This is a genomic window from Allorhizobium sp. NPDC080224 (assembly GCF_050281005.1).
GTDB lineage: Bacteria > Pseudomonadota > Alphaproteobacteria > Rhizobiales > Rhizobiaceae > Allorhizobium.
Map to the genome: position 1 here is coordinate 394,057 of NZ_JBNNWJ010000002.1, position 55,148 is coordinate 449,204.

The window sequence follows — 55,148 nt, forward strand, 5'->3', positions numbered from 1 at the left end:
GTCGCGCGCGCGCATGCACACGCTCGAGGTCAATGGAGACGATCGTGCAGGCGTGGTGAATATGCTGATCGAACGGCGCGACCGCCTGATTGGTGCATTGTTGATCGGCAACAACCTGGTCAATATTCTTGCCTCGTCGCTGACGACGAGCCTGTTTCTCGGCCTGTTCGGCGATTCCGGTGTTGCCATCGCCACGCTGCTGATGACCGTTCTTCTCGTCATCTTTTCGGAAGTGCTGCCGAAGAGCTGGGCGATCTCCGCGCCCGAGCGCTTTGCCCTCGTCGTTGCGCCACTCGTCCGGCCCTTCGTGGCCATCGTCGGTCCGCTCTCCAGCTTCGTCAACTGGATCGTCCGCAAGCTGCTTGGCATGTTCGGTGTTTCGATTTCCGGCGAAGCCTCCATGCTGTCTGCGCATGAAGAACTGCGCGGCGCGGTCGCTCTGCTGCACCGCGAGGGATCGGTGATCAAGGCCGACCGCGACCGCCTCGGTGGTGTGCTCGATCTGGGTGAACTCGAAGTCTCCGACATCATGATCCACCGCACCGCCATGCGGGCGGTGAATGCCGACGAGGCGCCGGAAACCGCGATCCGCAACATTCTCGAAAGTCCTTACACCCGCATGCCGGTCTGGCGGGGCTCGACCGACAACATCATTGGCGTGATCCATGCCAAGGATCTGATCCGCGCGCTTGCCGAGCCGAATGTCGAGCCGCAGGACATCGACATCGTCAAAATTGCCCAGAAGCCATGGTTCGTGCCCGATACCACCAACCTCAAGGACCAGCTCAACGCCTTCCTGCGCCGCAAGACCCATTTTGCCGTCGTCGTCGACGAATATGGAGAAGTGCAGGGCGTGGTGACGCTGGAAGATATTCTGGAAGAAATCGTCGGCGATATCTCCGACGAACACGATCTCGAGATCCAGGGCGTGCGGCAGGACAGCGATGGCTCGATCGTCGTCGATGGCGGCGTGCCGATCCGCGACCTCAACCGCGCCATGGACTGGCTGCTGCCGGATGAGGAGGCAACGACGATTGCCGGTCTCGTCATCCACGAGTCGAAGTCGATCCCCGAGGAGCGCCAGGCCTTCACCTTCTACGGCAAACGTTTCATCGTCTTGAAGCGGGAGAAGAACCGCATCACGCGTCTGCGCATCCGGCCGATCGACGCGGCCGAGCCGCAGGTCTGATCTTAGCCGAAGACTACCAGCGTGTGGGCTCGCCGGGGGCGGCGGGCTCGATCGCCAGCGCATGTAGGCCGGCGTCCAGTTCTGGTTTCAGCAGATCGGTCACGGCCCTGTGGCGCGCGAGCCGTGTCATGCCGGCAAAGGCGGATGCGACGATGCGAACACGCATATGTGTCTCGCCGGTGCCGGTGATGTCAGGCTGATGACCCGCATGGTGATGGCTCTCGTCAATCACGACAAGGCGTTCGGGGCCGAAGGCCTCCGTCAGGCGGGTCTCTATCCGGCTCTTCACCGACATGGGTCTTGCCTCTTTCTGCTGCTTCGCAAAAAGCCCCACAAAGCGCGCAACAAACCGGTTTGTCAATTCTTGTCCGACCTCTTCCTGCGCCCCATAATTAGCGGATGAAACTCGACTCGAAATACTTCGATGGGATACGGACCCGGCGAAAGCGGGCAGCGGAGCCCGAACCATCCAATCCTGTCTGTCAATGGGACGGCTGCGAGAAGCCGGGGGCCCATCGCGCGCCCGTGGGTCGTCATGCCGAGGGCCAGTTCTTCCTGTTCTGCTTCGAGCACGTGAAGGACTACAACAAGGGCTATAACTATTTCTCCGGCCTCTCGGACACCGAGATCGCGCGTTACCAGAAGGAGGCGATCACCGGTCATCGCCCCACCTGGACCGTGGGGGTCAACAAGGCGGCGAAGGCGAGCCCGTTGCACTCCACCGCGCGCTCCGGTTCGGCTGCGTCACAGGCGCGCATGAAGGACCCGTTCGGCTTCGTGCAGCAGGGTCGCGGTGGCGCCTCACGCTATCAGGCGGCGGATCGGAAATTGAAGACGCTGGAGGCAAAAGCGCTGGATACGCTTGGGCTTACCGTCAGCTCCACGCCGACCGATATCAAGACCCGCTACAAGGAGCTTGTAAAAAAACACCATCCCGACGCAAATGGCGGAGACAGGGCTTCGGAAGAGCGTTTTCGCGCTGTTATTGAAGCCTACAAATTGTTAAAGCAGGCCGGTTTCTGTTAATCCGAACACACAAGCAGCGATGAGATGCGGCCGGTCGGTGGCGCCCGGCATGGAGAAACGATGAGCAAAATTGATCTTGATATTACCAATCTCCCCGACACCACCGTGTCGGTGCGCGAAGTGTTTGGTATCGACAGTGACATCCGGGTACCCGCCTATTCCAAGGGCGACGCCTATGTGCCGGATCTCGATCCGGACTATCTCTTCGACCGCGAAACCACGCTCGCCATCCTCGCCGGTTTTGCGCATAACCGCCGCGTCATGGTCTCCGGCTTTCACGGCACGGGCAAGTCGACGCATATCGAACAGGTCGCAGCCCGCCTCAACTGGCCTTGCGTGCGCGTCAACCTCGACAGCCATGTCAGCCGTATCGATCTCGTCGGCAAGGACGCCATCGTCCTGAAGGACGGCAAGCAGATCACCGAATTCAAGGACGGCATCTTGCCTTGGGCCTACCAGCACAATGTCGCGCTCGTCTTCGACGAATACGATGCCGGTCGCCCTGATGTCATGTTCGTTATCCAGCGCGTGCTGGAATCGGCCGGTCGCCTGACGCTGCTCGACCAGAGCCGCGTCATCCGCCCGCATCCCGCCTTCCGCATCTTCGCGACCGCCAACACGGTTGGCCTCGGCGACACGACGGGCCTCTATCACGGCACGCAGCAGATCAACCAGGCCCAGATGGACCGCTGGTCGATCGTCACGACGCTCAACTACCTGCCGCATGACAAGGAAGTCGATATCGTTTCGGCCAAGGTGAAGAGCTTCGGCTCGACCGCCGAGGGTCGTGACACGGTTTCGCGCATGGTGCGCCTTGCCGATCTGACGCGTGCCGCCTTCGTCAACGGTGATCTGTCGACCGTGATGAGCCCGCGTACCGTCATCACCTGGGCCGAGAACGCCGAGATCTTCGGCGATGTCGCTTTCGCGTTCCGCGTCACCTTCCTCAACAAGTGCGACGAACTCGAGCGCACGCTGGTGGCCGAGCAGTATCAGCGCGCCTTCGGCGTGGAACTCAAGGAAAGTGCGGCCAATATCGTACTCGGCGCATAAGGACTGAGAAGCATGGCAGGGCGCGGCGACAATTCGAAGGCGAGAGCCGGCGGTGGAGTAGACACGGAGCCGATGCGCCGGGCCATCACCGGCTGCGTGCGCTCGATCGCGGGTGATCCGCAGGTCGAGGTGGCCTTTGCCAATGATCGCCCGGGGATTGCCGGCGAACGCATCCGCCTGCCGGAACTCTCCAAGCGTCCGACCGCCCATGAGCTTGCGGTGACCCGCGGTCTCGGTGACAGCATGGCGCTCCGCCTCGCTTGCCACGATCAGAAGGTCCATGCGGCACTTGCGCCGCAGGGGGTTGATGCGCGCGCCATATTCGATGCGGTCGAGCAGGCACGCGTGGAATCGCTTGGTTCGCTCCGCATGCCGGGTGTGGCCTCCAACATTCAGTCGATGAACACAGAGAAGTACGCGAAGGCCAATTTCTCGACGATCAGCCGTCAGGAAGATGCGCCGATCGGCGAAGCCGTCGCCATGCTGGTGCGCGAAAAGCTGACCGGGCAGAAGGCGCCGGAAACGGCCGGCAAGGTGCTCGACCTCTGGCGTCCTTTCATCGAGGACAAGGCCGGTGCCGACCTCGACAATCTCTCGTCCGTCATCGAAGACCAGCAGGCCTTCTCCCGCGTGATCCGCCACATGCTGTCGGCCATGGAGATGGCCGAGGACATGGGCGACGATCAGGAGCAAAGCGAGGACGAGCAATCTACCGACGAGGAGCAGCCGCGCAGCGGCGAGCAGGACCAGGAGACGTCGGAAGACGAAGCCGGTCAGGATTCTGCTCCGGCGGAAGAAAGCGAAGCCTCGCAGGAACAGCTCGATGACGGCGAGATGGACGGTGCCGAGATCTCCGAAGAGGAGATGTCGGACGAGGGCGACGATGATAGCGAGACGCCCGGCGAGATGCGCCGTCCGGCGACCCCCTTCGATGATTTCAACGAGAAGGTCGACTACAAGATCTTCACCCAGGAATTCGACGAGGAAATCACCGCCGAAGAGCTCTGCGACGAGGCGGAGCTGGAACGGCTGCGTGCCTTCCTCGACAAGCAGCTTGCGCATCTTCAGGGTGCCGTGGGCCGGCTCGCAAACCGCCTGCAGCGCCGCCTGATGGCGCAGCAGAACCGCTCCTGGGACTTCGATCTGGAAGAGGGTTATCTTGATCCGGCGCGTCTCACCCGCCTGATCATCGACCCTATGCAGCCGCTCTCCTTCAAGAAGGAGAAGGACACCAAGTTCCGCGATACTGTGGTGACGCTCGTCATCGACAATTCCGGCTCGATGCGCGGCCGTCCGATCACGGTTGCCGCCTCCTGCGCCGATATTCTTGCGCGCACGCTCGAGCGTTGCGGCGTCAAGGTCGAGATCCTCGGCTTCACCACCAAGGCCTGGAAGGGCGGACAGTCCAGAGAGAAGTGGCTCGCGGGCGGCAAGCCGCCGGCGCCCGGCCGCCTCAACGATTTGCGCCACATCATCTACAAGTCGGCAGACGCCCCCTGGCGCCGGTCGCGCCGCAATCTCGGCCTGATGATGCGTGAGGGCCTGCTCAAGGAAAACATCGACGGTGAGGCTCTGATGTGGGCGCATAACCGCCTGATCGGCCGCCGTGAGCAGCGCAAGATCCTGATGATGATCTCGGACGGCGCCCCGGTCGACGATTCGACGCTGTCGGTGAACCCCGGCAATTATCTTGAGCGGCATCTGCGCGCCGTGATCGAGCAGATCGAGACACGCTCTCCTGTCGAACTTCTGGCAATCGGTATCGGCCACGATGTGACGCGGTATTATCGCCGCGCCGTTACCATCGTTGATGCCGACGAACTGGCGGGCGCGATGACCGAACAGCTTGCCTCGCTCTTCGAGGAGAAGCCCTCCGGCGGCAGCGGCCGGGCGCGTCTGCGTGCCTGAGCGCTCAACCTATCGGCGCCGCCTCGGCCTGAGCTGTGCGCTGGCTGGCCTCCTTGCACTCTCCGCCTGTACGCCTGCGGTCATTCCCGCCGGTGAGACCTTGTCCATCCCGGTCGACAGCCGTGTGATTACCCAGCTTGGTGGCAACCCGACCATGGCGCCGGAGCTGACCTTCCTAGGGGGTGTCGAGCTCTCATCCTCCGAGCCGCTGTTTGGTGCCTTTTCGTCGATCCGGTTCCTGGACGACAAGCGCTTCCTCGGCGTGTTCGACACCGGCTACTGGATCGAGGGGCAGATCAGGCGCGATGCCGAGGGTCTGCTTGCCGGCATCGAGACTGTGAAGCTGGCGCCGCTTCTCGACGCATCCGGGCGCGAAAGCCCCTCCAAGTTCCACGTCGATGCGGAGAGCCTTGTCGTGGACGGTGATCGCGCCTTCGTCGGTTTTGAACAGCGTCACCGCGTCGTGTCCTATGAACCCCTGTCCGACCTCGGCAAGGCAGTGCCGTCGGAGCCGCTCGCCTTCCCCTTCGATCTCGATGTCCTGCGCAGCAATGGCGGTCTGGAGTCCCTGGTGCTTGCCGAAAAGGACGGTCCGCTCGGCGGTGCGCTGGTCGCGATTTCGGAGAAGAGCTACGACGACAACGGCAATATCTATGCGGCCATCCTCGGCGGTCCGCTTGCCGGCGAATTTCGTGTGCGTCCGCGTGACGACTTCGATATCACCGATGCGACTTTCCTGCCGGATGGGGATCTCCTGCTGCTCGAGCGCCGCTTCACCATCGCCAGAGGTGTGGGCATGCGTTTGCGCCGCGTCGATGGGGACAGCATTCGACCGGATGCTGTTCTCGATGGCGAGATCCTGTTCGAGGCCAATTACCGATCCCAGATCGACAATATGGAAGGCATCGATGCCATCCCCGAGCCCGATGGCTCCGTCCGGCTGATCGTCGTCTCCGACGACAACCATTCGATCCTGCAGCGAACCTTGATGCTGGAGTTCCGGCTCTCCGCGCCGCAGTCCTGACGTCTTCAACCTGGAAAACGAAACAGCCCCGGTTTCCCGAGGCTGTTGTCGATCTCTTGAATTCGCTGCTGTCAGGCCGTGCGCGACGCTGTCGGCATGGGCCGGACGACACTCATCAGCGCGCCGTAGGGCAGGAGCATGATGAAGCCGATCAGCATCTTCACGCCGAAGTCGGCGATCGCCCAGGAGATCCAGCGTGGCGCTTCTGTCGACATCACGCCGAGGATCGGGGCTGCGGCAATCGCGAAGTCGTCGTTCGGGCCGATGAAGCCGAAGACGGGTGCGAAGGACAGGGAGAAGAAGATGATCGTGTCGAGCACGGAGCCGATCAGCGAGCCCATCAGCGGCGCCTTCCACCAGGTCTGCTGGCGCAGCCGGTTGAAAACCGAGATGTCGAGCAGCTGGCCGACGAGGAAGGCCGAGCCCGACGCAATCGCGATGCGCGGCGTAGCCAGCAGGATCGACAGGAGAACGCCTGCGATGAAGCCGACGAGAACGACGCGGCGTGCAACCTGAGGGCCGAACTGACGATTGGTCAGGTCGGTGACGAGGAAGGCGATCGGATAGGTGAAGGCACCGAAGGTCAGGAGGTCGGCAAGATTGATGCCGGCCAGAACGCCATCGACCGGGTGCTGGACGAGGAAGTTCGAGGCGACGACGATTGTCGTCATCAGCAGGCTGTAGGCAAAGAAATAGCGCTTGTTCAGCATTTTTTTATCCTGGGTGATGCCACCAGTTGGAGGGACAAAAATGTAACGGTGAGGCGGCATGCGAGGCTCTCGCCCCTCAGCATACCTCAAACGAAAAGGCTTGCCCGGCGTGCCGGTCAAGCCTTTCGAAAGTCTGGCCCAATGACGCTATTAAGCGGCTTCGGCGGTCTTCTTGACGATCTGGCGACGCAGCAGACGAGCGCGCATGCTCAGTTCGGTTTCGGAAGCCTTGATCAGGAATGCGTCGAGACCACCGCGATGCTCGACCGTGCGCAGGGCAGCAGCCGAAACGCGCAGGCGGAAGCGCTGGTTCAGAGCGTCCGAGATCAGCGTGACGTCGCACAGGTTCGGAAGAAACCGGCGCTTGGTCTTGTTGTTCGCGTGGCTCACGTTGTTGCCCGACTGGACGCCCTTGCCGGTCAATTCGCAACTGCGGGACATGGTACACCTATTGTTTTTCTAGGCCATCGCATCGCTTCCGGCCAAATGCCGGCGAGGCAATCCAACAGCGTCTGATTGGAAAGTTGCGGTTCTATAGTCAGTGAGAACCGGCGCGTCAAGCCAAACCTTGGATTTTCCGGGCGGCAGGGCAGGTGTAGGATATTTTCTTGCCACAGTCCACGGCGAGACTGCATGTTCTAGAGGCCGGTCCGCCGGCATTCCGATGATGGAGATGGCATTTGCGTCCGACCGGCTTCCTTACCGCCTTTCTCGCCCTGCTCGCCGGTGGCGCCGGGGCTGCCGAATATCGCTACGACACGTCCTACAAGGTTTCTCTGGGTGTCTTGCCAATTGCGCGCATGACCTTCCAGACGGCCGTCGAAAACGAGCGATACACGATTTCCGGCCAGTTTCATTCGTCGAGCCTCGTCGACATCGTGCGCGAGGTGTCTGCCAATAGCACCGTGTCCGGCCGCATGTCCGGCGGCGCCATGAACCCGGAGCGCTATGTGCTCGACTACAAGAGCGGCAAGCGCAATCACATCTACGAGGTGCTTTTCGCTGGCGGCAATGTGGTGGAAACTAAGGTCACGCCGGAGCGGCCGAAACCGGATACCTGGGTGCCCGTCCAGCCGGGTGACCTGAAGTCGGTCCTCGATCCGATCGGCGCTCTCCTCCTCCCTGGAAATGCGGATGTCTGCGGCCAGACGCTGCCCGTCTATGACGGCGAAAGCCGCATGGATCTCGTTCTCTCGCCGAACCGCTCCGCGACCTTTTCTGCCGGCAGTGCCAAAGGCGAGGCCATCGTCTGTTCGGTCCGCTATGTGCCGAAGTCCGGTTACCGTCAGGGCCGCAAGGACATCGAATATATGAAGTCGGTGAGCGGCATGGAGATCTGGTTTGCCAAGACCGCGACGCTGCAGCTATATGCTCCTGTCTATGCGAGGATCCCGACCCGCTACGGAACCGTGCATGTGACGGCAGAAAAGTTCGACGGCTAGTTTCAGCGGGCGAGCCCCGCATCAGGGGATTTCATGAAGACCAAGGCAACGCTCATCGGGTTCACCGCGATCCTGATGTGGTCCTTCCTCGCGCTGATGACGGCGGCCTCCGGCACCATGCCGCCCTTCCAGCTTTCGGCCATCACCTTTGCGATCGGCAGCCTGCCCGGCATCCTGTTGTTCATGGCGCGGCCGGAACGGTTGAAGGAGCTTCGCCAGCCGCCGAAGGTCTGGCTAGCCGGCGTCGGTGGCCTCTTCGGCTATCATTTTCTCTATTTCACCGCACTCCGGAATGCGCCGGCCGTCGAGGCCGGTCTGATCGCCTATCTCTGGCCGCTCCTGATCGTCGTTGGTTCGGCGCTCCTGCCGGGTGAGAGACTTGGCTGGCACCATATCGTCGGTGCTTTGTGCGGTCTCGCCGGTACTACGCTCATCGTCGGCAAGAACGGTTTCGCTTTCGACCCGGCCTATAGCCTCGGCTATTTCACCGCCTTGCTCTGCGCCTTCACCTGGGCCGCCTATTCGCTTGTCAGCCGCAAGTTCGAGAAGGTATCAACCGATGTCGTCACCGGCTTCTGCCTTGCGACATCGGCTCTCTCGCTTCTCTGCCATCTCGCGCTCGAAACCACCGTCTGGCCGGATACGACGGCGCAATGGGCCGCGGTGATCGGCCTTGGGCTGCTTCCGGTCGGGCTCGCCTTCTATGTCTGGGATTATGGTGTGAAGAATGGTGACATCCAGATCCTCGGCGTTTCCAGCTATGCCGCGCCGCTTCTGTCCACGCTGATTCTGATCATTTTTGGGTTTGGCGAGATTAGCGTCAGAATTGGCCTTTCATGCCTGCTTATCACAGGTGGCGCTGTGCTCGCGGCTCGCGATATGGTTTTCCGCAAATCGGAGCGCGCGACCTGACGGGAGATTGAATGGCCACTGCGACCGGCATCCTCTGGCTTTCGGTCGCGCTCGGTACCAGCTATCTCTGGATCCTGCCGCGGGAGAAAACAGTGTTCCGGGCCGTCTGGAAGACGTTGCCTGTCCTGCTTCTCGCTCTCTATGCCTATGCCGTCGGCGCCCATCCGCTGCTGGTTGCCGCCCTTTTGTTCGGAGCCCTTGGCGACTGGTCGCTCGCCTTTGAGGGAGACCGCGCCTTTGTCGGGGGTGTTGCCGCCTTTCTGAGCGCCCATATTGCTTATGTGGCGTTGCTCGCGACCCTCACCGACCTGGAGATTGCCTTCGCCCAGCCTTGGCGGGTGAGCGCCGGCGCGCTTGTCGCGATCCTGACCTTCGGCGTGCTGATGCGCATCTGGAAGCCTGCCGGACGACTGGCGGTGCCCATCGGCGTCTATGTCTTCTTGTTCATGGTGCTGGTCTGGTTGACGCTTGGCATCAACGATCCATTCGTTTTTGTCGGCGCCGCGCTGTTCATCATGTCGGACATCGTGCTGACGATCCGCAAATACTGGACGGGCCCCGATCACCCGATCGATGGCATGGCCGCCTACTTCGTCTGGGTGACCTATTATGCAGCGCAGGTGATCCTGACGCTGACGCTGTCCGAGGTCTGATTGGCGGGCTTATGCGCCCGGTGCCCAGCCTGGCGGCGCCATTTCGAAAGCGGAAAAGTCGAAGCCGGGCGCTACGGTGCAGCCGACAAGGGTAAACTCGCCGAGACTTTCCGCCGCCTGCCATTCATCGGCATCAATGATCGCCTGAGGACGCTGACCGGCTGCGAGATCGAGCCCCAGCACGACCGTCTCCTGCGTCACGCCGTCCTTCGAACGGTGCAGGGCAAGTGGCGCACCGGCATAGAAGTGCCAGGCCTCCGCGGCATCCTTGACCTTATGCCAGTGAGACCGTTCGCCTGCCTGAAGGAGATAGTAGATCGCCGTCGAATGGCCGCGGGGACCGCCGTGTTCGTCGCGATAGGTTTCCACATACCAGCCACCCTCGGGATGGCGCTGCATGCCGAGGATCTCGATGATGTCGGCTGCCTGCATCAGAAAGAGTCCTTGCGCTTGCGGATTTCCGCGAAGACCTCGTCGTTCGTCGCGCCCTCCATGCCGAGCGTGCGGCGGATATCCGGGTCGCCGGCGCGCAGGAAGGGATTGGTTTCCTTCTCCAGGCCGATGGTCGTCGGGATGGTGAAGTCGCCACGCTTGCGCTGCATTTCGATCAGTTCGGCGCGGGATCTGAGCCGGGCATTTTCCGGATCGACCGTCAAAGCGAAACGGGCATTGGAGAGTGTGTATTCATGGCCGAAATAGACAATGGTCTCGTCGGGCAGCGACGCAAGCTTCTGCAGGGAATGCCACATGTCTAGCGCCGACCGCTCGAAGAGGCGTCCGCAGCCGAGGGCGAAGAGCGTGTCGGCGGCAAAGAGCAGCATATCCTCGGGCAGGTAGTAGCAGATGTGCCCCGCCGTGTGGCCCGGCGTCTCGATCACCCGCACCGGTCGCTTGGCAAAGGTGAACTCGTCTCCGTCGCCCACGGTGCGATCAATGCCGGGGATCACCGCCGCCTCGTTGCGCGGCCCGATGATCTCGCAGCCGTATTTCTCCTTCAGTGCCAGATTGGCCTCGACATGGTCACCGTGGTGATGGGTCGTGAAGACATGAGTGATCGTCCAGCCCCGCTTCTCCGCCGATGCCACGATTGGACCGAATTCCGGTGCGTCGATCGACGCAGTCTCCCCGGTTTCCGGGCAATGCAGGAGCACGCCGAAGTTGTCACTTCGGCAGAGGAATACCTCGATCTGCAGTGATTTCATTGTCGACCCGCTTTTTATGTCCCACCTCGTTGCCGGGAATGTACCCTCTTGCAGCTTGAAGTCCAAGGATGGGCTGCTAACAATAAGTTCATGCATGTCGATATCGTCGATCTAAGGCAGTTTTATTATACGATGCTCGGCCGCGTGGCGGAGCAATCGGTTGCCTTGGCGATTTCCTCGGTCTGGGCGCGCCTGCCGCAGGAACGGCTTGTAGGCCTCGGCTACTGTATTCCCTTTCTCGAACGCTTCCGTGCCGACACCGAGCGCACCATGGCCTTCATGCCGGCAGGGCAGGGCGCGGTGAACTGGCCGGTCGGCGAACCCTCGGCCACGGCGCTGGTCTTCGACGAGGAACTGCCTCTACCCGATAGTTCGGTCGACCGCGTTCTCATGGTTCATTCCCTCGAATTCGCCGAGAATCCGCGCGAAACGCTGAAGGAAGTCTGGCGCGTGCTGGCACCCGGCGGCCGCCTCGTCATCGTCGTACCCAATCGTCGTGGTGTCTGGGCACGCATGGAGCACACGCCCTTCGGTTCGGGCCGTCCCTATTCGCGCGGCCAGCTCACCGCGCTGCTGCGCGAGACCAACTTCACACCCGGCGCTTCGGCAGAGGCCTTGTTCTTCCCGCCGTCGAAGATCCGTGCAGTCCTGCGCCTTCGCCGCGGCTTCGAGCGGCTTGGCCGGGTTCTCTGGCCGGCCTTTTCCGGTGTCATCGTCGTCGAGGCGCAGAAGCGGCTCTATCAGGGACTGCCCGTTGCCGCGCGTGCTTCGCGCCGCGTCTTTGCGCCTGTGCTCGCACCACAGGGCGTGCCGACGACCCGCAATCGGTCTACCGAGGTCTGAAAAGCGTAGAGTGTCGGATGTCCCCTCGCCAGGCTGCGGCGCTCGCCAGCCTCGACAAAGCGCGTTTTCCGCAGTAATCCCAATCCCATGTGAAGGGGTGGCCTCTTGCCATCCGATGGCCGGGAATGCGCCTCATGAACGCCTCGACGAAGCCGACACCCCGTGCCGGGGTCATGGAGATCGCCGCCTATGTTCCTGGCAAGGACCATGCGGGCGGGGCTTCCCGCGTCTTCAAGCTGTCGTCCAATGAAACGCCGGTGGGTCCAAGCCCGAAGGCCATGGACGCTTTTCGAATGGCGGCTGAAACGCTTGAGATCTATCCCGACGGACAGGCGCGCGTGCTGCGTGATGCGATCGCCGAGGTGCATGGGCTTAACCCGGCCAACATCCTCTGCGGCAATGGTTCGGGCGAGTTGCTGGCTCTGCTCGCCAACATTTATCTCGGACCCGGCGACGAAGCCATCATCACCGAACATGGCTTCCTGCTCTACCGCATCCAGATCCTGGCTGCCGGCGGCACGCCCGTGACGGTCATGGAAACCGATCGGCGCGTCGACGTCGATGCGATCCTTGCCGCCGTCTCCGCGCGCACGAAGATCGTCTTCCTCACCAATCCCGGCAACCCGACCGGCACCTATGTGCCCTATGCCGATATCAAGCGGCTGCATGCGGAGCTTCCGCCGCATGTCATCCTCGTGCTCGACGCCGCCTATGCCGAATATGTCCGCCGCAACGATTATGAGGCCGGTATCGAGCTGGTCTCCGCCAACCGCAACGTCGTGATGACCCGGACCTTCGCCAAGGTCTATGGGCTGGCATCGTTGCGCATCGGCTGGATCTACGGCCCTGCCGAAATCATCGATGCCATGAACCGGGTGCGTGGGCCGTTTAACATCAACACGCCGGCGCTTTTCGCCGGAGCCGCCGCCATGCGCGACCAGCCCCATGTGGCCAAGGCCGTCGAACACAATCAAATCTGGCTCGCCCGGGTCTCGGAAGCGCTCACCGCTCTCGGCCTGGAGGTCACGCCCTCGGTCACGAATTTCATCCTGATCCACTTCCCTGATCAGGACAGAAAGCGGGCATCCGATGCCGATGCTTTCCTCACATCGCGTGGCTTCGTCTTGCGCGCCGTCTCGTCCTATGGTTTTCCCAATGCACTCCGCATGACGATCGGCAGCGAGGAGGCCAATACCGGCGTGATCGCTGCCCTCACCGAATTCATGGAACGCACCTGATGTCTGAAATCCTGTTCGATCGCATCGCCCTGATCGGTATCGGCCTCATCGGCTCGTCGATCGCAAGAGACGTGAAGAAGCTCGGCCTGGCGAAAGAGGTTGTGATCTCGACCCGCAGCCCTGAGACGCTGAAGCGGGCGGAAGAACTGGAGCTCGGCACGGCTTATGTGGCGTCTGCCGCCGATGCCGTGAAGGATGCCGATCTGGTCATCGTCTCCGTGCCGGTCGGCGCCTCGGAAGCGGTGGCGCAGCAGATCGCACCCAACCTGAAACCCGGCGCCATCGTTACCGATGTCGGCTCGACCAAGGCATCCGTCATCGCGCAGATGGCGCCGCATATGCCAGACGGCGTGCATTTCATTCCCGGACATCCGCTGGCGGGTACGGAGAAGTCCGGTCCCGACGCCGGCTTTCCAGGTCTCTTCAAGGGCCGCTGGTGCATCTTCACGCCGCTCGCAGGCACAGACGCCGAGGCTATGGCCCGACTGCGCGGTTTTTGGGAAGCCTTGGGTTCAATGTGTGACGAGATGGATCCGCAGCACCACGACAAGGTGCTCGCCATCGTTTCGCATTTGCCGCACATCATCGCCTACAACATCGTCGGCACGGCGGATGATCTGGAAGCGGTGACGGAATCGGAAGTCATCAAGTATTCCGCTTCGGGTTTCCGCGATTTCACGCGTCTGGCCGCCTCGGACCCGACCATGTGGCGGGATGTCTGCCTGCACAACAAGGATGCGATCCTGGAAATGCTGGCGCGCTTTTCGGAGGACCTTGCCTATCTGCAGCGGGCGATCCGCTGGGGCGAAGGGGACAAGCTGTTCGAACTCTTTTCGCGCACCCGCACCATACGCCGTTCCATCGTTCAGGCAGGCCAGGATGTCGACGTGCCGGACTTCGGCCGTCACGCGCTCGACAAGTGAGCCAATTCCGCCGCCTTAAAGCGGCGGGATCTGTCCAAGCGGAATGAAGCCAAGAGATGCCACGCCGTTCTGGATGGTGATCTCGGCTTCGCTGTCGTCCCGGCCGAAGGCGAGCGCCCTAAGCACGTTGGCGACATTGTCGATCATGCTGGCTTGTTCCGGATAGGCCGTCTTCATGGCATCGCGCCAGGCACGGACCTGTTCGACCTGCAGTTTGATCCGCCCCGAGATCAGGCCGTCCTCACCCACTTCGAAGGGGCCGCTCATCGTCAGCACGCGCCCTTCTCCCATGTCGACCACCATGCGGCGGATTTCGCCCCTGGTGCCGTAAAGCTTCTGCTCCTGTGCCACACGCGGATCGAGCAATCCGCCCTTGTCGGCAAACGTCGTATCAAGACTTGTAGAAATCGGAGGCAGCGCGATCCTGGTGCCGCCAATCGAGACCGACATATCGCGGACCAGTGTCGCGTAGTCGAGATTGCCATCGTTCTGGCGGACATGCGACTGGGCGCTCGGCGCCGTCATCTGCACCTGCAGGTTCGACACGGTCGAGGTGACCGTCGCACTCAGCCCTTCCATCATCAGGGAGCTGCGAGACAGACCGGATAGGCCGATACGGAAGCTCGACTGCATGTTGGTCCAGTCGATGGCGGTGTTGAAGCCAAGCGCCGAGCGGATTTCCGCCGGCCCGTCCAGCTCCCAGACAACATGACCGGGATTGTAGATCTGGGCTGCCGCGCGCATCGGGCCGAAGGAGGCGGCCACGCCCTGGAAGTGATCGTCGAAGGCAAGTCGCGTGCAGTTCAGCCGGAAGCGGAAGGGATAACCTCCGAGCGTCGCATCCTCGCATGTCGCGGTCACGCCGGCCGGATTTCCGCCGCCGAAGAAGGTCAGAATGCGTTTCTTCAGAAATTCCGCAGCAAAATACCAGCCGACACTATAGACAGCGATGACGAGGACGATCAAAACGCCGAGCCGGACAACCTTTCGGCTGATCGTGCTTTCCGGCGCGGTCGACATGGCCATGGGATGCTCCTCGTTGCGATCACTTCACGTGTCTTGGATTGGCGTGCGATATGGACGAATTTTGGGTCTTTGGCTACGGATCGCTGATGTGGAATCCGGGCTTTCCCTATGAAGAAAGAGTGCTTGCCCGGCTCGGCGGTTATCGTCGATCTCTCTGCGTCCGCTCCTATGTTCACCGCGGTACCGAAGATCGGCCCGGACTGGTGCTGGGGCTCGACCGGGGCGGCTCCTGCAAGGGCGTCGCGTTCCGTGTCGCGCCATCTTCGTGGCAAACCACCGTTGACTACCTTCGCGAACGCGAACTGGTCACCAGCGTCTATCTCGAGCGCCACGTCCGCACCCAGCTTTCCGACGGCCGCTCTGTCCGGGCGCTCACCTACGTCATCGATCGGGCCCACCCGCAATATGCAGGCGCCGTCACGGTCGAGGAGGCGGCGCAGATCGTCGAGGGCGCCGTCGGTCGCTCTGGTCCCAATCCGGTCTATGTCGCCAATACCGTCGCCCATCTCAGGGAAATCGGCATCCGCGACCACTGGCTTGAGAGCGTGGCTTCCGCCATCACCGCGAACGGAGCCTGAAGCCCCAAACGCATTCCTGTCTTGAATGCGCTTAGAGCGCTCCAAGTTCCTTCAGCCTGTTCACCGCTGTGGGAGGCAGCGGCAGCTGCGGGTTTTCCTTGGCCGTCTTGATCAGCAATTCGTCGCTTGCCGCTTCCAGCCGCTCCATCAGGGTTGCCTGCATGACGTCGGGATCGAGACCCGGCTCGATCGGCGGCAGGATGCGGACGACGAAGTGACCCGGAAAGCGTAGGAACTTGCGGCGCGGCCAGAAGAGACCGGGATGCATGGCGACGGGCACGACGGGCACGTTGATGTCGCGGTAGAGACGGGCGATGCCATATTTGTATTCCGGCGGCGCGCCCGGCGGGCGGCGGGTGCCCTCGGGATAGATGATCAGCTGGCGACCATTGGCCATTTCCAACTTGGTCCGTTCGATCACTTGAGCCATGACCTTGCCCTTGGCGCCGCGATTGACCGGGATCATCCGCTGCTTGGCGACATACCAGCCGAAGACCGGGATCCACATCAGCTCGCGCTTCAGGATGTAGACCGGATCATCCAGCCAGGGAAGCAGCGCATAGGTGTCCCAGAAGGACTGATGCTTCGGCGCCAGGATATAGCCGCCGCTCTTTGGAATGTTCTCCAGTCCTTCGACCGTAAACGTCGTGCCGACGATCTTCTCCATCAGCCAGTGATTGGCGCGTGCCCAGTCCTTCGGCACGAAGAAGGCCCTCTTGCGCGGCAGCAGGAAGTAGATCGGCGACAGCACGATCATCCTGAGGATGAGGTTCGCGTAAAAGGCGATGTTGAAAAGAATGGAACGCAGGGCAATCATGTCGTGGGGCTCTCGAGGGCGGGCGAAACCGTCATTAGAGCAAAAGTCCCGCCAGCAAAAGCGCTAGCTTCTTCTTGCTGGTCAGGATGTGCGGCCAGATTCGGTGATTTCTCCGTCCGGACGCAGGCCCTGATCACGGCTCCATCCGGTCACGCCCCTGACATAGGCAATCACCGTCTTCCCGTATTCGGCCAGCATGGTGCGCATCGCATCCGGCTCGCTGTACCAGGCGCGCGTCTTCAGATCGGCATTGACCACGGGATAGCCGATGAATTCGGTGTCCGGATCGCTGCGGCGCAATTCCATCAGGCTGCGGGAGAGATGGTAGTTGCTGGTGACGACCAGGATGGAGCGATAGCCCTTGTCACGGATCCAGATCGCCGTCTCGTTGGCATTGCCGATCGTGTCGATCGCGGCATAGCCGATATCGACGCAGCAGTCGAAGAGGTCGGGCGAGGTGCGCGTCGCCTTGCGGATCTGCCCCGCGGTAGTCGAGGGATTGACCCCCGAGATCAGAAGTCTTTCGCCGTAACCGCGCTTCAGAAGATCGATCGCCTGCTCGATACGCTGGTACCCTCCGGTCAGAACGACGATCGCATCCGCCTTCACCGTCTCGGGCGGACGCATGTTGCTCACCGAATCAGCGAAGATCAGAAAGCCGGCCACCAGCACTGCGGCACTGAGGATCACGAGCATCCCGCCATAGCGCAAAGCCCGGCGTATCAGGCCTTTGCGCGCAAAGAGGCCGTCTCCGGAAGGAGGGCGGTCGCCGTCACGCAGCGGTTGATTCGAGGTCATCCGATCCATGCTCATAGCCCGTGAATAGCCGGGATTTCCCACAGCGAACAGGCGGCTTTAAGGCAAGTCAACATGCGAGATTTCATCAATCGTCGAGAAGGCCGTCCGTGCGGGCCGGATCGGAGCGAATGAGATCGATTTCATAGATCGTGCGCATGACCGTCAGGCGCGCCGTGATGGTGGTCAGAAGCGCGATCACGATCATCGTCGCGAAGATGCCGAGATAGCCACCCCAGCCGATCGTGAAGGTACCGAAGAGTGCCGTCGCCTGGTCGCTTTCCGGTGTTGCCAGCGAGCGGCTTTGCCAGAAACTGGCAAGTGCAAAAAAGCTTGCTGCCAGCACGGCTCCGACGGCTGCGCCCTTCATGCTGATCTTCAGAAAGTGTTTCTGAAACTCCTGGGCGACGAAGCTGCCCTCCGCGCCGACGAAATGCAGCACCTCGATTATGTGGCGATTGCCCGACAAGGCACCGCGCGTCGCAAAGACCACCGTCAGCACCATCGCGGTGAAGACGAGGATCAGGATGCCCGAGCCGATCAGCACCGTCGTGCGGGCCATCTGCACCAGCCGGTCGACCCAGGTGCGATGGTCGTCGAGGAAGGCCTGTGGCACTTCTTCATTCAGAAGCGCGCGCATGGCGTCGAAGTCTGGCGGATTGGTCTCGTCGATGGTGATCACGATCAGCCGTGGAACGGGCAGGTCTTCGAGGTTGAGCCCCGTGCCGAGCCAGGGTTCGAGCAGGCGCGCGGTCGCCCCGTCATCCATGATCTGGCCGTCACGCGTGCCAACGAAGGTGAGCGCCAGATCGCGCGCCTTGACGAGCGCGGCGCCCATGTCCAGGCCTTCTTCGGGTTTGATCTGGATGGTGATCTCGCGAGAGATCTCGCTCTGCCAGCCGGCGGCCGTGGCGCGAACCATGGAGACACCGCCCAGTGTCAGGCAGGCGAGGAAGGCCATGATGGCGATCACCACCATCAGCGCATTGCCCTGGATGTTCGACGGCGGCAGGATCGGACCTGTCGGCCTCACCGTCATCTCGATGCGGCGCTTCTTTTGACCAGGCGTCTGGTTTGGGTTCTGGGGGATCTCATTCATAGATGTCGAGCCGCCCGTCGGTGAGGATCATGCGGCGTGCATCCACCTGGTCCATCAAGGCCAGATCATGGGTGGCAATCACCACCGCCGTGCCGAGACGGTTGAGCTCCAGGAAGAGGCTCAGGAGCCGGCGTGCCATGGGCGGATCGACATTGCCTGTCGGTTCGTCTGCGAGGAGGATCTCCGGCCGGTCGATCAGCGCGCGGGCAATGGCCACGCGCTGCTTCTCGCCACCCGAAAGCACCGGCGGCAGCACGTTGATGCGCTCGCCGAGGCCCACCCATTTCAAGAGTTCAATGACATCCTGCTTGTAGGTCTGTTCGGCTTTGCCGCGTACGCGCAAGGGGAGCGCCACGTTCTCATAGGTCGTCAGGTGGTCGAGCAGGCGGAAATCCTGAAAGACGATGCCGACGCGACGACGGAGCATCGGCAGTTCATTGCGGGGTATGCTGGTGATATCGCGGCCAAAGCTCTTGATCAGTCCGCGCGTCGGCTGCAGCGACATGAAGAGCAGACGTAGAAGCGTCGTCTTGCCGGCGCCCGACGGGCCGGTCAGGAACTGGAAGGACCCCTTCGGCAGGTCGAAGGTCAGGTCGCGGAGGATCTCCGGTCCCATCCCATAGCGCAGGCCGACATTTTCGAAATGGATCAAAGGGGGCCCAGTCTGACGTGTCCGAGGTCTGGGGCGCGTAAACGACGATCGTAAACGGCCGGTAAACATGCCCCGGGACGCCTGGCTTTCTCAGCCGTCTTTCCGAAGCATTAACCAATTGAATTTACGACTGGTGAGGATTCGTTTCAACCGCCGACTTTCGGGGTATCCGATTTTGGCTGTGCGAAAGGTCCGCACACATGAGCGCTTTCCGTTACCAGAAGCAGGCCGCCGCCGCGGACCTCGATCTCCTGCCGCCGGATCGTGCCCGCCGCCGGATCGATCACCAGCACCAGCGTGCCGCGCGTCACGAAGTCGTCGATGCGCAGTTCGTCACGGTCCGTGAGACCCCGAAGGCATCGCCGCGCCCGGCTGCATCCGCGTCTTCCGCATCACTAACTCCCGATCTGCGCGCGATCCTCCGCACCGCAGTCTACGCCATCGAACAGCGTCTGCAACGGCTGTCGGACGTCGCTTTCTCCCTTCTGGTGGCGATTGCCTTCGTTTCCATCTTCTCGCTTGCCGGGCAGTTGGTCTTCGGCGGCAGTGAGCATCCGGAGATTGCCGCCAAGCCGCTTGACTTCACGCATGTCAACCTGACGCCACAGGACCGCAACGGGATGCGTGTTCTCCTGCTCAATGCCATCGTCGAGAACCGCACCGCCCGGGAAGTGTCGGTGCCCAAGCTTCGTGCCGATCTTCTCCTCGACGGACAGGTGATCGCCAGCACCTATATCGAGCCGCCGGTAGCGAGCCTGGATGGCGGCGAGAGCCGCGGTATCGTCACCCGTCTCCAGCATCCCGGTGGAAAAACGCCGGAAGTCCGGCTTTCCTTCGAAGAGTCGGGTGCCTAAGCCCTTGCCAGTGTGCTAAGGCCCTTGCCTTTCCGGCATGCCGCCGGCCATGGACCTGAGGTCGACAAGCAAGGAGTTCCCCATGCCCGTAGTTCGCGGAAAGAACATCGAACCTCTCTTTACCGCCGAGCAGATCCGGCAGCGCAATCTGGAACTCGCCCAGGATATCATCAAGGGCCCCTGCGACGATCTTCTGGTCATCTCGGTGCTGAAGGGCTCCTTCATCTTCGCTGCCGACCTCATTCGTGCGTTGCATGATGTGGGTCTTGCTCCCGAGGTCGAGTTCATCACCCTGTCCAGCTATGGCACAGGCACGGTCTCCCAGGGCGTAAAGATCATCAAGGACATCGACAGCGACGTGAAGGGGCGCAACATCCTCCTGATCGACGATATTCTGGAGTCCGGCCGCACCCTGCTTTTCGCCAAGGAACTGATGTTCGAGCGGGGTGCCGCCAATGTCACGATCGCCGTGCTTCTCGACAAGAAAGTGAAGCGAAAAGAACAGTTTGAGGCTGACTATGTCGGCTTCGAATGCCCCGACTATTTCGTCGTGGGCTACGGCATGGATGTGGCCTATGCCTTCCGCGAACTGCCCTTCGTCGGCGTCGTCACCGGAGACGCGTGAGCCATCTCGAAACGGAACATCTCGCCATCTGATGGCAGTGACCTGTTAACCATCGCGCCGGACGACCAGTCCGGCGTTTACCACTCGACAAGGAAAGTCTGGTGATTTGCCTCTCGCAAGGCTCAAAGGACGCGGGAGAAGACTTCAACCATGGCGAGAATCCTCATCACCGAAGACGAAGACTCCCTGCGCTCCTTCGTGGCGCGCGCGTTGCGCCTGGATGGTCACGAGACGCATGAGGCTGCCGATGGCGCCGAAGGGCTGGAAAAGCTCTCCGAAGGGGCCTTTGACCTGCTTCTGTCGGATATCCGCATGCCCGTCATGGACGGCATCGAGCTCGCGCACCGCGCCCATTCCGAATTTCCGGCGATGAAGATCCTGCTGATGACCGGCTATGCCGAACAGCGGGAGCGCGCCGACGACCTCTCGGCGAAGATCGTCGATGTCGTCTCCAAGCCCTTTGCTCTGCCCGATATCCGCAAGGCCGTCGCGTCGGCGCTCGCCGGCTGACCTCTTCTCCCTCAAGCGTTCTTCGCCGCCGGTGATAGTCCATCCACATAGCGCCTGCACATCAGCACGAGTTGTTGCATGACGGCTGCGGCCTCAGTGTCTGCAAGTTCCCGTTCGAAGGCATTTCGGACTGCGCCAAAGATCACCGTGACCAGGGTCCGATTGATCGTTTTGATATCCGCAAAGCGCATGTCACTCGCCGTCTCCAGCATGGCGATTGTCGCCTTGTCCACCCTGCGGGCGAAGCGATCGATCAGTGCTGCGTTGTCGAGGTCTGCCACCGAGCGGTAGAGGGCACGCGTCACCTCCGGCCTTTCGGTCTTGGCCCGCCAATAGGTTTCGATCAAGGCTTCGACCATTGCGCCGGCCGGCGCGCCGTGTTGCTCGCGACATGTCGCCTCGATCTTCTCGGCCAGCCGTTCCAGATAGCGTTCGTTGAGCGCATGGATCAGCGCCTGCTTTTGCGGAAAATACTGATACATGGTGCCGACCGAAACGCCGGCGCGTTCGGCCACGCGGGTGGTCGTCAGGCGGTGCGGTCCGTCGCTCAGCAAAACCTGAATGGTTGCCTCGTAGATCGCGTCAACCGTCGCGGCCGCGCGGGCCTGACGCGGCCTTTTGCGGGGTGTTAGAGACTGTGGCGTGACTTGTGCCAAATGCGAATCCTCAAACTGAATGATCCTTCATATTATGCTGGTTCATCGTCAGCTTAGGAAGGACCCGTCATGACAGACAGATCGATTGCCCTCGTCACCGGCGCAAACAAAGGGATAGGATTGGAGATTTCGCGGCAACTGGCCGCCGCAGGCGTCCATGTCATCATGGCGGCGCGCGACCCGAGAAAGCTCGTCGCCGAAGCCAAGGATCTCGCCCGGATGGGGCGTTCCGTCTCGACCGTCGCCCTCGACCTCCTCGACCGGGCCTCCATCGACGCGGCCACACGGTCCGTCGCTGAGGCGTTCGGCCGGCTCGACATCCTCGTCAATAATGCCGGCATATTCGATCCGGCAGATGGCCCGCCGGACACGGCATCGCTCGATGCTGTGAGGCGGGTGGTGGACACGAATTTTCTGGGCACGCTTTCGGTCACGCAGGCCATGCTGCCGCTGTTGCGGCAGTCCTCGGAAGGACGGATCGTCAACCTCGCCAGTTCACTCGGGTCACTCGCGGTCAACAAAGACCCGAGCTCGCCCTACTACGCGGCTCGCTTCATCGGCTACAACGCTTCCAAGGCTGCACTGAACATGCTGACGGTGCAGCTTCATGAGACGTTGAAGGGTGAAGGCATCGCCGTGAACTCGGTGAGCCCCGGCTTCGTGAAAACCGACCTGACGGGCCAGGGGATCATGACGCCGGAAGAGGGGGCTCGGCTACCCGTGGAATTTGCCCTCGGCTTGCGGCAGGGATCTGGCGGTTTCCACGAACCGGACGGCGTGACTCCCTGGTGATCTGAGAACGCTCTCCAGTGAGGCCCTCCGCCTCACTGGATATCCAGCAGCCGTTCCAGGTAGCGCCGTTCGATCTCGGGGCTTGAGTTTTCGCCAAGCTTTTCACGGATCGCTTCGAGAATCTCGCGGGCGCGCTGCACATCGATCTCGTCCGGCACCTTGACGCGTTCGCCGAAATCCGGACCGCTGGTGGCGCGGGGGCGACCGAGAGGATCGCGACCATCCTGATTGCCCTGGCCCTGACCCATCTGCGGACCCTGGCCACCCTCGCCCTGCTGCGCCTGCATCATCTGGTTCATCATGTCGCGGGCGCCCTGACGAAGCGCCTCCATGGCGCGACCCTGGCCTTCGACGGCGGGGCCACCCTGGCCCTGGCCGAGGGACTCGCCGGCGCCCTGCATTTCCTGCTGGGCTTCGCCGAATCCGGGGCCGGGCTCCATGCCAAGGCCCTTCAGGCCCTCCTGCAACTCGCCCAGCTGCTGGCCAAGCTGGTCCTGTTGTTCGCGCAGCTGACGCAGTGCTTCGCGCAGCTGGTCGGCCGTCATGCCGTCCAACCCCTGCTGACCCTGCTCGCCCTGCTGTCCTTGCTGGCCTTGTTGCTGCTGGCCTTCGGCACCTTCTTCGCCCTGCTGCGGATCGCCGCGCTGCATGCGGTCGCGCAGGGCCTGGTCGAGGCGGAAGGTCTCGTCCATCAGCCGCTGCTGCTGCTGCATGATTTCGCCTAGCTTGTCGATCTGACGGCGTGCCTCGCTGTTCTGCTGCTGCTGGCCCTGCTGCGGACGTCCGGCCTGCAGGTTGTTCATCATCCGCTGCAGTTCCGACAGAAGCTGCTGCGCCTGGTCGCGGTTGCCGGAGCGCGCGAGGTTTTCCAGCTGGTCGAGCATGTTGTCGAGATCCTGCTGACGCAGCATGTTCTGGGCATTCTGCTGCGGTTCGCCCTGCTGGTTCGGCATGCGCTGCGCGAGGGCCTGCAGGAATTCCTGCATGGCCGAGCGCAGCTCTGCCATCAGCCGCTGGATTTCCTCGTCGGAAGCGCCATTCTCCAGCGCATCGGACAGTGCCTGCTGGGCATCGCGCAGGCGGCGCTCCGCGAGTGACAGGTCACCATCCTCGATACCGAGCGCGATTTCCCAGAGATAGTCGGCGGTATCCTTCAGCTGTTCTTCGCCGCGCGCCATGTTCATGCGGGCGCGGGCGCTTTCCAGCGCAATGAAGTTGCCGAGATCGGGGATCGTCTCGTCTGCGCGCAGCACCAGTGCTTCGTTCAGCGCGATCGCTTGCGGCATCTGGCGGGTGTCGAGCGCAAAGACCTTGCGCTGTTCGGCAACGGCTGCGGCGAGCGGCTCGTTGAAATTGCGGCCGGGCAGAACCATCTCGATCGGCTCGCTGCGGCCGGTCTGGCCGGCGCCATCGGTCGCAACCAGCGTGATTTTCACCATCTGGCCGGCGAGCGGATGTTCGGTGATGTTGCGGCTGGCGACACCCTTGGTGTCGCGCGCATTGTGCCGCGGCAGGTCGAGTTTGTAGTCGGGCAGCGGATAGAGCGGGGTGGCGCCCGGCTGTTCCTCGACCGGCACGATCTCGGCATGAGCCTTTTGCAGGCCGTAGTCGTCCTTGGCGGTGAAGGCGATTTCGAGCGCCCCGTTGATCGCCCGGCGCGGCGTGCCGTCGAAGGCGATCTCGGGTGCCTTGTCTGGGGTGACGCCGATCGTCCATGTCCGGTCGGCAACGCGCAGTTCGCCCGCGTCGTCCAGTTCCAGTTCGTGGGTGCGCGCGACCATCGGTGTGTTTGTCACCGGGGCGGGTGGGGGTGTCGGGACGACCGTCTGACTGCGTGCATCCATTTCGGAGCCGGCCGTGGGCCTGCGCGCTGCATCTTCCTTTTCGGCCACGTCAAGAACGGTGCCGTCCGCCTGTTTGACGAACAGAACCTTCTCGTCCGAGGGGCCGCCGCTGATGCGTACGGTGACCTTGGACTTCTGCGGCACGGTTACACCTGCCACGTCCTGAGTGCCAAGGCCCGAGAGGAAGACCGGCGGTTGGCCTGTATAGCCGGGTGGGGTGATCCAGGCGTCGATGCGCAGCGTCGGTGCCTCGCTTTCCGGTACGTGCTGGCGGAAGGCATCGGCGATCGAGCCTGCCCCATTGGAGCCGGAATAGGCAAGTGCCGTGACGAAGAGCAGGGCTGGCACGGCGCGCAGGGCATAACGGTCGTAGCGGGCGATGTCTGGCTGCGGCAGACCGGCATCGAGGGCGGCGATCCGCTCGGCCATGCGCCGCTGGTGTTCCTGCCAGAGCGCGCGGGCAAAGGGCGTCTCGGCTGAGAGCTGGTCGTCCTGCACCGCCACCGGCTGGTGGGCGAGGCCGTTGCGCTCCTCAAGCAGCCTGTCGGCTTCGGCAATGCTTGGCAGCCTGAGCTTCAGGAAAGGCAGGAAGGAGGCGACGAAGGCGAAGACGAGGATGAAGACAATCGCCAGGCGGACGAGATCCGGAACCTCACGATAAACGCCGAACCAGGCAAGCGCAACGAAGAGGGCGGCGATGCCGAAAACCGGCAGGAAAAGCGGCAGGAGACGCTCGGCAAACAGCACGGAACGGGCGAGCACGCGTTTGACGCCGACGCGCCGCGCAAGCTTGGGGTCGTCCTTCAAGGCGCCTTGTCTGTGGCCGGCCGGGCGGGAAGAGCTCATCCGTCTGGTCTCCGAGAGCGCCGCGCATGATCACGGCTGACAGATCTCGAAGATAGCAGTCTTTGTGGCGAAGACGAGGGCGGCAAGGAAAAGCGGCAAGCTTTTCCCGCCTCATCGCCGAATTGTGAATGGTTCAGGCGAGCCAGTCCGGGACGCTGTCGAGCGCGATCAGCTCCTCATAGGTCGGACGCGGGCGAATCACGTGGAACTCATCGCCGTTCACCAGAACCTCCGGCACCAGCCTGCGGGTGTTATAGGTTCCGGCCTGGACGGCGCCGTAGGCACCGGCCGAACCGACGGCAATCAGATCGCCCGGCTTTGGCATGGCCATCTCGCGATCGAGCGCCAGATAGTCGCCGGTCTCGCAGACAGGGCCCACGACATCGGCCTTGATGCGCGGGGCGTTCGCGGCCGAAATCACCACGGGCTTGATCTCGTGATAGGCCTCGTAGAGCGTCGGGCGAATGAGGTCGTTCATCGCGCCATCGACGATGACGAAGGTCTTGTCACCGCCATCCTTCACATAGATGACCTCGGTTACCAGGATGCCCGCATTGCCGACGATCAGGCGGCCGGGCTCGGTGACGATGCGGCAGTTCAGCTCCGAAAGCTGGTCCTTGACGATCTTCGCATAGGCATCCGGCTCGGGCGGCGGCTTGTTGTCGTCCTTGTAGGGGATGCCGAGGCCACCGCCGACATCGACGTGATCGATGCTGTGACCATCGCCACGCAGCGTCTCGACGAGTTCGCGCAGCAGGCGGAAGGCGTCTTCGAAGGGCTGCAGATCGGTGATCTGGCTGCCGATATGCATGTCGATCCCGGAAACCTGGATGCCTTCCAGCGACGCTGCCCGTGCATAGACAGCGCGTGCGCGTTCGTAGGAAATGCCGAACTTGTTTTCCTTCTTGCCGGTCGAGATCTTGGCATGGGTCTTGGCATCGACATCAGGATTGATGCGGAAGGAGACATGCGCCTTTTTGCCGGCCTTGATGGCCCGCTGGTTCAGGATTTCCAGTTCCGGCTCGCTCTCGACGTTGAAGCAGTAGATGCCGGCTTCGAGTGCTAAATCCATCTCGCTCGGCGTCTTGCCGACGCCGGAGAACATGATGCGCTCTGCCGGGATGCCTGCTGCCAGCGCCCGGCGCAGTTCGCCTTCCGAGACCACGTCCACGCCGGCGCCGAGGCGACCCAGCGTCTTCAGGACGGCCTGGTTGGAATTGGCCTTCATTGCGTAGCAGACGAGCGCATCGACGCCATCAAAAGCCTTGGAAAAGACCTTGTAGTGACGCTCCAGCGTCGCCGTCGAATAGCAGTAGAAGGGCGTGCCGACGGCGCGCGCGATCTCGGGGATGGCCACGCCTTCGGCGTATAGGACGCCGTCGCGATACTCAAAATGGTTCACGGGTTAAGCCCTGTCAAAGAAGCGGATCGAGAAGGAAGGGGCTGTCCGGCGTTGCCGGCGCCTCGGCACCGCGCTGGTTCTGCTGGCTGGCAGGGGTGCTCGGCGGGTCTAGATCGCCCTTGCGGCCGCAGGCGGACAGAGCCAGCGAGGCGGCCAGCACAATAGAGAGCGTAAGCGTCGTGCGTTTCAGCGAATTCACCATGACCCGGTCCATGAAGATATTGTTGTGCTAGCGTGTACAGAAAAAAGGGGCGCTTGTGCACCCCTGATCTCGTGATGTGTCGCGCATGTGCGCGTGATCGATTGCCCTGTCAGTTGCGGGCCCGCCACCAGGCAATCTGCTTCCTGACTTCGGAAGGCGCCGTGCCGCCAAAGCTCTTGCGGCTGGCGACCGAGGCTTCAACCGTCAGGACGTTGAAGACGTCGGCCGTGATTGCCGCATTGATGTTCTGTAGTTCTTCCAGCGAAAGCTCCGCGAGATCGCAGCCCTTCTTCTCGGCCATGGCAACGGCATTGCCGGTCACATGGTGGGCGTCACGGAAGGGGAGGCCGGCTTCCCGCACCAGCCAGTCAGCAAGGTCGGTCGCGGTCGAGTAGCCGGAACCCGCAGCCGCTTTCATCTTGTCGGTGCGGATGGTCATGTCGGTGACCATGCCGGTCATGGCGGCAATCGCCAGTTCCAGGCTTTCGGCAGCATCGAAGACCTGTTCCTTGTCTTCCTGCATATCCTTGGAATAGGCGAGCGGCAGGCCCTTCATCACGGTCAGAAGGGCAATCAGCGAGCCGTTGATGCGGCCGGTCTTGGCGCGCACCAGTTCGGCGGCGTCCGGGTTCTTCTTCTGCGGCATGATCGACGAGCCAGTCGAAAACGCGTCCGACAGTCGGATGAAGCCGAATTGCGGCGTCGACCAGATGACGATCTCTTCCGCAAGCCGCGACAGATGGACGGCTGAGATCGAGGCGATCGAGAGAAACTCCAGCGCAAAGTCGCGGTCGGACACCGTGTCGATCGAATTGCGGGTCGGTTCGCGGAAGCCAAGGGCTTGCGCCGTCATGTGGCGGTCGATGTTGTAGCCTGTGCCGGCAAGCGCGGCAGCACCGATCGGGCTTTCGTCGAGGTGTTCGATGGCATGGCGCACGCGCTGGCGGTCACGGCCAAACATCTCGACATAGGCCATGCAGTGGTGTCCGAAGGTCACCGGCTGGGCCGTCTGGAGATGGGTAAAGCCGGGCATCACCGTGTCGGCGTGTTCTTCGGCACGGTTGAGGAAGGCCGCAATGAGACCGGAAAGAGCGGCTTCCGTCTTCTGCAGCTCTTCCTTCACCCAGAGGCGGAAATCGAGTGCCACCTGGTCGTTGCGCGAGCGGGCCGTGTGCAGGCGACCGGCGGCCGGGCCGATCAGGTCAGCAAGGCGCGCCTCGATGTTCATATGGATGTCTTCGAGCTTGCGCGAGAAGACGAATTGACCGCTTTCAATCTCTGACAGGATCGTGTCCAGGCCGTGAAGGATCTTGTCTTTATCTTCGTTCGAGATAATGCCTTGTTGCGCCAGCATGGTCGCATGCGCTTTTGAGCCGCGGATATCCTGGGCGTAAAGCTTCTTGTCGAAACCGATGGAGGCATTTATCTCCTCCATAATGGCCGAAGGGCCGGAGGCGAAGCGACCGCCCCACATCTGGTTGGAGGATTTGGTGTCGGTAAAGTCCTCGGCCATGAAGTGCCCGTCCTGGAGAATGACATGACAGAAAAGAAACCCGCGGGCCTCTTCCCTGCCAAGCTGGTTGCGATTGCGGCGGTGGCCGGCATCGTCGCCGGCGCGGCTGCGGTATACGTGAATCAGACCATGTCTGGCAATGCCGTGGAGACCGCAGATGCCGCGCAATGCGAGGGTTCTGTCGCCAGGGCAGAAGCCATCACGCCCTATCTGAAAGGCGATGTCGCAGCGATGATCCCGGTCAGCGAACCGAAGCTCATCCAGGGTCTGACCTTCCAGAACAAGGAAGGTATACCGATGACCATGGCAAACTTCGCCGACAAGACGGTGCTGATCAATCTCTGGGCCACTTGGTGCGTGCCCTGTCGCGAAGAAATGCCCGCCCTCAACAACCTGCAGGAGGCAACTGGCGGGGAAGCTTTCCAGGTGCTCGCCATCAACATCGACACCGGCGATGTCGAAAAGCCGCAGACCTTCATGGAAGAGACCGGCGTCGATGCGCTCGGTCTCTATCGCGACGCGTCCATGGGGGTATTCAACCAGCTGAAGCGTGAGGGGCTTGCCTTCGGTCTGCCGGTCACGCTGCTCGTTGATGGCAGGGGGTGCCTGCTCGGTAGCATGAACGGTCCGGCCGTCTGGGACGGCGCGGACGCCAAGGCGTTGGTGATGGCGGCAGCGACGGGCAGCTGAACCGCTGCCCGCGACCGGTGTCAGTCCTGAAACAGGCGCGGCCGGAGGATTTCGATGAAGCCCTCATCGCCTTTCGCCTTGACGAAGTCGGGGGAGACGTCGAATTCGACGATCGTGTCGCCCGCGGTCCTGGCCAGAACCCGACGCGAGCCCGGGCGATCCAGAACCCGCTGGATTGTCGCTGCCACACCCTTCGTTGCGTCGTCGCTCCACACGACATCGGTCGGACGGAAGAGAAGCTCGGCCGGGCCGTCCTTCAAACCTTCTGCGGCATAGCTCATGTTGCCGACGGTTGCCTGTCCGCTCGTCACATTGGCCTTCAAGGCATTGGTATCGCCGAGGAAACGCATGACGAAGGCGTTCGCCGGATGGCGGCAAACTTCTTCCGGCGTGCCCTGCTGGACGATTTTTCCCTTGTCGAGGATGACGACGCGGTCGGCGAGGTCGAGGGCTTCTTCCTGGTCATGGGTGACGAAGAGCGTGGTGATGCCGAGCTCGTCATGGATCGAGCGCAGCCAGCGTCGAAGGTCGCGACGCACATTGGCATCCAGTGCGCCGAACGGCTCGTCGAGCAGGAGCACGCGGGGATCGACCGCAAGCGCACGGGCAAGCGCCACGCGCTGGCGCTGGCCGCCGGAGATCTGGCCGGGAAAGCGCTCACCCAATCCAGCGAGCTGGACGAGGGAAAGCAGTTCCTCGACCCGCCGATCGATGTCGGCGGTCGAGCGCTTGACCTTGGAGACCTTCATGCCGAAGGCGATATTCTCGGCCACCGTCATATGCGGGAAAAGCGCGTAATGCTGGAAGACGAAGCCGACGCCGCGATCGCGCACGGGAATGTTTGTCGCGTCTTCTTCGCCGAAATGGATCTGACCGCCATCGGCAAATTCGAGGCCGGCGACCATGCGCAGGATAGTGGTCTTGCCGGAGCCCGAGGGGCCAAGCAGCGCCACCAGTTCGCCGCTCTTGATGTCGAGCGACACGCCATGCACGGCGCGGAAGGTTTCGAAGGTCTTGACGACCGTGTCGAGGCGAATGTTCACGAAATCTTCTCCGAAGTATTGCCGGCGAGCGTGGCCGGTCGGTTCCGGCGTCCTGCGCCCTGGCGTTCGAGCAGAACCTTGGCCACCAGCGTGACCAGTGCCAGCGCGGCGAGCATTGAGGCGGCAGCGAAGGCGCCGACGGCGTTGTAGTCCTGGTAAAGCAGCTCGATATGCAGCGGCAGCGTATTCGTCTGGCCACGGATGTTGCCGGAGACGATCGACACGGCGCCGAATTCACCCATGACACGGGCATTGCAGAGCACGACGCCGTAAAGCATCGCCCATTTGATGTTGGGCAGCGTCACCGACAAGTAGGTGCGCAAACCGCTCGCACCCAGCGAGGTTGCAGCCTCCTCGAGATCGCGCCCCTGCGCCTGCATCAGCGGGATCAGTTCGCGGGCGACGAAGGGTGCGGTGACGAACATCGAGGCGAGCACGATGCCCGGTAGAGCAAAGAGGATCTTCAGCCCGGCGCTGTCGAGGGTGGGGCCGAAAATGCCCTGTAGACCGTAGACAAAGAGGTAGGCGACACCGGCGACCACGGGCGAGACCGAGAAGGGGATCTCGATCAGGATAGTGAGCAAGCGCTTGCCGCGGAAATCATGCTTGGTGATCGCCCAGGCGGCGGCCACGCCGAAGATAGTGTTGATCGGCACCGCGATCAGCGCCGTCAGCACCGTCAGCCAGATCGCATGCCGCGTGTCGGGGGCCGCGATCGTTGCAGTGAAATATGGAACCCCGCGGCTGAAGGCCTCGATACCGATGACTGCGAGGGGGGCGACGATGAAGAATGCCACCAAGATCAGCACCAAGGCGATCAGCGTATACTTGAAGAGTGGGGCTTCGCCGACGCGCGGCGGGCGTCGCCCTGTCGTTGCCTGGCTCATGGCTTCAACCTTTCACCGTGTAGCGCAGCGCGCGGGCCTGCAGATAGTTGGTGACCGCCAGCATCACGAAGGCGGCGAACAGCATGACAGAGGCAATCGCGGCCGATGCCGGATAGTCGTATTCCTCAAGCCTGATGAAGGCGAGGAGCGCGGTGATCTCGGTCGAGAAGGGCTGGTTGCCCGCAATGAAGATGATCGCTCCGAATTCGCCGAGGCTGCGGGCGAAGGCGAGGGAGGTGCCGGCAAGCAGCGCCGGCGTGAGGAGCGGCAGTATCACCCGGCGGAAGATACCCCAGTCATTGGAACCGAGCGTCTGCCCGGCTTCTTCAAGCGCCGGGTCGAGCTCTTCCAGCACCGGCTGGACCGTGCGCACGATGAAGGGCAGGCTGGTAAAGGCCATGGCGACCATGATGCCGAGCGGCGTATAGGCGACCTTGATGCCGATTTCGCCAAGCGCCGAGCCAAACCAGCCGTTCGAGGCAAACAGCGTCGTCAGCGAAATACCGGCAACGGCCGTCGGGAGCGCGAAGGGCAGGTCGACCAGCGCGTCGACAATACGGCGGCCGGGAAAGCGATAACGCACGAGAACCCAGGCAAGCGCGAGACCAAAGACGAGATTGAATAGGGTCGCCACCAGCGCCGAGCCGACCGTCACGCCATAACTCGCCACGGCGCGTTCGGAAGAGACGATGCGCCAGTAGTCTGCGGGTCCAAGGCTTGCTGCCTTGAAGATCAGGGCTGCCAGCGGCAACAGGATGATGATCGCGGCATAGACCAGCGTGATCCCGAGGGACAGTCTGAAGCCGGGCAATACGCGGCGTGTCAACGTCGTCGTCCTTTCATGAGAAAACCGGCGGATGATCCGCCGGTCCTGACATCGATCGAATACCGTGCTTAGCGGCTGCCATAGATTCCATCAAGGATGCCGCCTTCGGCGAAATGCTCTTCGGAAACCTTGGCCCAGCCACCGAACGCATCTTCGACGGTCACGAGGCGGATCTCCGGGAACTGGTCCTTGTATTCGGCAGCAACCGCCTCGTCATGGACGCGGTGACCGAATTCAGCGGCGATCTTCTGACCTTCCGGCGAATAAAGGAAGTCGAGATACTTCTTGGAGAGTTCCTGACTTCCCTTGGCATCGGCAACCTTGTCGACGATCGCGACCGGGAATTCGGCGAGCAGGCTCACAGAGGGAACCACCTGCTGGAACTTGTCTTCGCCATATTGCTTGGCGATCGACTTGGTCTCGGCTTCAAAGGTGATGATCACGTCGCCGATCTCGCGCTCGACGAAGGTCGTCGTTGCGGCGCGGCCACCGGTGTCGAAGACCGGCACGTTGTCGAAGATCTTGTCGACGAATTCCGTCACCTTGGCTTCGTCGTCGGCGAACTTCTCCTTCGCGTAGGCCGTGGCCGCGAGATAGGTGTAGCGGGCATTGCCCGAGGTCTTCGGGTTGGGGAAGATCACCTGCACGTCGTCACGGGCGAGATCGTCCCAGTCCTTGATGCCCTTCGGATTGCCGGCGCGCACCAGGAAGGACGGGAAGGAGTAGAAGGGCGAGGCGTTGTTCGGGAATTCCGACTGCCAGCCTTCGTTGATGAAGCCGTTCTTGGCGAGGAATTCGACGTCCGACACCTGGTTGAAGGTGACCACGTCAGCTTCAAGTCCCTCGACGATCGCACGCGCCTGACGCGAGCTGCCGCCATGCGATTGGTCGATGGTCACGCCCGGATTGGCCTTGATGAAGGCTTCATTCTGGGCTGCAAAGATTTCGCGGGCGATGTCATAGGAGGCGTTGAGCAGCTTGTCTGCGGCGCTGGCTGAAACCGGCAGGGAAAGTGCTGCGAGGGCGGCGCTCAAGACGAGGAGGCGTTTCATGGACTGGTACTCCGGTATGCGGGGGATCTCTATCTGCCCCGCAAACTAGAGGGTCGGCGCACCTCTTCCGAGGAATGGCCGACCAATGATTGCCCGGAGGGGCAAATATCTTTCCGCCGGAGGGTCCCCCGCCGGAATGGTCCATCAGCGCGTCGGAACCGGCACTTCGCCGCGATAGTCGTAGAAGCCGCGGCCCGACTTGCGACCGAGCCAGCCGGCCTCGACATATTTGACCAGCAGCGGGCAGGGACGGTACTTCGAGTCCGACAGGCCCTCATGCAGAACCTGCATGATCGAAAGACACGTATCGAGACCGATGAAGTCAGCCAGCTGCAGCGGGCCCATCGGGTGGTTTGCGCCGAGCTTCATGGCCGTGTCGATCGCCTCGACCGAGCCCACGCCTTCATACAGCGTGTAGATCGCCTCGTTGATCATCGGCAGCAGGATGCGGTTGACGATGAAGGCCGGGAAGTCTTCGGCGACCGTGATCGTCTTGTCGAGCGAGGAGACAAAGTCCTTGGCGGTGGCGAAGGTGCTCTCGTCGGTCGCAATGCCGCGCACCAGTTCGACGAGCTTCATCACCGGGACCGGGTTCATGAAATGTATGCCCATGAAGCGCTCTGGCCGATCGGTGGCAGAGGCAAGGCGGGTGATCGACAACGAGGAGGTGTTGGTCGCGATCAGCGCTTCGGGTTTGAGCACCGGGCAGAGGGCGGCGAAGATCTTGCGCTTGACGCTCTCGTCTTCGGTTGCCGCCTCAATGACGAGATCGGCCGGGGCGAGGTCGTTGACATCGGACGAGCCCGAAATCAGGGCAAGGGCCGCCTTCCGCTGCTCGTCGGTGATCTTGCCGTTGGTCACCTGGCGGGCGAGATTGCCGTTTATGGTGGCGAGACCGGCTTCGATCCTGTCCTTGGAGAGGTCGTAGATGGTGACCTTGTAGCCGGCGGCGGCGGAGACCTGTGCGATGCCGCAGCCCATCTGGCCGGCACCCACGACACCCACGTTGCTGATCGTTCCCGTCATCGTCTCGCTCCTCACCCGTTCCAGACTTCACCCAAGAAAATGCCGGGCCCGTTTATCGCGGGCCCGGCTGATTGATAGACCGCAAAGGGTTCTTTGACCAGTCCTTTCGCAGTTGCGAAAGGGTGATCACAGTGCCTTCTCGAGCTCCGGCAGGGCCTCAAAGATGTCGGCGACGAGGCCGTAATCGGCGACCTGGAAGATCGGTGCTTCCTCGTCCTTGTTGATCGCGACGATGACCTTCGAGTCTTTCATGCCGGCGAGGTGCTGGATGGCACCCGAGATACCGCAGGCGATGTAGAGCTGCGGGGCAACCACCTTGCCGGTCTGGCCGACCTGCCAGTCGTTCGGGGCGTAGCCGGCGTCGACAGCCGCGCGCGAGGCACCGACGGCGGCACCCAGCTTGTCGGCGACGGGCAGGATCACTTCCTGGAACTTCTCCGAGGAGCCAAGTGCACGGCCACCGGAAATGATGATCTTGGCCGAGGCCAGTTCCGGGCGGTCGGACGAGGACAGCGCGTCGGAGACGTGGCTGGAAACGCCGGGGTTTGCGGCAGCGGCAACGGTCTCGACGGCAGCCGAACCACCTTCAGCGGCGCCGGCGAAGGAGGCCGTGCGGACGGTGATCACCTTCTTGGAGTCGGTCGACTGCACGGTCTGGATTGCATTGCCGGCATAGATCGGACGCTTGAAGGTGTCGGCGGAGACCACTTCGGTGATTTCCGAGACCTGCATGACATCAAGCAGGGCCGCCACGCGCGGCATCACGTTCTTGCCGACCGAGGTCGCAGCCGCGATGATCGTGTCGTAGGAGCCTGCCAGCGAGACGATGAGAGCGGCCAGCGGCTCTGCCAGGTTGTTGCCGAGCGAAGCGTCGTCTGCGAGCAGCACCTTGGAGACGCCCGAGAGCTTGGCAGCAGCATCAGCGGCAGCCTTGGCGCCAGCACCGGCGACCAGCACATGCACATCGCCACCGATCTGAGTGGCAGCCGTCAGTGCCTTCGCGGTCTGTTCGGAGACGGTCGCGTTGTCGTGTTCTGCGAGAAGAAGAATAGCCATTTTATGTTTCTCCTGTCCGTTCCGCTTACAATACGCCGGCTTCGTTCTTGAGCTTGTCGACGAGCTCTGCCACCGACTTCACCTTGATGCCCGCCTTGCGGCCACCCGGCTCCTCGGTCTTCAGAACCTTGAGGCGCGGGGCAACGTCGACGCCGAAGTCGGCAGGCGACTTCTTGTCGAGCGGCTTCTTCTTGGCCTTCATGATGTTCGGCAGCGAGGCGTAACGCGGCTCGTTCAGGCGCAGGTCGGTGGTGACGATCGCGGGCAGCGTGACGTCGATGGTCTGCAGACCACCGTCCACTTCGCGGGTCACGGTCGCCTTGTCGGCGCCGAGTTCGAGCTTGGAGGCAAACGTCGCCTGGCCCCAGCCGAGCAGCGCTGCCAGCATCTGGCCGGTCTGGTTCGAATCGTCGTCGATTGCCTGCTTGCCGACGATGACGAGGCCCGGAGCCTCGGCTTCCACCACGCCCTTCAGGAGCTTGGCGACCGCGAGCGGCTCGACGGTCTCGTCGGTCTCGATCAGGATGCCGCGATCAGCGCCCATGGCGAGTGCGGTGCGAATGGTTTCCTCGGCCTTAGCAGGGCCGATGGACACGATCACCACTTCCTCAGCCTTGCCGGCTTCCTTCAGTCGCAGGGCTTCCTCGACCGAGATCTCGTCGAAAGGATTCATGGACATCTTGACGTTGGCGAGCTCGACGCCGGAGCCATCCGGCTTGACGCGGATCTTGACGTTGTAATCCACAACCCGCTTGACTGGGACGAGTATTTTCATGGGTTCCTCTCTTCAAATCTTCTGCCGGAAAATGCGCGTTGATGCGCTCCGCCGTTTGTCGATTGGCGACATCGATACGCATTTTTTTCCCAAACACAACGATCGATGCCGTTTGACGGACAGCAATAATTTACGTTGACGTTCACGTCAATACTTTGCGGCCGCGACCTCTTGTCATCGCCCCCAGTGAGTGACCTTGCGAACCGGTTGCGATGCCGCGGTTTTCGCGCCGTTTTCGGCCTCGTCCCTCTCCCGGGCTCTCGGGTCGCCGGCCGGTCTTTGCCCCCAGGGTCCGACTGTCGCGACATCCACGGTGGGCGCGGCGTGTTCGACTGCCTTGGGTGTCACGATCGACCTGTCGAAGAGCGGCACACCCGGACGTCGCAAAAAGAGCACCAGGATCGCCCCGGCGATGATGCCGCCGACATGGGCGCCCCAAGAGACATTGCTGTCGCGGTCAATGACCAGCATCACGAATTGCTGGCCGACCCAGAAGAGAAGCGGGATAAAGGCCGGGAGCGGTAGCGGAAAGCGCATGAAGACCAGCACCCAGACGCGCACCTTGGGATGCAGCATCAGATACGCAGCCACCACACCGGAGACGGCGCCTGACGCCCCGATCAGTGGGGCCTGGCTTGCTGGTACCACCAGCGCATGGAAAAAGGCACCGGCGGCCGCGCAGGCGAGATAGAAGAACAGAAACTTGAAGTGCCCCATCGCGTCCTCGACATTGTCGCCGAAGACCCAGAGGAACAGCATGTTGGAACCGAGATGCAGCCAGCTGCCATGCAGAAAGGAATAGGTGACGTAGGTCGCACCTTCCGGCACCAGCACGAAGCGCGGGTCGAGCTCGGCGATGTTGAAGGCAACAGCCGGTATGAAGCCCATGCCATAAACCCCGACCTCGTAGAGCGCATCGGGTGCCAGCGTCGCCAGTACATGGGTCACCACATTGGCAAGGATCAGCCCCAGGGTCACATACTGCTTGCGGATGTGCTTCAGCGCGTTTCGGTCGTGCAGGGGAATGAACATCGCGCCTCGTCGGTTTCGCCGGTGATGGGTGGGTAGAAACTAGCGCAGCTTGGGGGATGGGGACAGGGGGCAGGTCGCAACGTATGCGGCCCCCACCTCCCCCCCAAGCGGGGGAGGACGGAAAATCGAAGGCTTAGGCGAGCGCAAGCCGCCTAAACTTCAGATTTTCCTGGAGGGGGGCACGGTTCAGTTGGCGCTCACCTCACCAAGCCCCTCTCTTGCGAAATCTGAGTTTTGGCCCTGTTCGGGCCAATTCCTCTCACAGCCTTCGCGCGGGGATCGATTTCTGGCCTTCGGCCACCGCTCCGAAGTCTCCCCCGCAAGGGGGGAGATGGAACGTGGCGCAAGATGCCATTGCCCCTCATCCGCCCCTTCGGGGCACCTTCTCCCCGCTCGCGGGGAGAAGGCCAGGACGGCCGACGCTTGCGCCCCCCCTCTCCCCGCCTGCGGGGAGAGGGTAGGGTGTGGGGCAAAGCCACGAACTCGGCCTTTTCCGAAAAAAAGGGGGACGACTTTCGAAAATTCCCCAACAAAATCAACGTCACAACTTTTTTTCATCCCCGCCCATTTCCACGCCCTTACCCTAGTCCCTGTCCCGCCCTCGGATACACCTGACGATGCGATGTCAGGCGAGGCGGGGCCGGCGCCGGGGTGGAGGGTTGTCGCAGATCCAAATCCCCGGCCCGCTGCAACGGTCTCCCTCCGGACGTGGGGCTGGTAACGAAGGTGACGGGGTCGGATGCCCCGGAGCTGGATACCCCGATCGGAAGGACGTGCCTCAGAGGCACACAGACAAGGCGCCCACGCCGTCGCGAACATCACCAGACGGCGGGGCGGATAAAACGGCGGGGCTGGCGGAGGATCGCAAATGATCCGACCTCATCCCCCGGGCGAGGGTCCCGGTCGGAATGGTGCACCATCCGGCGGGAACCTCCCGGGCCACCGGCCAGGCTCTGGCAGAACACTCTTCGGAGGAGACTGCCGCAGCCGGACCCGCGCCCGGTCAATCTTCGGTCCTCGGGTCAAGCCCGAGGATGACGAGGACCGTCGCCGCCTTGCCAGAGAGACGCATGCAGCGGGAATACACGCCGAACGGGGCGCCGGAAGGAGCCACATAAAATTACTTAGACAGGTTGCTTCTGGCGCCTCGTCCGACCCCTCGGGTCAAGCCCGAGGACAAGCATGAGACTGACCCGGAGGGAGTTAATCCCGACCGGCGGCGAAGCTTGGGATTTTTGACAAGTCGGTTTTCCCTTCACACTGATGTGCCGGGCCTGCCCGGCCTCGAAGGGCGAAGCCACAGGTACATCAAGAGGGATGCTTCGAGGCCCGCGCTTCACGCGGGCACCTCAGCATGAGGGGCGAGGAATGCGCGACGCCCATCTCCCCCTTGGTGGGGGAGAAAGCGATTTCGATGAATTAGGCGAGCGCAAGCCGCCTAAACATCAGAAATCGCAAGTGAGGGGGTCCGTTCTCCATGCCCGCAGCACCGATCCCCTCACCAACAAAATCTGAGGTTTAGCCCTGATCGGGCTAAGCCCTCGATTTTGTAACCTCTCACACAAGGGGGAGAGGGGGATTCGCTGCCTACCTATTCTTCCCCGGCACCCATAGAATATCCGCCTTGCCGCCGTCATTGGCGTGGCGCGCCGCGACAAACAGAAAGTCAGACAGCCGGTTCACATATTTCAGCGCCGGCTCGCCGACCTCTTCGCCGTCGAAGCGCGACAGCTCCACCATGATGCGTTCGGCTCGGCGCGAGGTGGTGCGGGCGAGATGCAGATAGGCGGCGGCGGGGGTGCCGCCGGGGAGGATGAAGGATTTGAGCGGGTCGAGATCGGCGTTCAGCTGGTCGATTTCCTTTTCGATCCGGTCGACCTGGGCCTCGATGACGCGAAGCGGCTCGTAGGACAGGACTTCGCCGGTTTCCGGCGCTGCAAGATCCGCGCCGAGGTCGAAGAGATCGTTCTGGATGCGCATCAGCATGGCGTCGAGCTCGGGCATCTCTCCCGTGTGGAGCCTGGCAATGCCGATCGCCGAATTGGTCTCGTCGATCGTGCCATAGGCGTCGACGCGCAGGTCGTGCTTCAGGCGGCGTGGGCCCGTGACCAGTGCCGTGGTGCCGTCATCGCCGGTGCGGGTGTAGATCTTGTTGAGCTTGACCATGGTTTCAGCGTCCCCCGCCCGTCAGCCAGAGTGTCAGCATGATCAGCGCGATCGCGATTGCCTGCAGCACGATACGGGCCTGCATCAGCTTGTTCGAGGTATTGCCGTCGCCGCCCTTCAGCATGTTGAAGAGGCCTCGCAAGAGGACGAGGGCGACGAGCCCCATGACGATGATGGCGAGGACATAGGTGAATGTGGACATAACGTGGGATGAGCCTTTGTTCGTCGCCGGTCAGTCCAGCGAGCGCATCAGTCGATAGAAGAGGTCGGCCGGCAGCCAGCGCTTGATCAGGGCCCCCTGTTTCGCCGGCTTGGTCACGAGATAATGTGGGCGGGCACGCCGGGCGGTCAAGGCGTGGGTGAGGACTTTGTAGACGGCCTCCGGCCCGAGTTTGTGGCGGTTGACGGGGCCTGTGCCATCGAGTCGCGCCAGTTGCCGGCGGTAATCCTCGGCATGCACGGAGTTTTCCAGGTCGATCACCCGGCGGATGTGGTGGAGCGCATTGGCGGTGAAGCGGCTTTCGATCGGGCCGGGCTCAATCAGGCTCACCTGCACGCCGGAGCCTTCGAGCTCCATGCGAAGCGTCAGCGACAAACCTTCCAGCGCAAACTTGGAGGCCGTATAGGCGCCGCGCCAGCGATAGGGCACGATACCGAGGATCGAAGAGCACTGCACGATGCGGCCTTCGCCCTGCGCCCGCATCGCCGGGATCACCCGGCGGGTCAGATCGTGCCAGCCGAAGAGATTGGTCTCGAACTGCTCCCTCAGCGCGTCCGTCGGCAGATCCTCCACCGCACCCGCCTGGCCGTAGGCGCCGTTGTTGAAGAGCGCGTCAAGCCGGCCGCGGGTGCGTTCGAAGACCGTGGCGACAAGGGCTTCGATGCTGGCTTGATCGGTGTAATCCATCAGCAGGGCCTCAATGCCCTTCGCCTCGAGCGGGGCGAGGTCTTCCGGCTTGCGCACTGTCGCAAAGACCCGCCAGCCGTCGCGCTTCAGGGCCTCGGCACAATAGGCGCCGATGCCGGAGGAACAACCGGTGACGATGATGCTCTTCACGGGGATAACCTCGTTATTGCTTTGCAAACGGCGATCGGTTTCCCATATTCGGCCGCAGCCTGCAATCGTGCCCCGCGTTCTTGAGGAGACTGGATGCCGACTTTCCTGCGTATGCTCTACAAGGTCGGCTTTGACGCGTTCTGGCATTTCAGCGAGGACGACGGCTGGGCGATGGCGAGCCATGTCGCGTTGTCAGCTATTCTCGCGCTCTTCCCCTTCCTGATCTTCGGCACGGCGCTTGCGAGTTTCCTCGGCGCCGACCAGTTCGCCGAGACGGCGGTGCATCTGATTTTCGACACCTGGCCGGAGACGATCGCCAAGCCGCTGTCCGACCAGGTGGTGCAGGTGTTGACCATCCCGCGCGGTGGGCTTCTGACCATCTCGGTGCTGGCGGCCGCCTATTTTGCCTCGAACGGAGTGGAGGCGCTGCGCGTCTCGCTCAACCGCGCTTACCGGGTGGTGGAGACCCGGCCCTGGTATGTGACGCGGCTCGTCAGCCTCGGTTTCGTGCTGGCCGCCGTCGTCGTGCTGGCGGCGATCAGCGCGCTCCTCGTCGCCGTGCCCGTGGCGCTGGCTTATGCGGAAAACCTCTTTCCCTTCCTCAAGGATTTTCTCGCGACCGTCGCCAACTGGCGGGTTTACGGAACGGTTCTTTTCCTCGTTCTGGCGCTCGTGGTATTCCATCTCGGCCTGCCTGCCGGCCGGCGGCGACTGATCGACGTCTTGCCCGGCGTGCTCCTGACGCTGGCGCTCTGGCTGGTCGGCGCGCTTTTGTTTGCCTATTACCTCGCCTCTTTCGCGAACTACGCCGCGACCTATGCCGGTCTTGCTTCGATCATGATTGTGCTCGTCTTTCTCTACATGGTCGGCGCGATCTTCATCATCGGCGCAGAGTTCAACGCGGCGTTGATGAAATTTGGGGTGGTGCCGGTCAAGACGCTACCGGAAGGCGGGATCTCAAATCCCGACCATGGCGCGGATATCTGACGGCGTCTTGCCCTCCGCTTTCAGCGCCGACAAGGCCGTGTCGCCGAGGCTTTTGGAGAGCTTGCGGCCATCGGGCCCCAGGATCAGCCGGTGATGGTGGTAGAGGGGGGCGGGCAGGCCGAGCAGGGTCTGCAGCAGGCGATGGATCGACGTGGCATGGAAGAGGTCTAGGCCCCGCACGACGTTGGTCACGCCCTGGGCTGCATCATCCACCGTGACGGCCAGATGGTAACTTGCCGGCGCATCGGAGCGCCAGAGCACCACATCGCCCCAGGCGGCAGGATCCGCCTCGATCTCCCCGGTCGGCCCGTCGCCGGTTTCCTGCCAGGTCAAAGGTCCCCCAAGCAGACGTTGTGCCTTGTCGATGTCGAGCCGCCAGGCGTAGCGTTCGACTGTCGCCAGCCTTTCGGCCCGCTCGGCATCTGAAAGGGCTCGCTCCTCTGTCGGATAGAGCGGCGCGCCGTCCGGGTCCAGTGGCCAGGGGCCGCCTTCGCGCTCGAAAGCCGAAACACGGGCTTTCACCTCGCCACGCGTGAGAAATGAGGGATATACCAGCCCCATGGCCTTCAACCGGTCGAGGGCTTCGCGGTAAAGCGGAAAGTGTTCCGACTGGCGGCGGACGGGTCGTTCGAAGGGGATTCCCAGCCACATGAGATCGTCGATGACCGCCTGTTCGAGGTCCGGCGTGCAGCGCGTCAGGTCGATATCCTCGATCCGCAACAGCAGGCGCCCGCCCGTTTTTTCGGCCATCTCGGCGTTCAACAGGGCCGACAGCGCGTGGCCAAGATGCAGCCTGCCGTTGGGGCTCGGTGCGAAACGAAAGACGGGGGCATTGTGTCCGTTGGTTTGACGATCGCGTTCGGTCATGCTTTTCCTTCGCATGAGAGTGGAATGAGGAAAAGGGGACGGGTTTGACGACGATCCGATGCGAGGCCGATCTCGCTGCGGGGCTTTCCCTTTTGCTGACATGTGATCCCAGGCTCTGTCCGATCGCAGATGCCTGCGGGCCGCTGCCGCTTCGCCTTTCGCCGCCAGGCTTTGCGGGGCTTGCCTCGATCATCGTCTCGCAGATGGTGTCGCGGGCCAGTGCCGACGCGATCTGGCGGCGGATGACGGCGGTTTTGGGAAACAGGCCGCTTGCGGAGGATTATCTGGCGCTTGGCCCTGAACTGATCGGCACCTTCGGCCTGTCGCGCGGCAAGGCGCAGGCACTCGAAGAGGCCGCCAAGGCCGATCTCGGCGGACCCTTCCGGCTCGACGAGCTGGCAGAAATGCCGGCGGAGACCGCGATGGCAGCGCTGACCGGTCTCAAGGGCATAGGCCCCTGGACGGCCGAGGTCTATCTGATGTTCTGCGGCGGCCATCCGGACATCTTCCCGGTCGGCGACGTGGCACTCAGGATCTCGGTGGGCGATGTTTTTTTCGCCGGAGAACGGCCAGCTCCCGAACTTGTGGCGGAGTTGGCCGAAGCCTGGGCGCCTGTCCGATCGGTCGCTGCACGGCTATTCTGGGCGCATTATGCCCTGATCACCGGCCGCACCGCTTTGCCCCGGTGAAGGGCGCGCCGAGAGGTCGCAATGCGTCTCAAAGATTCAGGCTTCACAATGCTGTAACAACGGACCTAATATAGAAGGGCAGATGCCGAATCGATCAGGAGTACCCCTTGACGATTGCAGTTTCTCCCCAGGCCCTGCCGGCGCTCGTCCTGAATGCCGACTACCGGCCACTGAGTTATTATCCCTTGTCGCTCTGGTCCTGGCAGGACGCGATCAAGGCGGTCTTCCTCGACCGTGTGAACATCATCGCCGAGTATGAACACTCCGTCTGCTCGCCGAGTTTCTCGATGCGACTGCCAAGCGTGGTCAGCCTCAAGACCTATGTTCAGCCGACCCGGAACCCGGCCTTTACCCGCTTCAATGTCTTCCTGCGCGACAAGTTCGAATGCCAGTATTGCGGTTCGCCCGAAGACCTGACCTTCGACCATGTCATCCCGCGCGCTCATGGCGGCGAGACGACCTGGGAGAATGTCGTTGCGGCCTGCTCACCGTGCAATCTGCGCAAGGGATCGAAGCTCCCCAAGCAGGCCGGCATGCATCCGCATCAGTCACCCTACCGGCCGACGGTGCAGGACCTGCACAACAATGGCCGGCTCTTCCCGCCGAACTACCTACACGAAAGCTGGATGGACTATCTCTACTGGGATACTGAATTGCAGCCTTGAGGTCAGGCGGTAGCGCGGCTGAAGGCGGCACGGATTGCGCCGCCTCTCGGATCCGCGTCAGACAGCGGGCTTGCGGAAGACGCCCCAGAGCGCGAGAGCTGCAAGGGCGGCACTCGTCAGAACATTCCAGCCGGCGAAGGACAGGCCTAGCACGCGGAGCGTCGCCTCGGTGCAGGAGGGCGCCTTCGTAGCGTTCAAGGCTTCCAGCACGTTGACCGGCGTGTCGCCACCGGTTGCGCCGATCGCGCAGGTCGACGGGCCTTCCCAGAACTTCCACTCGACGCCCGAATGGTAGATGCCCATGCCGACGCTGATCAGCATGGTGATGGCGATGGCGATCAGCAGCAGCTTCGTGACCACAGGCGGCAGGCGGCAGACGGCGGAGAGGACGGCCAGAATGCCGACACCGATGCCGATGTAGTAGGGATTGCGCTGCATCAGGCAGAGCGCGCAGGGGATATAGCCGCCGATATGCTCGAAGCCGAGAGCAGAGCCCACGACGAGCGCCATGCCGAAGGTGAGCAAGGCGGCGAGCGCGCCATCGGACTTCAGGGGTGTCAGGATCGAATTCATCTGCAGCACTCTCACAGGGCGAATTTCACGAGGTAGAAGCCGCCGATCAGCAGCATCATGAAAAGGGTAAAAAGAAGACCGAGATATTTCTCGATGAAGAGGCGAATGGGTTCGCCATAGAGCTTCAGCAGGAAGGCAACGAGGAAAAAGCGGAACGCGCGACCAATGATGCTGACAATGGTGAAGACGAGGAAGTTCAGCCCCGTTGCCCCGGAGAAGATCGTCAGGACCTTGTAGGGGAAAGGTGTGATCGCGGCAAACAGCACACCCCAGCCACCCCAGGTGTTGTACCAGCCCGCCACCTGTTCGAAGGCGTCCTCCTTGCCGTAGAAGGCGAGGATGGGGCGTCCGATCGCCTCGAACAGGAACATGCCGATGGCATAACCGAGGAATGCACCGAGGACGGACGCGAGCGTGCAGAGGAGTGCCAGCCTGAACCAGTGGTCCCGGCGCCTGATGACCATGGGAATGAGCAGAACATCCGGCGGAATCGGAAAGAAGGAGCTTTCGACGAAGGACACGCCAGCAAGGGCCCGATCGGCGTGGCGCGTGCCGGCGAGCGACATCGTCCAATCATACATTCGACGCAGCATTGAGACTTCCGTGGGTAGATGGTTCACGGCGTTCTAGGGTGCGCATGGCCGCCTGTAAATGGTGCCGCCACGCCGTCGGACGCAAGCAGTGAACGATTGCGTGAAGTGATGCTCGAAAAAGGCGTTGACCGAAACACCCCGGCTCGTATAGTCCGGCGCTGTCCATCCGACGCTCATGTGCCCCATTGGCGGAACTGGTAGACGCGCTCGACTCAAAATCGAGTTCCGAAAGGAGTGCTGGTTCGATTCCGGCATGGGGCACCACATTCTCAAAAAGGCAGAAGGCATGAGCAACACCGGGAAGAAGATCCGTATGGCGCAACCTGTCCAGCAGGTGGTGGTGGATGCCGGCCTGTTGCCGAAGGCGCCGGCGCAGCCCGTTGCCGCCAAGGGCAAAGGCAAGCCGCAGGCGGCTGCATCCCTGACCGCGTCGCCTGCCGCTCCTGTTGATGGCAAGCAGAAGATCAACATCGTGGCACCGGTTGCGCCGCAGGTTGCGGCCATGCGCCAGAAGCTTCGGCAGCAGTCTGTCCAGACGCAGATCGCCCGTATCGATGCAGCTATCGAGGCCGGTACCGTGTCGGCTGCCGATGCAAAGACGCTGGTTCTGACGCTTGCGATGAAGCGGCTCGGCGCGAAGGAGGCGGCAGAGAAGTGGTATCGCAGCCAGAAGCTCGAGGCTTTTGCCGGGCGCACGCCGGCGCAGATGGTGCGTGCCGGTGAGCTCAAGGCGCTGGTAGCCTTGATGCGCGCAGAGGGCGGCCAAGCCAAGGGCTGACCTTTGAGGCCTGCCATTCCGACGAGGATCCTTCTCCCGTTTGCCGGTCGTTCACGCTAATGTGTGCCGCTTGTTGTGCACTTGCGAGATGAGTGTTAGCACTGACAGCATGACGATCCGGACACTCAGCCATGCTGCTTGAGCCGCGCGAGACCTTCGAGGCGCTGCGCCGCGACTTCCGCTGGGACATTCCCGCCGATTTCAACATCGGACGGGCGGTCGCCGACGACTGGGCGGCGAAGTTTCCCGAGCGCGTGTGCCTTCAGCACTTCTCACCCGATGGCCAGCATCTTTCGATGACCTATGGCGAGCTTTCGGCGCAATCCTCGGCGCTGGCCGCGGCCTTGACCGAGCTTGGCGTCATCAGGGGTGACCGTGTGGCGCTTCTCATGCCGCAATGCTTTGAAACGGTCATTGCGCATGTGGCCATCTACAAGATGGGTGCCATTGCGCTGCCGCTCGCACTGCTTTTCGGCGAAGAGGCGCTGGAATACCGGCTCAGGGATGCTGGCGCCCGCGTGATCGTCACCAACAGTTTTGGCCTGCAGAGGCTCAAAGCGATCAAGGCGCGCTTACCGGCGTTGCAGACGGTGATCTCGGTCGATGGTCCCGGTCCCGATGTCATCGGTTTTCGTCCGATGATCGAGGGCCGGTCCGGTCTGTTCGACATTGTCGAGAGCGGACCCGATACGCCCGCGTTGATGATCTACACCTCGGGTACGACGGGGCCGCCCAAGGGTGCGCTGCACGGACATCGCGTGCTGGCCGGTCACATTCCCGGCTTCCAGTTGGCGCATGATTATCTGCCACGGCCTGATGACAAGGTCTGGACACCGTCCGACTGGGCCTGGGCGGGCGGTCTGCTCAATGCGCTTTTGCCGGCGCTGATGCTCGGCGTGCCGGTCGTGTCCTCGCCGGCGCAGAAATTCGATCCGCACATGGCCTTCCGGATCATGGCCGAGATGAAGGTGCGCAACGCCTTCATTCCGCCGACGGCTCTTCGGCTGCTGAAGGCGATCGAGAAGCCCCGCGAGACCTATGATCTCGTGCTGCGCAGCATCGGGTCAGCCGGAGAATCCCTTGGGCGCGAGACCTATGAATGGGTGAAGACGGCGCTCGGCATCGTGCCCAACGAGTTCTACGGCCAGACGGAATGCAATTTCGTGCTGTCCTCGGCGGCCCATCTCGGGATCTCCAAGGGCGGTTTCATCGGCAAGGCCGTGCCGGGCCATGAGGTGGCGATCATCGATGCCGAGGGGCGGGAATTGCCGGCCGGCGAAACCGGGCAGGTGGCGATCAAACGTCCGGATCCGGTGATGTTCCTGGGATACTGGAACAACGATAAGGCGACGGCGGAAAAGTTCGTCGGCGACTGGATGAAGACCGGCGATCTTGGACGCCAGGACAAAGAGGGCTATGTGCAGTTCTTCGGCCGCGACGACGATGTGATCACCTCGTCTGGCTATCGCATTGGACCGGCCGAGATCGAGGACTGCCTGATCGGGCATCCGGCGGTGCGGCTCGCAGCCGTCATCGGCAAGCCGGATGTGCTGCGGACCGAGATCGTCAAGGCCTTTGTCGTGCTGCAGGACGGATATACGGCGCAGCCAGCGCTGTCGGCCGAAATCCGCGACTGGGTGAAGAACCGGTTGTCGATGCACGAATATCCGCGCGAGGTCGAATTTGTCACCGAGCTGCCGCTGACGACCAGCGGCAAGGTGATCCGCCGGCTCTTGCGGGATCAGGAAATCGCCAAGGCGAGCTGAGCGTCTGCGCTTGCTCGCGGGTCAACCCGCTTTCAGCCGCCAAAGCGGCGGTTCAGCACCTTGTCGCGCAGGATGCGGGCGATGTTGCGCGTGTTGCGATACATGTGCAGCTGTGCACCGACCTGGCGCACGTCACGGTCGGCATTGGTTTTCAGGCCGATCACCAGGGTGCCCATGGCCTCGCGCTCCGTCCAGAAGCGGCTCATGATCGGGTGATCGGGGGCCGCACAGCTGTCGGTGCGCTCGATGTTGGCATCGTCGAGATGCCATTCGGTGAGATCCGCCATCAACAGCTTGCCGGGCGAGAACCTTGCATAGCGCTCGTCATAGGCGGTCTTCCAGGTATAGGCCTCGCCGGCCATGATGAAGACGACCATGGAGGCGATCGCCCTACCATCGAGGTCGAGCGTGTGGATACGCACGGCATCGGCCTCGGCAAGATTGGTGATGGCCTCGCGGGCGAAGGCCGCGCGCAGTCGGTCGTTGACCATGGCTGAGCGCTTGCGCCCCTTCCAGCCGCTCGCTTCCAGTGCCAGAAACTCTTCCATCCGCAGACGGATCTCTTCCGGTTGGCGGGCGACGTTGTAGCTCAACGTTCCCTGTGCGGAGAGCAGCTTCGCCTGGCGTCGCATCTCGCGCAGGTGGCTTTTGCTGAGCGTCGACTGCAGATAGGCGGGGCCATCCACATAGCTCTGCAGCATGGGCCGTTGATATTCGTTGGTAACGGTCAGAGGCAGGTCGCGGGCCAGCGCCACGGCACGGGCGAGCTGGGTGAAGCGTCCTTCGAGGCGCAGATCCGGAATGACGAGCACATTGGGAAGGCGCATCTCCGGCGCCACAAGGGCATCGAACATGTTGTCGATGGTTTCCGCCGCCCCTTCGGCATCGACCAGAGGCGTGCCGAGAGGGCCGAAGGGATTGGCCCAGACGCGAATGATTGAGGGACCGACGGAGAAGCCGGGCTTTTCGATCGAGAAGGGAAAGAGAAGGCGCAGGCGCGAGCGGCGATCGTCCTCGTCACGGATGACGGCAAAACGCACCTGACGCTCCTCGAGCCGCGGCATGGCCGGGGCGAGGAAGCGAGGGGCGAAGAAGACATTGGCTTCCATCACCCGATAGGTCAGGTAGTCGAGTTCGTCTTGAAGCTCGTAGCCCATCTGGCTCGGATAGATGCTCAGCCGGCGGCCGGCGCGGCCGGTCGCGACCTCCGTCTCCGCCACGGGCTTCACGCGGGCACCGGCAAGGCTGCCGACCAGGCGGTTGGCGCCGCTGTTCATGCTCTCGTTGTAGATGCTGTCGGTCATGGGCGGACGGCCTCCGTGGGGGGCGTCAGGGCATGCGGATCGGCAAAGGCGAAGACGACGATGCCGAGTGCGCGGCGGACCGCGACATGCAGCAGCATGGCTTCCACGGCCATGGCCGTGGCGGTCGCGGTGGCGGCGCCGGCCAGACCCCAGGCGGGGATCAGTGTGATGTTGAGGCCGATATTGCAGGCGAGAGCCACCGCATAGACCGCGACGCAGAGCTGCTGGCGCCCGGCCATGGTCAGGAGCATTTCGGCCGGACCGACCAAGGCCTTCGCCATATTGCCGGCAAAGAGGATCACCATCAGCAGGTATCCGGCGGTAAAGGCGGAGCCGAAGAGACCGAGCAACATCTCGCCAAGCATCAGGACGACGATGCCGACGGCCAGCGAGGGCCAGAAGCTCCAGCGCGCGGCCGTTCCCGCAAAACCGGCGAGGCCCTGGCTGTTTCCCTCGGCCATCAGGCTGGAGAAACGCGGCGTCGCGCCGGCCTTTACCGCGAAGAAGACGAATTGCATGAGCGCCATGGTCTTGGCGGCTGCGAAATAGACGGCAACCTGGTCCGGCGGCAAGTAAAGGCCGACGACGATGACATCGGAATTTGTGAGGAGAAAGCCGAAACCCTCGATGAAGAAGATCGGCAGGGCAACCTTGAACCAGCCGGCAAAATCGACCTTGCGATCGCCACGCGCGTAGCGGTTCAACAGGCGGCGATCGACCAGCAGGAACTGTCCGAGGGTGGTGAGATAGGTTGCAACAAGGGCGGCCTGCATGGCGGTGACAGCGGTTGCCGGTCTGCCGCTTGCCACGGCGAGCAGCATGAAGGCGAGGATCAGGGCGGGGCGAACGATATAGGTGGGGCTCAAGCCGAGCAGGGCCCAGCGATTGGCGCGCGCGGTGCCGTCGAGCACGTCGCCAAGCGCGATCATCGGCAGGGCGAAGACGGCGAGGAAGAGGGGGACGAGGTAATAGTGCTCGAAGCTGTTGCCGAAGAGATACAGTGCTGCGATGCCGCCCAGTGCCAGGATGCTGGCGCTCGTCATTGCAAAGAGACGCGCCGTTGAGGTCAAACCGCGGATCTCCGCATCGGCCTTGTCCTGGTCGTATTGCGGCAGGAAGCGGATAACGGCGGTGTGGAAGCCGAGGCAGGAGAAATTGCCGGCGAGCACGACCAGAACCCAGACGAAGACGAAAATGCCGTATTCGAACTCGCCCATCAGGCGGGCCTGAATGATCTGCGAAACGAAGGCGATGGCGGCGCTGATGACGCGGATGGCAAAGGCGATCGCGGCCATGCGCTGAGCGCGGGCCGTCTCGTCTTCAGCGCGGAGCGCGCGCACCAGACGCGGGCCCGCGGGCAACCATTTTTCCGCTGTTTCCAGAACAGTCATCGGTACGGACGCAATACTTCTCGCTGGGTCGGGTATGTCCTCCAGTGATGACAGATCAGGGTTAACGAAGTGTGGTGATGCTGCCTTGCGGCCGCCCGTCGTCCCGGGTCTTGCCGGACATCGGCACGCCGTTGAAGAGGAAAAGCGCCAGGGGCGAGCGGCGGATCAGTCGGTGGATGCCATAGGAGAAAGCGAAGGTCGTGAGGCAGATCAGGAGGAACTCCACGACCGGCGGCCACTGCATCAGGATGAAGAGTGCCGCAAGCGCATAGATGATGGGATGGTGCAGCAGATAGATGCTGAAGGAGGCATCGACGATGCGGTCGATGCGCGGATCCGAGCGGTTCCAGAAGCGTTCGGCGATGCCGATGAGAATGAGGCTCAGGAGGATTGCAGCCACGCCGTCGAACGCGTTGTAGGCGATGCCCGAAGTGCCGGCTTCTGCCCCGCGCAGTGCTGCGGCAAGGATCGCGGCGGTGATGCCGAATGCCGGAAGGCCGTAGCCCTTCGTCCAGACGAGGGCCTGGCGGATATCCGGCGATGGCCTGAGGACGGCGCCGATCAGGAAGAACGGCAGGTAGCGGAGATAGGGATCGATGCCATGGGCGAGGAGATAGGGAAGGGCACCCTGGCGCGTCAGCATATCCTGATGCGCGAGGTGGATCATCACCTCCCATGCAGACGTTGCGAGGATCAGGAACATGAGCGCTAGCCTTGGACGCGCCCGGCAGATCGCCTCGGTGCGGTCGATGACGTGATGAAAACACCCGAACCGGTGCCCCGCCATGATCAGCACCAATAGCCCGCTATAGGCGAGGAGCGCCGGCAGGAACCAGAGATGCATGATCCAGTTGGCGCCGGGATGGATGAGATCCTCGCCGACCTGATCGAGCGCCGTGCTCATCGAGCTTGCGCCGGTAAGGGCAGTTTCGAGATCGATCACGGCAATCTGGATCGGGGCGAGCAGGACCAGCCCGGTAAGGAAGGGGATGCCGAGGCGGATGATCCGGCCGCGAAGCCAGGATGTGGGCTTGCGTCTCTCCAGCATCATGGCCGCGAAGTATCCGGCCACGATGAAGAAGGCGGGCATGCGGAAGGTCACGAGCACGCCGCTCAGGAAGGTCAGGATCTCGCTCTTTTCGGGCGATTGAATGTCCCAGAGGACGCGGGCGTTGTAGGCCATGGCGGCGTGGTAGGGGATGCCGAGGAGCATCAGGAAGGCGCGCAGCCAATCCCACTGGTGCTCCCGCGCTGTCACAGCCGACATCAAGCCCTCCAAAGGAAAAGGGGAACCGGGCCGTTTGGCGCGGTTCCCCTTTTTTCAGAGGCTAAGAGCGAAAGGTTGAGAAAGCCTCAAGCCGTCACGGTCACGCTTCGAGCGCGCCGTGGCAGTGTTTGTACTTCTTGCCGGAGCCGCAGGGGCAGGGCTCGTTGCGGCCGACCGTGCCCCAGCTCTTCGGATCCTGGGGATCGCGATCGCCGGCAGGAACGGCCGACCCTTCGCCGACATCGTCCTCGCCGGTGGTGGCGTCGATGTGGTGGGCCTGCATCGGCGGCGGGGTCGGCGCCGGCGGCGGATCGCGGACCAGCTCGACGCGCGACATCTGCATTGTCACGGCATCGCGCAGGTTGGCAAGCAGGGCCTGGAAGAGCTCGAAGGCTTCGGCCTTGTATTCCTGCAGCGGGTCGCGCTGGGCGTAGCCGCGGAAGCCGACGACCGAGCGCAGGTGGTCGAGATTGACGATGTGCTCGCGCCACAGGTTGTCGATGGTCTGCAGCACGACGGAGCGTTCGACATAGGTCATCAATTCGGCACCGAAGCGCTCGGCCTTGTCGGCATAGGCCTTGTCGGCGGCTTCCATGATGCGGTTGTAGATGTCGTCCTCGGCAATGCCTTCCTCGGCGGCCCAGGCATCGATCGGCAGGTCAAGGTTGAGGGTGGTCGCGACCTTCTGCTTGAGGCCGGCGACATCCCACTGTTCGGCATAGGCGTTCGGCGGGACGTGAATGGCAACCATGGTCTCAATGACTTCATGGCGCATGTCGGTGACAGTCGTGGAGACATCGGTCGCGTCCATCAGCTCGATGCGCTGCTCGAAGATCACCTTGCGCTGGTCGTTGATGACGTCGTCATATTTCAGAAGGTTCTTGCGGATGTCGAAGTTGCGGGCTTCGACCTTCTTCTGCGCGCGTTCGAGCGCTTTGTTGATCCAGGGATGGACGATCGCTTCACCATCCTTCAGGCCGAGCTTCTGCAGCATGCTGTCCATGCGGTCGGAGCCGAAGATGCGCATCAGGTCGTCCTGGAGCGACAGGTAGAACTTCGAGCGGCCCGGGTCGCCCTGGCGGCCGGAACGGCCGCGCAGCTGGTTGTCGATACGGCGGCTTTCATGGCGCTCGGTGGCGATGACATAGAGGCCGCCGGCTTCGAGGGCCTTCTGCTTGAGAGCTGCGATTTCAGCCTTGATCGCTTCGGCACGTGCGTCGCGCTCTGCGCCCGGCTCCATGTCGGCCAGTTCGTGGTCGAGGCGCATGTCGAGGTTGCCGCCGAGCTGGATGTCGGTACCGCGGCCGGCCATGTTGGTGGCGATCGTGACGGCACCGGGGACGCCGGCCTGCGAGACGATATAGGCTTCCTGCTCGTGATAGCGGGCGTTCAGAACCTTGAAGTCCTTGAAACCGGACTGGCTCAGCATGTTGGCGAGCAGTTCGGACTTTTCGATCGAGGTGGTGCCGACGAGAACCGGCTGGTTGCGCTCGTTCGCGGCCTTGATCTCTTCAATGATTGCCTTGAACTTTTCCTCGACGGTCCGGTAGACCTCGTCATCCTCGTCGATACGCTTGATCGGCAGGTTGGTCGGGACTTCCAAGACGTCGAGACCGTAGATGTTGGAGAACTCTTCCGCTTCCGTTGCTGCCGTACCGGTCATGCCGGCGAGCTTCTTGTACATGCGGAAATAGTTCTGGAAGGTGATCGAGGCGAGCGTCTGGTTCTCGGGCTGGATCTGCACCTTTTCCTTGGCTTCGAGCGCCTGGTGCTGGCCTTCCGAGTAACGGCGGCCCGGCATCATGCGGCCGGTGAACTCATCGATGATGACGATTTCGCCGTTGCGGACGATGTAGTCCTTGTCGCGCTGGAAGAGCTTGTGGGCCTTCAGCGCGTTGTTGATGTGGTGAACGATCGCGACGTTTTCGACGTCGTAGAGGCTCTCGCCCTTCAGGAGACCTGCTTCACGCAGCAGGTTTTCGAGCTTTTCGGTGCCGACTTCCGAGAAGTTGGCTGCGCGCTGCTTCTCGTCGATCTCGTAGTCTTCCTCCGACAGCATCGGGATGAAGGCGTCGATCGTGTTGTAAAGGTCCGAGCGGTCGTCGAGCGGGCCGGAAATGATCAGAGGCGTGCGGGCTTCGTCGACGAGGATCGAGTCCACTTCGTCGACGATCGCGAAGTTGTGGCCGCGCTGCACCATCTGGCCGCGCTCATACTTCATGTTGTCGCGCAGATAGTCGAAGCCGAGCTCGTTATTCGTCGCATAGGTGATGTCGCAGGCATAGGCCGCACGGCGCTCGTCGTCGGACATGCCGTGGACGATGACGCCTGTGGTCATGCCGAGGAAGCTGTACATCTTCGCCATGGTGGCTGCGTCACGGCGAGCGAGGTAGTCGTTGACGGTCACGACATGCACGCCCTTTCCGGCGAGTGCGTTCAGATAGACGGCGAGCGTCGCAACCAGCGTCTTGCCTTCGCCGGTCTTCATTTCGGCAATGGAATTGTCGTTGAGGATCATGCCGCCGATCAGCTGAACGTCGAAGGGACGCATGCCGAGTGCACGGCGGGCACCTTCGCGGGCGACGGCAAAGGCGGGTACCAGGATATCGTCCAGTGTCTTGCCGGCGGCCAGTTCTGCCCGGAACTCGCCGGTCTTGGCGGCGAGCTGTTCGTCGGTCAGCGCCTTAACCTTCTCCTCGAGGGCTGCGATCTGAGCTACTCGAGGGTTATAGGATTTCACGCGGCGCTCGTTCGACGAGCCAAAGATTTTGCGCGCAAGTCCACCAAGACTGACCATATCGATGGTCCTTTCTGACCTTCGTCATATCGTTGACGTACCCTTCAGACCACCATTAGCGTGGACGAATAGGCACAAGGCGTCCTGAAACTACTCTGGACGCGAGGTTGCGTGACAGATAAGAGGGGGGTCGAATGATGTCAACGGCGCAGGCTGGTGCCAAATCCCCTCGGTCGCCGGGCATCTGACAATATTTTGCCCGATTCGAACGGTCTTGAAACGGTTCACCATCCGAAAGGTCTTTCATGCTTCGCCTCAATAAAATCGTGCTTGCCGCCTGCGTTTCCCTCTCGGCCCTCACCGGTGCGGCTTTCGCTCAGGACGCCACTGTCGTCGCAAAGGTCGGCGATCTCGAGATCACCCAGTCCGAACTCGACCTGGCGGTCGCCAACCTCGATCCGCAGCTGTCGCAGCTTCCCGACGAGCAGAAGAAGGTCGCAGCCCTTTCCGGCGCCATCGACGTCAAGCTGCTCGCGGCAAACGCGACGGCGGAAGGTCTGCAGGACGATCCGGAATACAAGCGCCGCATGGCCTTTATCGCCGAGCGCGAACTGCACAACGCTTTCTTCAAGAAGAACGTCGTTGATGCCGTGACCGAAGACGAAGTGAAGGCGCGCTACGACCAGGAGGTTGCAGCGCTTCCGAAGCAGGAAGAAGTGCGCGCCCGCCACATCCTGGTGAAGACCGAGGAAGAGGCGAAGCAGATCATCACCGATCTCGATGCCGGCAAGGACTTCATCGAAATCGCCAAGGAAAAGTCGACCGACCCGAACAAAACGGAAGGTGGCGACCTCGGCTATTTCACGAAGGGCCGCATGGTCCCCGAGTTTGAAGAGGTGGCTTTCGCGCTCGAAAAGGGCACCTACACGAAGACCCCGGTTCAGACCCAGTTCGGCTTCCACGTTATCCTTGTCGAAGACAAGCGTGATGCTCCGCCGCCGGCCTTCGAAGCCGTCGAGCAGCAGGTTCGCCAGCTCGTGATGCGCGACAAGTATCTCGAGCTGATCGAAAAGGCGAAGACCGAGCAGACGATCGAGATCGTCGACGAAGCCCTGCGCAAGGGCTACGAAGAAGCCAACACGGCAGAGCAGCAGTAAGCTCTTCCCCAATCGTTGTTTGTTCCAAGGCCCGCAGTTTGCGGGCCTTCCATTACGGGCCGCGCCATGTCTTCCAGCATTTCTCCCCTCGCTCCGAAAACCTATGCCGAAATGCCCCAGATCCGCGGTGTGCGGATGGCGACCGCGGCTGCGGGCATCAAGTACAAGAACCGCACCGATGTGCTGTTGGTGGCCTTTGATGAGCCGGCTTCGGTGGCGGGTGTCTTCACCAAGTCGAAGTGCCCATCGGCCCCGGTCGATTTCTGCCGGCAGAATCTGGCGCATGGCGTGGCGCGCGGCGTCGTCGTCAATTCGGGTAATGCCAATGCCTTTACCGGCGTGAAGGGGAGGGCCGCGACCGAGCTTACGGCGAAATCGGCAGCGGCGGCGCTGGGCTGCGGGGAGAACGAGATCTATCTCGCCTCGACGG

57 protein-coding genes and 1 tRNA gene (2 of these 58 only partly in view) are annotated in these 55,148 nt (G+C 62.4%); 25 read left to right on the forward strand and 33 right to left on the reverse strand.

The window, feature by feature from the left end; genetic code table 11:
* Positions 1–1,189: the 3' portion of an HlyC/CorC family transporter gene (locus ACQKP1_RS20195; RefSeq protein ID WP_427276732.1), read on the forward strand. It extends 116 nt beyond the left edge of the window; only the last 1,189 of its 1,305 coding nucleotides appear in the window; its start codon lies beyond the left edge, outside the window; it ends in the stop codon at positions 1,187–1,189.
* A 13-nt stretch (positions 1,190–1,202) separates the two neighbouring features.
* On the opposite strand, the gene ACQKP1_RS20200 is transcribed toward ACQKP1_RS20195, so the two are convergent.
* Positions 1,203–1,484, reverse strand: a complete 282-nt coding sequence (locus tag ACQKP1_RS20200) for a BolA family protein (RefSeq protein ID WP_427276733.1) — start codon at positions 1,482–1,484, stop codon at positions 1,203–1,205.
* Between the two features lie 104 nt (positions 1,485–1,588).
* Between ACQKP1_RS20200 and ACQKP1_RS20205 the strand changes: the two genes are divergently transcribed.
* The 4 genes from ACQKP1_RS20205 to ACQKP1_RS20220 are packed head-to-tail and all read left to right on the forward strand — an operon-like array spanning position 1,589 to position 6,200.
* Complete coding sequence (locus ACQKP1_RS20205) at positions 1,589–2,215, forward strand: J domain-containing protein (RefSeq protein ID WP_427276734.1); 627 nt, start codon at positions 1,589–1,591, stop codon at positions 2,213–2,215.
* 60 nt (positions 2,216–2,275) lie between these two features.
* Positions 2,276–3,268, forward strand: coding sequence for a cobaltochelatase subunit CobS (gene cobS / locus ACQKP1_RS20210; protein WP_102020930.1), 993 nt, complete (start codon positions 2,276–2,278; stop codon positions 3,266–3,268).
* 12 nt (positions 3,269–3,280) lie between these two features.
* A complete protein-coding gene (gene cobT / locus ACQKP1_RS20215) occupies positions 3,281–5,176 on the forward strand; it encodes a cobaltochelatase subunit CobT (protein WP_427276735.1) in 1,896 nt (631 codons plus the stop codon).
* Positions 5,169–6,200: an esterase-like activity of phytase family protein gene (locus ACQKP1_RS20220; RefSeq protein ID WP_427276736.1), complete on the forward strand. Its 1,032-nt coding sequence runs from the start codon at positions 5,169–5,171 to the stop codon at positions 6,198–6,200. Before cobT ends, ACQKP1_RS20220 begins: the two co-directional genes overlap by 8 nt.
* 71 nt (positions 6,201–6,271) lie before the next feature.
* On the opposite strand, the gene ACQKP1_RS20225 is transcribed toward ACQKP1_RS20220, so the two are convergent.
* Together ACQKP1_RS20225 and rpmB are read right to left on the reverse strand one after the other, a co-directional pair.
* A complete protein-coding gene (locus ACQKP1_RS20225) occupies positions 6,272–6,910 on the reverse strand; it encodes a VUT family protein (protein WP_427276737.1) in 639 nt (212 codons plus the stop codon).
* A 150-nt stretch (positions 6,911–7,060) separates the two neighbouring features.
* Positions 7,061–7,351 carry a 50S ribosomal protein L28 gene (rpmB, locus tag ACQKP1_RS20230; protein WP_006724535.1) on the reverse strand — a complete coding sequence of 97 codons (291 nt, stop codon included), beginning with the start codon at positions 7,349–7,351 and terminating at the stop codon, positions 7,061–7,063.
* A gap of 239 nt (positions 7,352–7,590) precedes the next feature.
* Between rpmB and ACQKP1_RS20235 the strand changes: the two genes are divergently transcribed.
* The 3 genes from ACQKP1_RS20235 to ACQKP1_RS20245 are packed head-to-tail and all read left to right on the forward strand — an operon-like array spanning position 7,591 to position 9,917.
* Positions 7,591–8,352 (forward strand): DUF3108 domain-containing protein, encoded by a 762-nt coding sequence (locus ACQKP1_RS20235; RefSeq protein ID WP_427276738.1) that lies wholly within the window; start codon positions 7,591–7,593, stop codon positions 8,350–8,352.
* A gap of 33 nt (positions 8,353–8,385) precedes the next feature.
* Positions 8,386–9,264, forward strand: coding sequence for an aromatic amino acid exporter YddG (yddG, locus tag ACQKP1_RS20240; protein ID WP_427276739.1), 879 nt, complete (start codon positions 8,386–8,388; stop codon positions 9,262–9,264).
* 11 nt (positions 9,265–9,275) lie between these two features.
* Positions 9,276–9,917 (forward strand): lysoplasmalogenase, encoded by a 642-nt coding sequence (locus ACQKP1_RS20245; RefSeq protein WP_427276740.1) that lies wholly within the window; start codon positions 9,276–9,278, stop codon positions 9,915–9,917.
* Positions 9,918–9,926: 9 nt separating this feature from the next.
* Here the strand turns inward: ACQKP1_RS20245 and ACQKP1_RS20250 are convergent, their stop codons facing one another.
* A complete protein-coding gene (locus ACQKP1_RS20250; RefSeq protein ID WP_427276741.1) occupies positions 9,927–10,349 on the reverse strand; it encodes a cupin domain-containing protein in 423 nt (140 codons plus the stop codon).
* Positions 10,349–11,119, reverse strand: a complete 771-nt coding sequence (gene gloB, locus ACQKP1_RS20255) for a hydroxyacylglutathione hydrolase (protein WP_427276742.1) — start codon at positions 11,117–11,119, stop codon at positions 10,349–10,351. Before gloB ends, ACQKP1_RS20250 begins: the two co-directional genes overlap by 1 nt.
* 90 nt (positions 11,120–11,209) lie before the next feature.
* Here gloB and ACQKP1_RS20260 point away from each other — a divergent pair, with 90 nt between their 5' ends.
* The 3 genes from ACQKP1_RS20260 (at position 11,210) to ACQKP1_RS20270 (ending at position 14,123) form a co-directional block, all read left to right on the forward strand.
* Positions 11,210–11,962, forward strand: coding sequence for a class I SAM-dependent methyltransferase (locus ACQKP1_RS20260; RefSeq protein WP_427276743.1), 753 nt, complete (start codon positions 11,210–11,212; stop codon positions 11,960–11,962).
* 134 nt (positions 11,963–12,096) lie between these two features.
* The gene (gene hisC, locus ACQKP1_RS20265) at positions 12,097–13,200 is read left to right on the forward strand and encodes a histidinol-phosphate transaminase (RefSeq protein ID WP_427276744.1); all 1,104 of its coding nucleotides are present in this window, start codon (positions 12,097–12,099) and stop codon (positions 13,198–13,200) included.
* The gene (locus ACQKP1_RS20270; protein ID WP_427276809.1) at positions 13,182–14,123 is read left to right on the forward strand and encodes a prephenate/arogenate dehydrogenase family protein; all 942 of its coding nucleotides are present in this window, start codon (positions 13,182–13,184) and stop codon (positions 14,121–14,123) included. The genes hisC and ACQKP1_RS20270 overlap by 19 nt, the downstream gene beginning before the upstream one ends.
* Positions 14,124–14,138: 15 nt before the next feature.
* Here ACQKP1_RS20270 and ACQKP1_RS20275 read toward each other — a convergent pair whose 3' ends face one another.
* Positions 14,139–15,149 (reverse strand): DUF2125 domain-containing protein, encoded by a 1,011-nt coding sequence (locus ACQKP1_RS20275; RefSeq protein ID WP_427276745.1) that lies wholly within the window; start codon positions 15,147–15,149, stop codon positions 14,139–14,141.
* Positions 15,150–15,199: 50 nt separating this feature from the next.
* Here ACQKP1_RS20275 and ACQKP1_RS20280 point away from each other — a divergent pair, with 50 nt between their 5' ends.
* A complete protein-coding gene (locus ACQKP1_RS20280; protein WP_427276746.1) occupies positions 15,200–15,727 on the forward strand; it encodes a gamma-glutamylcyclotransferase in 528 nt (175 codons plus the stop codon).
* A gap of 31 nt (positions 15,728–15,758) precedes the next feature.
* On the opposite strand, the gene ACQKP1_RS20285 is transcribed toward ACQKP1_RS20280, so the two are convergent.
* The 4 genes from ACQKP1_RS20285 to ftsE form a co-directional block, all read right to left on the reverse strand.
* Positions 15,759–16,544, reverse strand: a complete 786-nt coding sequence (locus ACQKP1_RS20285) for a lysophospholipid acyltransferase family protein (protein WP_427276747.1) — start codon at positions 16,542–16,544, stop codon at positions 15,759–15,761.
* A gap of 81 nt (positions 16,545–16,625) precedes the next feature.
* Positions 16,626–17,342 (reverse strand): YdcF family protein, encoded by a 717-nt coding sequence (locus ACQKP1_RS20290; RefSeq protein WP_427276748.1) that lies wholly within the window; start codon positions 17,340–17,342, stop codon positions 16,626–16,628.
* A gap of 85 nt (positions 17,343–17,427) precedes the next feature.
* The gene (locus ACQKP1_RS20295; RefSeq protein ID WP_427276749.1) at positions 17,428–18,438 is read right to left on the reverse strand and encodes a cell division protein FtsX; all 1,011 of its coding nucleotides are present in this window, start codon (positions 18,436–18,438) and stop codon (positions 17,428–17,430) included.
* Positions 18,431–19,090: a cell division ATP-binding protein FtsE gene (ftsE, locus tag ACQKP1_RS20300; protein WP_054149910.1), complete on the reverse strand. Its 660-nt coding sequence runs from the start codon at positions 19,088–19,090 to the stop codon at positions 18,431–18,433. Before ftsE ends, ACQKP1_RS20295 begins: the two co-directional genes overlap by 8 nt.
* Positions 19,091–19,290: 200 nt before the next feature.
* Here ftsE and ACQKP1_RS20305 point away from each other — a divergent pair, with 200 nt between their 5' ends.
* The 3 genes from ACQKP1_RS20305 (at position 19,291) to ACQKP1_RS20315 (ending at position 21,079) form a co-directional block, all read left to right on the forward strand.
* Positions 19,291–19,944: a hypothetical protein gene (locus tag ACQKP1_RS20305; protein WP_427276750.1), complete on the forward strand. Its 654-nt coding sequence runs from the start codon at positions 19,291–19,293 to the stop codon at positions 19,942–19,944.
* Between the two features lie 82 nt (positions 19,945–20,026).
* On the forward strand, positions 20,027–20,569 hold the full coding sequence (gene hpt, locus ACQKP1_RS20310) for a hypoxanthine phosphoribosyltransferase (RefSeq protein ID WP_006724552.1): 543 nt from the start codon (positions 20,027–20,029) through the stop codon (positions 20,567–20,569).
* Between the two features lie 150 nt (positions 20,570–20,719).
* Positions 20,720–21,079 (forward strand): response regulator, encoded by a 360-nt coding sequence (locus ACQKP1_RS20315; protein ID WP_006724553.1) that lies wholly within the window; start codon positions 20,720–20,722, stop codon positions 21,077–21,079.
* Between the two features lie 11 nt (positions 21,080–21,090).
* On the opposite strand, the gene ACQKP1_RS20320 is transcribed toward ACQKP1_RS20315, so the two are convergent.
* A complete protein-coding gene (locus tag ACQKP1_RS20320) occupies positions 21,091–21,735 on the reverse strand; it encodes a TetR/AcrR family transcriptional regulator (protein WP_427276751.1) in 645 nt (214 codons plus the stop codon).
* A 69-nt stretch (positions 21,736–21,804) separates the two neighbouring features.
* On the opposite strand from ACQKP1_RS20320, the gene ACQKP1_RS20325 reads away from it, so the two are divergent.
* A complete protein-coding gene (locus ACQKP1_RS20325; protein WP_427276752.1) occupies positions 21,805–22,527 on the forward strand; it encodes an SDR family oxidoreductase in 723 nt (240 codons plus the stop codon).
* Positions 22,528–22,559: 32 nt separating this feature from the next.
* On the opposite strand, the gene ACQKP1_RS20330 is transcribed toward ACQKP1_RS20325, so the two are convergent.
* The 4 genes from ACQKP1_RS20330 to argH all read right to left on the reverse strand — a co-directional run bounded on the left by ACQKP1_RS20330 (position 22,560) and on the right by argH (position 28,334).
* Complete coding sequence (locus ACQKP1_RS20330; RefSeq protein WP_427276753.1) at positions 22,560–25,217, reverse strand: TIGR02302 family protein; 2,658 nt, start codon at positions 25,215–25,217, stop codon at positions 22,560–22,562.
* A gap of 133 nt (positions 25,218–25,350) precedes the next feature.
* Positions 25,351–26,619, reverse strand: coding sequence for a diaminopimelate decarboxylase (gene lysA, locus ACQKP1_RS20335; protein WP_427276754.1), 1,269 nt, complete (start codon positions 26,617–26,619; stop codon positions 25,351–25,353).
* Between the two features lie 13 nt (positions 26,620–26,632).
* Positions 26,633–26,821, reverse strand: a complete 189-nt coding sequence (gene lptM, locus ACQKP1_RS20340) for an LPS translocon maturation chaperone LptM (RefSeq protein ID WP_203018356.1) — start codon at positions 26,819–26,821, stop codon at positions 26,633–26,635.
* A 109-nt stretch (positions 26,822–26,930) separates the two neighbouring features.
* Positions 26,931–28,334 carry an argininosuccinate lyase gene (gene argH / locus ACQKP1_RS20345; protein WP_427276755.1) on the reverse strand — a complete coding sequence of 468 codons (1,404 nt, stop codon included), beginning with the start codon at positions 28,332–28,334 and terminating at the stop codon, positions 26,931–26,933.
* A 24-nt stretch (positions 28,335–28,358) separates the two neighbouring features.
* Here argH and tlpA point away from each other — a divergent pair, with 24 nt between their 5' ends.
* Positions 28,359–29,024 (forward strand): thiol:disulfide interchange protein TlpA, encoded by a 666-nt coding sequence (gene tlpA / locus ACQKP1_RS20350; RefSeq protein ID WP_427276756.1) that lies wholly within the window; start codon positions 28,359–28,361, stop codon positions 29,022–29,024.
* Positions 29,025–29,044: 20 nt separating this feature from the next.
* Here tlpA and ACQKP1_RS20355 read toward each other — a convergent pair whose 3' ends face one another.
* From ACQKP1_RS20355 to ACQKP1_RS20405, 11 genes are all read right to left on the reverse strand, one after another.
* A complete protein-coding gene (locus ACQKP1_RS20355; RefSeq protein ID WP_427276757.1) occupies positions 29,045–30,067 on the reverse strand; it encodes a sulfate/molybdate ABC transporter ATP-binding protein in 1,023 nt (340 codons plus the stop codon).
* On the reverse strand, positions 30,064–30,954 hold the full coding sequence (gene cysW / locus ACQKP1_RS20360) for a sulfate ABC transporter permease subunit CysW (RefSeq protein ID WP_427276758.1): 891 nt from the start codon (positions 30,952–30,954) through the stop codon (positions 30,064–30,066). The genes ACQKP1_RS20355 and cysW overlap by 4 nt, the downstream gene beginning before the upstream one ends.
* A gap of 4 nt (positions 30,955–30,958) precedes the next feature.
* Positions 30,959–31,780: a sulfate ABC transporter permease subunit CysT gene (cysT, locus tag ACQKP1_RS20365; RefSeq protein WP_427276759.1), complete on the reverse strand. Its 822-nt coding sequence runs from the start codon at positions 31,778–31,780 to the stop codon at positions 30,959–30,961.
* 68 nt (positions 31,781–31,848) lie between these two features.
* Positions 31,849–32,832, reverse strand: coding sequence for a thiosulfate ABC transporter substrate-binding protein CysP (gene cysP, locus ACQKP1_RS20370; RefSeq protein WP_427276760.1), 984 nt, complete (start codon positions 32,830–32,832; stop codon positions 31,849–31,851).
* A 144-nt stretch (positions 32,833–32,976) separates the two neighbouring features.
* Positions 32,977–33,858, reverse strand: coding sequence for a 3-hydroxybutyryl-CoA dehydrogenase (locus ACQKP1_RS20375; RefSeq protein WP_427276761.1), 882 nt, complete (start codon positions 33,856–33,858; stop codon positions 32,977–32,979).
* Positions 33,859–33,984: 126 nt separating this feature from the next.
* Positions 33,985–34,914 (reverse strand): electron transfer flavoprotein subunit alpha/FixB family protein, encoded by a 930-nt coding sequence (locus tag ACQKP1_RS20380; protein WP_427276762.1) that lies wholly within the window; start codon positions 34,912–34,914, stop codon positions 33,985–33,987.
* A gap of 25 nt (positions 34,915–34,939) precedes the next feature.
* The gene (locus ACQKP1_RS20385) at positions 34,940–35,689 is read right to left on the reverse strand and encodes an electron transfer flavoprotein subunit beta/FixA family protein (RefSeq protein ID WP_427276763.1); all 750 of its coding nucleotides are present in this window, start codon (positions 35,687–35,689) and stop codon (positions 34,940–34,942) included.
* A gap of 174 nt (positions 35,690–35,863) precedes the next feature.
* On the reverse strand, positions 35,864–36,721 hold the full coding sequence (locus ACQKP1_RS20390) for a rhomboid family intramembrane serine protease (protein ID WP_427276764.1): 858 nt from the start codon (positions 36,719–36,721) through the stop codon (positions 35,864–35,866).
* Between the two features lie 1,587 nt (positions 36,722–38,308).
* Positions 38,309–38,887, reverse strand: a complete 579-nt coding sequence (locus tag ACQKP1_RS20395) for a cob(I)yrinic acid a,c-diamide adenosyltransferase (protein ID WP_427276765.1) — start codon at positions 38,885–38,887, stop codon at positions 38,309–38,311.
* A 4-nt stretch (positions 38,888–38,891) separates the two neighbouring features.
* Entirely contained in the window at positions 38,892–39,089 is a 198-nt protein-coding gene (locus ACQKP1_RS20400) for a twin transmembrane helix small protein (RefSeq protein ID WP_006728764.1), read from the reverse strand.
* Between the two features lie 30 nt (positions 39,090–39,119).
* Positions 39,120–39,944 (reverse strand): SDR family oxidoreductase, encoded by an 825-nt coding sequence (locus tag ACQKP1_RS20405; protein WP_427276766.1) that lies wholly within the window; start codon positions 39,942–39,944, stop codon positions 39,120–39,122.
* A 93-nt stretch (positions 39,945–40,037) separates the two neighbouring features.
* On the opposite strand from ACQKP1_RS20405, the gene ACQKP1_RS20410 reads away from it, so the two are divergent.
* On the forward strand, positions 40,038–40,931 hold the full coding sequence (locus ACQKP1_RS20410; protein WP_427276767.1) for a YihY/virulence factor BrkB family protein: 894 nt from the start codon (positions 40,038–40,040) through the stop codon (positions 40,929–40,931).
* Here the strand turns inward: ACQKP1_RS20410 and gluQRS are convergent.
* Positions 40,902–41,798, reverse strand: coding sequence for a tRNA glutamyl-Q(34) synthetase GluQRS (gene gluQRS, locus ACQKP1_RS20415; protein ID WP_427276768.1), 897 nt, complete (start codon positions 41,796–41,798; stop codon positions 40,902–40,904). The genes ACQKP1_RS20410 and gluQRS overlap by 30 nt on opposite strands.
* Positions 41,799–41,842: 44 nt before the next feature.
* On the opposite strand from gluQRS, the gene ACQKP1_RS20420 reads away from it, so the two are divergent.
* Together ACQKP1_RS20420 and ACQKP1_RS20425 are read left to right on the forward strand one after the other, a co-directional pair.
* Positions 41,843–42,487, forward strand: a complete 645-nt coding sequence (locus tag ACQKP1_RS20420; protein ID WP_006728760.1) for a DNA-3-methyladenine glycosylase family protein — start codon at positions 41,843–41,845, stop codon at positions 42,485–42,487.
* Between the two features lie 107 nt (positions 42,488–42,594).
* A complete protein-coding gene (locus ACQKP1_RS20425; RefSeq protein WP_203018328.1) occupies positions 42,595–43,152 on the forward strand; it encodes an HNH endonuclease in 558 nt (185 codons plus the stop codon).
* Positions 43,153–43,209: 57 nt separating this feature from the next.
* Here ACQKP1_RS20425 and ACQKP1_RS20430 read toward each other — a convergent pair whose 3' ends face one another.
* Positions 43,210–43,725 (reverse strand): disulfide bond formation protein B, encoded by a 516-nt coding sequence (locus ACQKP1_RS20430; RefSeq protein ID WP_427276769.1) that lies wholly within the window; start codon positions 43,723–43,725, stop codon positions 43,210–43,212.
* 11 nt (positions 43,726–43,736) lie between these two features.
* The gene (locus tag ACQKP1_RS20435) at positions 43,737–44,318 is read right to left on the reverse strand and encodes a YqaA family protein (protein WP_427276770.1); all 582 of its coding nucleotides are present in this window, start codon (positions 44,316–44,318) and stop codon (positions 43,737–43,739) included.
* A 179-nt stretch (positions 44,319–44,497) separates the two neighbouring features.
* Between ACQKP1_RS20435 and ACQKP1_RS20440 the strand changes: the two genes are divergently transcribed.
* The 3 genes from ACQKP1_RS20440 (at position 44,498) to ACQKP1_RS20450 (ending at position 46,862) form a co-directional block, all read left to right on the forward strand.
* Positions 44,498–44,582, forward strand: a tRNA-Leu gene (locus ACQKP1_RS20440).
* A gap of 22 nt (positions 44,583–44,604) precedes the next feature.
* Positions 44,605–45,096: a hypothetical protein gene (locus ACQKP1_RS20445; RefSeq protein WP_427276771.1), complete on the forward strand. Its 492-nt coding sequence runs from the start codon at positions 44,605–44,607 to the stop codon at positions 45,094–45,096.
* A 131-nt stretch (positions 45,097–45,227) separates the two neighbouring features.
* Complete coding sequence (locus ACQKP1_RS20450; protein WP_427276772.1) at positions 45,228–46,862, forward strand: AMP-binding protein; 1,635 nt, start codon at positions 45,228–45,230, stop codon at positions 46,860–46,862.
* A gap of 32 nt (positions 46,863–46,894) precedes the next feature.
* On the opposite strand, the gene ACQKP1_RS20455 is transcribed toward ACQKP1_RS20450, so the two are convergent.
* The 4 genes from ACQKP1_RS20455 to secA form a co-directional block, all read right to left on the reverse strand.
* Entirely contained in the window at positions 46,895–48,166 is a 1,272-nt protein-coding gene (locus ACQKP1_RS20455; protein WP_427276773.1) for a GNAT family N-acetyltransferase, read from the reverse strand.
* Positions 48,163–49,557, reverse strand: a complete 1,395-nt coding sequence (locus tag ACQKP1_RS20460) for a lipopolysaccharide biosynthesis protein (RefSeq protein WP_427276774.1) — start codon at positions 49,555–49,557, stop codon at positions 48,163–48,165. Before ACQKP1_RS20460 ends, ACQKP1_RS20455 begins: the two co-directional genes overlap by 4 nt.
* A 61-nt stretch (positions 49,558–49,618) precedes the next feature.
* Positions 49,619–50,824 carry an acyltransferase family protein gene (locus tag ACQKP1_RS20465; protein ID WP_427276775.1) on the reverse strand — a complete coding sequence of 402 codons (1,206 nt, stop codon included), beginning with the start codon at positions 50,822–50,824 and terminating at the stop codon, positions 49,619–49,621.
* Between the two features lie 100 nt (positions 50,825–50,924).
* The gene (gene secA / locus ACQKP1_RS20470; protein WP_203018317.1) at positions 50,925–53,621 is read right to left on the reverse strand and encodes a preprotein translocase subunit SecA; all 2,697 of its coding nucleotides are present in this window, start codon (positions 53,619–53,621) and stop codon (positions 50,925–50,927) included.
* A gap of 245 nt (positions 53,622–53,866) precedes the next feature.
* Here secA and ACQKP1_RS20475 point away from each other — a divergent pair, with 245 nt between their 5' ends.
* Complete coding sequence (locus tag ACQKP1_RS20475; RefSeq protein WP_427276776.1) at positions 53,867–54,718, forward strand: peptidylprolyl isomerase; 852 nt, start codon at positions 53,867–53,869, stop codon at positions 54,716–54,718.
* A gap of 66 nt (positions 54,719–54,784) precedes the next feature.
* Positions 54,785–55,148, forward strand: the 5' end (the start) of a protein-coding gene (gene argJ, locus ACQKP1_RS20480; RefSeq protein WP_427276777.1) for a bifunctional glutamate N-acetyltransferase/amino-acid acetyltransferase ArgJ. Its footprint extends 878 nt past the window's final position; 364 of the gene's 1,242 nt are visible here — the first part of the coding sequence; it begins with the start codon at positions 54,785–54,787; its stop codon lies beyond the right edge, outside the window.

Bases quoted from the DNA above. Each gene is read 5' to 3' on its own strand.
- ACQKP1_RS20200 (WP_427276733.1), bottom strand. From the start codon at position 1,484: ATGTCGGTGAAGAGCCGGATAGAGACCCGCCTGACGGAGGCCTTCGGC.
- ACQKP1_RS20205 (WP_427276734.1), top strand. From the start codon at position 1,589: ATGAAACTCGACTCGAAATACTTCGATGGGATACGGACCCGGCGAAAG.
- cobS (WP_102020930.1), top strand. From the start codon at position 2,276: ATGAGCAAAATTGATCTTGATATTACCAATCTCCCCGACACCACCGTG.
- cobT (WP_427276735.1), top strand. From the start codon at position 3,281: ATGGCAGGGCGCGGCGACAATTCGAAGGCGAGAGCCGGCGGTGGAGTA.
- ACQKP1_RS20225 (WP_427276737.1), bottom strand. From the start codon at position 6,910: ATGCTGAACAAGCGCTATTTCTTTGCCTACAGCCTGCTGATGACGACA.
- rpmB (WP_006724535.1), bottom strand. From the start codon at position 7,351: ATGTCCCGCAGTTGCGAATTGACCGGCAAGGGCGTCCAGTCGGGCAAC.
- yddG (WP_427276739.1), top strand. From the start codon at position 8,386: ATGAAGACCAAGGCAACGCTCATCGGGTTCACCGCGATCCTGATGTGG.
- ACQKP1_RS20245 (WP_427276740.1), top strand. From the start codon at position 9,276: ATGGCCACTGCGACCGGCATCCTCTGGCTTTCGGTCGCGCTCGGTACC.
- ACQKP1_RS20250 (WP_427276741.1), bottom strand. From the start codon at position 10,349: ATGCAGGCAGCCGACATCATCGAGATCCTCGGCATGCAGCGCCATCCC.
- gloB (WP_427276742.1), bottom strand. From the start codon at position 11,119: ATGAAATCACTGCAGATCGAGGTATTCCTCTGCCGAAGTGACAACTTC.
- ACQKP1_RS20260 (WP_427276743.1), top strand. From the start codon at position 11,210: ATGCATGTCGATATCGTCGATCTAAGGCAGTTTTATTATACGATGCTC.
- hisC (WP_427276744.1), top strand. From the start codon at position 12,097: ATGAACGCCTCGACGAAGCCGACACCCCGTGCCGGGGTCATGGAGATC.
- ACQKP1_RS20275 (WP_427276745.1), bottom strand. From the start codon at position 15,149: ATGGCCATGTCGACCGCGCCGGAAAGCACGATCAGCCGAAAGGTTGTC.
- ACQKP1_RS20280 (WP_427276746.1), top strand. From the start codon at position 15,200: ATGGACGAATTTTGGGTCTTTGGCTACGGATCGCTGATGTGGAATCCG.
- ACQKP1_RS20285 (WP_427276747.1), bottom strand. From the start codon at position 16,544: ATGATTGCCCTGCGTTCCATTCTTTTCAACATCGCCTTTTACGCGAAC.
- ACQKP1_RS20290 (WP_427276748.1), bottom strand. From the start codon at position 17,342: ATGACCTCGAATCAACCGCTGCGTGACGGCGACCGCCCTCCTTCCGGA.
- ACQKP1_RS20295 (WP_427276749.1), bottom strand. From the start codon at position 18,438: ATGAATGAGATCCCCCAGAACCCAAACCAGACGCCTGGTCAAAAGAAG.
- ACQKP1_RS20305 (WP_427276750.1), top strand. From the start codon at position 19,291: ATGAGCGCTTTCCGTTACCAGAAGCAGGCCGCCGCCGCGGACCTCGAT.
- hpt (WP_006724552.1), top strand. From the start codon at position 20,027: ATGCCCGTAGTTCGCGGAAAGAACATCGAACCTCTCTTTACCGCCGAG.
- ACQKP1_RS20315 (WP_006724553.1), top strand. From the start codon at position 20,720: ATGGCGAGAATCCTCATCACCGAAGACGAAGACTCCCTGCGCTCCTTC.
- ACQKP1_RS20325 (WP_427276752.1), top strand. From the start codon at position 21,805: ATGACAGACAGATCGATTGCCCTCGTCACCGGCGCAAACAAAGGGATA.
- ACQKP1_RS20330 (WP_427276753.1), bottom strand. From the start codon at position 25,217: ATGAGCTCTTCCCGCCCGGCCGGCCACAGACAAGGCGCCTTGAAGGAC.
- lptM (WP_203018356.1), bottom strand. From the start codon at position 26,821: ATGGTGAATTCGCTGAAACGCACGACGCTTACGCTCTCTATTGTGCTG.
- argH (WP_427276755.1), bottom strand. From the start codon at position 28,334: ATGGCCGAGGACTTTACCGACACCAAATCCTCCAACCAGATGTGGGGC.
- tlpA (WP_427276756.1), top strand. From the start codon at position 28,359: ATGACAGAAAAGAAACCCGCGGGCCTCTTCCCTGCCAAGCTGGTTGCG.
- cysW (WP_427276758.1), bottom strand. From the start codon at position 30,954: ATGAGCCAGGCAACGACAGGGCGACGCCCGCCGCGCGTCGGCGAAGCC.
- cysP (WP_427276760.1), bottom strand. From the start codon at position 32,832: ATGAAACGCCTCCTCGTCTTGAGCGCCGCCCTCGCAGCACTTTCCCTG.
- ACQKP1_RS20375 (WP_427276761.1), bottom strand. From the start codon at position 33,858: ATGACGGGAACGATCAGCAACGTGGGTGTCGTGGGTGCCGGCCAGATG.
- ACQKP1_RS20380 (WP_427276762.1), bottom strand. From the start codon at position 34,914: ATGGCTATTCTTCTTCTCGCAGAACACGACAACGCGACCGTCTCCGAA.
- ACQKP1_RS20385 (WP_427276763.1), bottom strand. From the start codon at position 35,689: ATGAAAATACTCGTCCCAGTCAAGCGGGTTGTGGATTACAACGTCAAG.
- ACQKP1_RS20390 (WP_427276764.1), bottom strand. From the start codon at position 36,721: ATGTTCATTCCCCTGCACGACCGAAACGCGCTGAAGCACATCCGCAAG.
- ACQKP1_RS20395 (WP_427276765.1), bottom strand. From the start codon at position 38,887: ATGGTCAAGCTCAACAAGATCTACACCCGCACCGGCGATGACGGCACC.
- ACQKP1_RS20400 (WP_006728764.1), bottom strand. From the start codon at position 39,089: ATGTCCACATTCACCTATGTCCTCGCCATCATCGTCATGGGGCTCGTC.
- ACQKP1_RS20410 (WP_427276767.1), top strand. From the start codon at position 40,038: ATGCCGACTTTCCTGCGTATGCTCTACAAGGTCGGCTTTGACGCGTTC.
- gluQRS (WP_427276768.1), bottom strand. From the start codon at position 41,798: ATGACCGAACGCGATCGTCAAACCAACGGACACAATGCCCCCGTCTTT.
- ACQKP1_RS20430 (WP_427276769.1), bottom strand. From the start codon at position 43,725: ATGAATTCGATCCTGACACCCCTGAAGTCCGATGGCGCGCTCGCCGCC.
- ACQKP1_RS20435 (WP_427276770.1), bottom strand. From the start codon at position 44,318: ATGCTGCGTCGAATGTATGATTGGACGATGTCGCTCGCCGGCACGCGC.
- ACQKP1_RS20445 (WP_427276771.1), top strand. From the start codon at position 44,605: ATGAGCAACACCGGGAAGAAGATCCGTATGGCGCAACCTGTCCAGCAG.
- ACQKP1_RS20450 (WP_427276772.1), top strand. From the start codon at position 45,228: ATGCTGCTTGAGCCGCGCGAGACCTTCGAGGCGCTGCGCCGCGACTTC.
- ACQKP1_RS20455 (WP_427276773.1), bottom strand. From the start codon at position 48,166: ATGACCGACAGCATCTACAACGAGAGCATGAACAGCGGCGCCAACCGC.
- ACQKP1_RS20460 (WP_427276774.1), bottom strand. From the start codon at position 49,557: ATGACTGTTCTGGAAACAGCGGAAAAATGGTTGCCCGCGGGCCCGCGT.
- ACQKP1_RS20465 (WP_427276775.1), bottom strand. From the start codon at position 50,824: ATGTCGGCTGTGACAGCGCGGGAGCACCAGTGGGATTGGCTGCGCGCC.
- secA (WP_203018317.1), bottom strand. From the start codon at position 53,621: ATGGTCAGTCTTGGTGGACTTGCGCGCAAAATCTTTGGCTCGTCGAAC.
- ACQKP1_RS20475 (WP_427276776.1), top strand. From the start codon at position 53,867: ATGCTTCGCCTCAATAAAATCGTGCTTGCCGCCTGCGTTTCCCTCTCG.